Consider the following 57,671-nt stretch of genomic DNA (forward strand, 5'->3'; position numbering starts at 1 on the left):
AGAAATGTCAATTGGTCGGGGTCATATGGTTTAAAGACTACTTTCGCTCCCATGACTTTAAGTTACCAAAATCGCATTAAATAACAAAAAGGCTGCCCCACTTATGAGACGGCCTCTTTTTATACTCATCCGGTTTTGATTCCTGAATCTATCAGTCCTGAGTCTCTACCCAATAATCTTCATATTTTCAGCATCCCAGTTTATCACTTTGTTTTGAAAATAGCTGTCGTTACAGGCTAATGCAGGCGCAGCAGCGCGAAAGCCAAACACCGCATCCTCTACTACAGGTTTCCCGGTACGTATTGCATCCATAAAGTTAGCAAAGTGGTCTTTTGAGGCATTATATCCATCGGGGGCGCGATAAGTTATGGGGGCAAACTGCGGCGTTTCCTGCTGGGCTTTAGTCCAGCGTTTATTGTAATCGTCCATCAATTTTTTCTGTTCGCTTTCTGTATAAGTGAACAGCGAATCCCAGCCTCCTATTCCCGGCGCCTGGGGCATTTTATTCTGGTGAATGGTAAAAGCCTCTCCTTCTCCCCCCAAGTCTATCACCCCCTCAGATCCTACGATCCTGGTAGTGCCGTGGTCGCCCTCGCCGCTTATAAAATTTACCCGTAGGGTTACCTGAAAAGCCGGGTGCTCTTTGGTTTCGCCATAATGTATCACGGCGCTCATCACATCCGGCACATTGCGGCCATCCTTCCAATAATCCAGATCACCAATAGAATAGATGCTTTTTGGCCCCTTGGAACCGGTTATAAAATGAATGCCGCTTAACAGGTGCACAAACAGGTCGCCGGCAACCCCGGTACCATATTCGCGGTAATTTCGCCAGCGGAAAAAGCGATTGGGGTCAAAATCGTGCTTAACATCGGCATTGGCCTGGTATCGCGCCCAATCTACATTTTGTATGTCCCCATCAGTAGGTATAGTATATTGCCAGGCCCCCAAAGCGCTTTGGCGGTTAAATGATGCCTCGATAGAATTGATCTTACCGATAACACCCGACTCGTACATCTCTTTAGCCTTACGATAGGCGATACTGCTTACCCGCTGGCTCCCTACCTGGAAAACCGCCTTGGTTTCCTTTTGCACACGGATCTCTTCCAGCCCCTGGCTTATTTTGTGCACCATCGGTTTCTCGCTGTACACGGCCTTGCCTTTACGCATCGCATCGATAGAGATCTGGCTGTGCCAGTTATCGCTGGTAGCCACAATAACCGCATCAATATCCTTACGCTCCAGAATGGCCCGGTGGTCCATCGTTGTAAACAGATCTTTGCCATAAACCTCTTTGGCGCGCTCAAGCCGGCCCTTATACAGGTCGCAGGCGGCTACCATTTCTACCCCCGGTACACTCAGTGCGGCATTGGTATCATTAAAGCCCATTATACCCATGCCAATGGTTGCTATGCGGATCTTATCATTAGGCGATACGCGCTTTTGATCCCGCAATATCCTTACCTCATTTTCTTCTTTAGCTGCTAAACTGGTTAGCGATGCCGATGTAAGCAAAACGGATGTACCCAGGTGCTTTAAAAACTTTCTGCGATCGGTTGACATAATGATTTTTAATTTGCTTTAATAATAGGTTAATTATTGCAGGCGCAATATTGGTTTATGAAAGGCAATTTAATAAAAAAATTAAAACCCTAACAGCATTTGCTTATTAATATACAGCCGCTTACAAACGGCATTCATAACAAATACTTATTAATATAATTTAAAAAGTTATAAATTGCATGCTGTTACCCCAATTACAAACTCAATTACGCTATATGAAAAAAATTTATCTATTGGTATGTGCCTGCCTTTTAACCACGCTCGCCTACAGCCAGGCCGATTCAAAAATTGCCATTATTCCACAACCCGTTCAAATTACGCAGCATAGCGGCACCTATACACTGCCCAACGTATTGGTTGTGCAATCAGGCTCGCAGGATGGCATGACGCCGATACTCAACCTCATCAAAAATAAATTCAGCACCGCCACGGGTAAAATTATCCGTATAAAACCTGTTGCTGCCAATGCTGCACTAAAACTGGTGCTTACCAAAACTACGGATAACGTAATTGGTAACGAGGGGTATTACCTATCGGCCAAAGCAAACGGCGTAACCATTAGGGCCAATACCGAAGCAGGCCTGTATTATGGTGTGCAAACCCTGTTGCAGTTATTACCAAAAGAAATAGAGGGTAAGGTAATAGCCAATGTAAAATGGGCCGTACCCATTGTTGATATAACCGATTACCCGCGCTTTGGATGGAGAGGGCTGATGTTTGATGTATCGCGCCATTTTTTCACTAAAAAAGAGGTGATGAGCTATATTGATAACATGGCAAAGTATAAGCTTAACCTTTTCCATTGGCACTTAACCGATGACGAGGGCTGGAGAATAGAAATTAAAAGTTTCCCTAAGCTAACTACCGTGGGCGCTTATAATGTTAAAAAAGAAGGGACTTTTGGTGATTTCATTCCCCCAAAACCAAACGAGCCGCGTAATTATGGCGGGTTTTACACGCAGGATGATATTCGCGAAGTAGTTAAATATGCCCAAGAACGTTTTGTAAATATTTTACCAGAGGTTGATGTGCCCGGCCATAGCCTTGCAGCCGTTGCCTCCTACCCTGAACTGTCGGCTACGCCCGGTGCCGATAAATATGTAGTGCGCTCGGGCGAAAAGATCATGGACTGGTCTAAACCCGGCCACCCGGCTTTGGTAGATAATACGCTGAACCCGGCAGGCGAGTTTACCTACCAGTTTTTAGATAAGGTAGTTGGCGAAATAGCAGAGCTGTTCCCGTTTCCGTACATCCATATGGGTGGCGACGAGTGCGCCAAAAACTTTTGGGAACAAAGCGATGCGGTTAAAGCCTTAATGGCCAAAGAAAACCTGAAAACACAGGAAGAAGTACAAAGCTATTTTGAAAAACGGCTGGAAAAGATCGTAGAAGCTAAGGGCAAAAAATTTATGGGCTGGGACGAGATATTGGAAGGCGGCATTGGCCCGAATGCCGCTGTAATGAGCTGGCGGGGTGTAAAAGGGGGAATTGAGGCCGCTAAACTTGGCCACGAAGTGGTGATGAGCCCGACTACCTTTGTTTACCTGGATTATATGCAAAGCGACCGCGTAATGGAGCCGCGTGTTTACGCATCTTTGCGCTTAAATAAAACTTACGAATTTGACCCCGTGCCTGCAGGGGTTAATGCCAAACTGGTAAAAGGCGGCCAGGCTAATTTATGGACAGAACAGGTGTACAACATTCGCCAGGCAGAATATATGACCTGGCCGCGGGGTTTTGCACTGGCAGAGTGCGTATGGTCGCCTGCCGCCAAAAAGAATTTTAATGAATTTTTTACCCGGGTAGAAAAACACTTTGAACGCTTTAACGAGGCTGAAATAAAATATGCCCCAAGTGCTTACGACCCTATATTTAATGTAGGCTTAAACCCCGACAGCACATTAAAAGTTACCCTAACCAACGAGGTGCAGGGGCTTGATATTTACTACAGTTTTGACAATTCGTACCCGGATAGGTTTTATCCCAAATACACCGGCGCGCTTACCGTGCCTGTTGATGCCTCGCTGATGCGGGTTATTACCTACCGTGGTAAACAACCCATAGGCCGAATGGTAAATATGCCCATAAGCGAATTAAGAAGCCGGGTAAAATAGTTTATACAGCTTTACCTGTTTGCATAAGAAAGCCGCACCAAAAATAGTGCGGCTTTCTTTGTTATCATAGCTCGCCTTGCGTTGCCTCAATGTCATAAAAAACCTGCTCTGAAAACCACAGGGGCCTAAACTGGTTGTTACATAAAAGTAATTGCATTTAAAATAACACCGGCATTACATTTATGTTATTTGTTTACTGTTTATTTGGCTGTTAAATAATAGCTAAATAATATCTATTTATTATTTAAAATGTGATATTTACAGCGCAAACCTGAATATCCATTTAACTTATTATCACCGGTTACATGAAAACTACTCCTTCTAAGTTACAGATCCTTTCAATTGACATCGGTGGCTCCAGCATAAAAGCTACTATCCTGAACAGCAAGGGCGACCTTACTATGGACTATAAAAAAATAGCCACACCTAATCCGGCCAATCCGGATAACGTGGTAAAAGCCATTAATACGCTGGTTAAAGATTACCCGGCTTATGATAAGGTATCCGTTGGGTTCCCCGGCTATGTACGCAACGGGGTGGTTAAAACCGCACCAAACCTGGGTAACGATTACTGGAAAGATGTTAATTTTCGTAAAAAGCTGGAAGATGCTTTAGGTAAAGATGCCCAGGTAGTGAATGATGCCGATATGCAGGGGCTTGGTGTAGTAAGCGGCAAAGGGCTGGAAATGGTAATTACCCTGGGCACAGGCTTCGGCACGGCTTTATTAATGGATGGCCACCTGCTGCCACATCTGGAAGTTGCGCATCACCCGGTATCAAAAGGCCGCGATTACGACGAATACATTGGCGATAAAGCGCTTGATGAGATAGGCGAAAAAAAATGGAACCGCCGTATCCGTAAAGTTTTTAAGATTTTAAAAACAGTATTCAATTACGACTATTTATATATAGGCGGCGGCAATTCTGATCTGCTTGATTTTAAGCTGGACAAAAACATGAAAATAGTAACCAATGCCGACGGCATTAAGGGTGGGGCAAGGTTGTGGCAGGAGGATAAACACCCCGTTACACACACCGCTATGGCAACCCCAACCAAATAATAATCTTTCTTTTTTTAAATACAACAATGGAAAAACAAAACGAAGAGCTGGAACAATTAGCAATAAACACCGTAAGGATCCTTTCGGCAGATGCAGTACAAAAAGCAAACTCGGGCCACCCCGGCACGGCAATGGCTTTGGCACCAATGGGCCACGTACTTTGGACCAAGTTTTTAAACTACAACCCCAAAAACCCCGATTTTGCAAACCGCGACAGGTTTATCCTTTCTGCCGGCCACGCGTGTATCTTACAATACAGCTTTTTGTATTTAACGGGTTATGATCTTTCTTTAGATGATATCAAGGCATTTCGCCAGTTAAACAGCAAAACAGCCGGCCACCCCGAATATGGTTTGGCACCGGGTGTTGATGTAACCACCGGCCCGCTTGGCCAGGGTTTTGCAAATGGTGTTGGCTTTGCCATTGCCCAAAAACATTTAGCTGCACGTTATAACAAACCGGGTTTCGATCTTTTTAATTACAACGTTTATTCCATCGTAAGCGATGGCGATATGATGGAGGGCGTAACTTCTGAGGCGGCTTCGCTGGCCGGCCACTTACAGTTAGGTAACCTCATCTATTTATATGATGATAATCATATCTCTATCGAAGGCAGCACAGATATCGCCTTTAATGAGGATGTGAGCGCACGTTTCCGTGCCTACGGATGGCATGTGCAGGACCTGCCGGATGTGAATGATACCCATGCATTAGAGCTGGCACTGATCAACGCTAAGTCTGAAACACAGAAACCGTCATTGATCCGCGTTCGTTCCTTAATTGCTTATGGTAGCCCAAATAAATCTGGTACTGCAGGTTCACACGGTTCACCGCTTGGCCCTGATGAGATAAAACTGGTAAAGGAATTCTTTGGTTTTGATCCGGAAAAATCATTTGATGTACCTGCCGAAGTTTTAGAATATTACCACAAAAAAGGCGCACGCGGCGAAAAAACCGAAGCTAAATGGAACGAACTTTTTGCTAAGTATAAAGAGAAATTCCCTGAATTAGCTGCAGAATACGAAGCTGCATTTAAAGGTGAATTACCGCAGGGCTGGTCAGATAAATTACCGGTATTTAAAGCATCTGATCCTAAAATGGCAACCCGCCAGGCATCTGGGAAAGTGTTGAATGCCGTTGCAGCCGGCCTGCCAAACCTGCTTGGCGGCGCGGCAGATCTGGCCCCATCAACAGAAACCAACTTAAAAGATTTTGATTCATTCACGTCAGAGAACAGGGGCGGCCGCAATTTCCACTTCGGGATCCGCGAGCATGCCATGGGTTCGGCCTTAAATGGTATGGCTTTAACCAAAGGTTTGTTACCATTTGGCGCAACCTTCCTGCAATTTGCTGATTATATGCGCCCGCCGATACGTTTGGCAGCCATTATGAAGATAAATCCAATATTTGTTTACACACATGATAGTATTGGCTTAGGCGAAGATGGTACCACACACCAGCCGATAGAACATCTGGCATCACTGCGTGCAATTCCTAATGTTACCGTTATCCGCCCTGCTGATGCTAATGAAACTGCATTTGCGTGGAAAGTAGCTATCGAGAAAAAAGGCGGCCCAACTGTATTGATATTTACCCGCCAGGGCTTACCTATCCTTGATCAGGATAAATATGGTAAAGCCGCTGATCTGGAAAAAGGTGCGTACGTTCTGTCGGAAGCTAGTAAAGATGTCGACCTGATATTGATGGCAACCGGTTCTGAAGTTGCGTTGATCATGGAAGCTCAGGCTAAGTTAGAGGCTGAGGGAATCTCAACCCGTGTGGTAAGTATGCCGTCATGGGAGTTATTTGAAGCACAAAGTGCCGAGTATAAAGAAAGCGTTTTACCTAAAGCAAGCCGTAAACGTTTGGCAGTAGAAATGGCCTCACCAATGGGATGGCATAAATACACTACCGACGAAGGCGATATGTTAGGCATGACGACCTTTGGCGAATCGGCACCGGCAGATGACCTTTATAAACACTTCGGCTTTACGGTTGATAACGTAGTTAATAAAGCGAAAGCTTTATTGTAGATGTGAGACGTGAGATATGAGACGTGAGATTAGCCTGAATGCTTTTTTCCTGTCTCATATCTCATATCTCCAATCTCATATCTCAAAAAATGGATAGTTTAATCAGTACGCTGGAATGGTCATCACCGATCATCAACCCTGCCGGCAAGCAAAAAGTAGCGCAGCAAATAGCCCAAAAGGTTAAGGATGGCGATGTGCTTGGCGTTGGCTCGGGTTCTACAGTTTATATGGCGTTGCTGGCTATATCCGAAAGGATAAAAACGGAAGGTTTGAATGTACTGGCTATCCCTACGTCAATAGAAATATCTATGTTTTGCAGCAAGCTGGGCATTCCCTTAACCACACTTTTTGAACACACCCCCAACTGGCTGTTTGACGGCGCCGACGAGGTTGACCCCAACAACGGTTTAATAAAAGGCCGTGGCGGGGCTATGTTTAAAGAGAAGTTATTGATTAGCAGCAGCCCGCTGAATTATATTATTGTTGATGATAGCAAACTGGTACCAAAATTGGGGACCAACTTTCCGGTACCGATAGAAGTTTTTGCGCAGGCACTGTTACATGTAGAGGCCGAACTGAAAAAACTTGGCGCCAACAGCATTGTACTTAGGCCTGCAAAAGGCAAGGACGGGCCGGTTATAACAGAAAATGGCAACCTTATTTTAGATTGCTATTTTAAAGAGATGAATAACGGCCTCGAAAAAAATATTAAAGCCATAACCGGCGTAATAGAAAGCGGCCTTTTTATTGGTTACGATCTGCAAATAATAACAGCAGAGAATAACTAAATGAATTTGACTTAAACGTAACGTAATAAGGAGATTAAGATTACACTACAAAAAGCTATAAACGCCACATTTGTGCAGCAAAAAGTTAATAATTAATAGAATTAAAAACCACCATACATACATTTATCATGGCAAATAACGTAAAACAAATACACGATTTCGGGCAAAGCATCTGGCTTGATTTTATTGACCGTCAGATCATCAGCAGCGGTAAGCTTAAAAAATTAATTGACGAAGATGGTATCCGTGGGGTAACATCCAACCCGGCAATTTTTGAGAAAGCAATTTCAAGCAGCGCTGATTATGATGCAGATATTGCCGAATTTGGCAAAACCGCTGCTACCACCGAAGACCTGTTTTTTGAATTGGCCGTTAAGGATATCCAGGCTGCCTGCGATATTTTTGATGATTTGTATAATGAAGAAGTTGTTGGGGCAGATGGTTATGTAAGTTTAGAAGTATCTCCGTTTTTGGCTTTAGATGCCGAAGGTACTGCCAAACAAGCAGAAGAACTTTGGGAAAAAGTTGACCGCAAAAACGTCATGATCAAAATTCCGGGCACCAAACCCGGTTTAAAAGCCATCCGCGAATCTATCGCCAAGGGCATCAATATCAATGTTACTTTATTATTCGGCTTACAGCGTTACGAAGAAGTTACCGAAGCCTATATCTCCGGCCTGGAAGATCATTTAGCTGCCGGCCATAATATCGAACACATTTCATCCGTAGCCAGCTTCTTTTTAAGCCGTATAGATGTGGTAGTTGACCCGTTATTGCAAGAAAAAGGCGCTGATGACCTGGTTGGCGAAGTAGCTATCGCATCTGCTAAAAAAGCATACGAAATTTACAAACGCGTATTCAGCACCGAGCGCTGGAAGGCCTTAGAAGCAAAAGGAGCCAAACCACAGCGTTTGCTATGGGCAAGTACCGGCAGCAAAAACCCTGCTTTTAAAGATACCAAATACGTAGAGGCCCTTATCGGCCCAGATACGGTTGATACCGTTCCGTTAGAAACTATCGACGCTTTCCGCGAACACGGCATTGCTGCCGATACCTTAATGCTGGGCTTAGACCAGGCTACCGAAACTTTAGGCAGGTTAAAAGCCTTAGGCATCGATCTGGATAAGATCACTCAGGACCTGGAAGACGAAGGTATCGAGAAGTTTAACAAGCCTTTCGAAAAACTGCTGAAAGCTATCGAAGATCAAAAAGCTAAAGCATAACGTTGTGGAAGCTACATCAGTAAAGGTCTTATTTTTTGATATTGGCGGTGTATTGCTCACCAATGGCTGGGGGCATGAATCCCGGCAAGAGGCTGCCCGGCTATTTAAGCTGGATTATAAAGAATTGAGCGAACTGCACACGTTTATATTTAACGTTTACGAAGCCTCTGGTGTTGATCTTGAAGAATACCTGGACACCGTAATCTTTAACCATCCGCGCGATTTTACCCGCGAGGATTTTAAAAACTTCATGTTCAAGCAATCTAAAGAATTGCCTGATATGTTAAAGTGGTTAAAGGAATGGAAAAAGGATTGTGGTTTCCGCATTATAGCTATCAATAACGAGGGCAAGGAGCTGAATGACTATCGGGTAAAAAAGTTTAAGCTGCATGAGGTTTTTGACGCATTTGTGTCATCCTGTGAAGTGAAGATCAGGAAACCGGACCCAGCCATCTTTAAACTTGCCATGGGCATAGCCCTTGCTACCCCGCAGGAATGCGTGTACTTTGACGATCGGAAGATGTTTGCACTTGCCGCCGACAAATTGGGTATGGAGGCGCACCAGCATACCTCGTTTGAAGAAACAAAGAAAATATTAGAAAATTTAAAGAAAGAAAACCTCAAATAACATGAGCGCAACAACAGATAAATATGCTTTTGGCATGATAGGCTTAGGCGTAATGGGCCGCAGCCTGCTGCTAAATATGGCCGACCATGGTTTTGCCGTGGCCGGGCACGATAAAGATGCCGGCAAAGTAGATTCGCTGAACACAGAAGGCGGCGACTTGCAGGTAAAAGGTTTTTTAGACGTAAAAGAATTTATAAAAAGCCTTACTACGCCACGTGCTATTATGATGCTGGTACCCGCAGGCAAACCTGTAGATAGCGTGATTGCAGAGCTTTCCCCGCTTTTGGATAAAGGCGATATTCTGATAGATGGCGGTAATTCGCACTTTACAGATACCAACCGCCGTGTAGAAGAGCTGGAGGCTAAAGGCCTGCATTTCTTTGGTATGGGTGTATCTGGTGGCGAAGAAGGTGCACGCCGCGGCCCAAGTATGATGCCCGGCGGTGATAAAGATGCCTATGCCGTAATGAAGCCTATTTTTGAAGCCATTGCTGCCAAAGTTGATGGCGCACCATGTGTAACTTACATTGGCCCAGGTGCATCCGGCCACTTTGTGAAGATGGTGCATAACGGTATCGAATATGGTATTATGCAGCTACTGGCCGAAACCTACGAGGTGATGAAAAAAGGTTTGAAGATGGATGGTGCTGCCATTGGTAAGGTATTTACCGATTGGAATAACGGCCGCCTGCAATCGTTCCTTTTAGACATTACAAAGGATATTTTCGCCTTTAAAACGCCCGGAACCGACCATTTACTGTTAGATGATATCAAAGACGAGGCCCGTGCAAAAGGTACCGGTAAATGGACCTCGCAAAGCGCGATGGACCTGCAGGCCCCTATCCCAACCGTAGACACGGCGGTTGCCATGCGCGACCTATCTAAATACAAAGCCCTACGCACAAAAGCAGCCGGCATCTACAGCACCAACGACAACCCAACTATTGAAGGCAGCGTAGACGAATTACTGGCCGCTTTAGAACAGGCCTTCTACTTCACCATGATCATCAGTTACGCGCAAGGCATGCATATGCTGTCGCTGGCATCTGCGGAGTATAAGTATGACCTGAAGCTGGACGAGATAGCCAAGATCTGGAGGGGCGGTTGTATCATCCGCTCTAAATTCCTGGAGAATATTTACGGCGCTTATGGTAAGGATAAAGGCCTGGAACATTTGTTATTAGACGGTGATGTGGCCGGCTTGGTTAAAGACACACTTCCGGGGATCCGCAAAGTGGTTTCATCAGCAGTAAATGCCGGTATAGCCATCCCTGCATATGCAGCATCGTTAGAATATTTTGACAACTTCCGTAACGAACGGATGCCATCAAACCTGACACAGGCACAACGCGACTACTTTGGCGCACATACATACGAACTAATAGGCAAAGAAGGCACCTTCCACACACAGTGGGCACCGGTTAACGAAGATAAATAATAGATAAAGACAAGAAATCAAGATGCAAGAATCAAGACACAGGAAGAATAATCTTGCTTGCTGCTTCTTAAATTCTTGCATCAAAAAATATCATCATGAGTAGTAATACAAAAACAGAGCCTACCATATTTATCATATTTGGCGGTACCGGCGACTTAAACTCGCGTAAAATTGCCCCGGCATTGTACAACCTGTTTTTAGACGGGTGGATGCCTAACCAGTTTTCTATCATCGGTACCGGGCGCACCAAATTAACAGACGAGCAGTTCCGAACGAATTTACATAACGATATCAACCAGTTTTCGCGCAGCGGTAAAGCCGACGCCAAAAAATGGGCCGATTTCGAAAAAAATATTCACTACCAGGTATCTGATGCTACTGATGCTGAAACCTACAAAGAGTTTGGCAAACGCATTGACGCACATAATGCAGAATGGAAAACTACAGCCAACGTATTATTTTACCTGGCGGTAGCACCAAACTTCTTCCCTATCATCGCCTCTAATATATCAAAAGCCAAACTGGCCGAGGATAAGAACAAGGTGAGGATCATTATCGAAAAACCATTCGGCCACGATCTGGAAACCGCCAAAGAGCTTAACCAGCTGTTATCGGGTATTTTTGATGAGTGCCAGATCTACCGGATAGACCATTATCTGGGTAAAGAAACCGTACAGAATATTATGGCCTTCCGCTTTGCCAACTCCATTATGGAGCCGCTGTGGAACCGTAATTATATCGAACACGTACAGATCTCGGTTACCGAACAGCTGGGCGTTGAAGAGCGCGGCGACTATTACGACGGCTCGGGCGCTATGCGCGATATGATCCAGAACCACCTGCTGCAGCTGCTTTGCCACGTAGCGATGGAAGCCCCTGTTAGCTTTAATGCAGATGAAGTGCGCGACCGCAAGGTTGATGTATTAAAGGCCATGCGCCGGTTTACACCCGAGGATGTGCGTAACTCGGCCGTTAGGGGCCAGTATGGCAGCGGCTGGATGAAGGGACAGGAAGTTCCCGGCTACCGCGAAGAGCCCAAGGTTGACCCGCAATCAAACACCGAAACCTTTGCCGCCATTAAATTCTTTATTGATAACTGGCGCTGGCAAGGGGTACCGTTTTACCTGCGTACAGGTAAGCGCATGCACCAGTCGTCATCAGTGATTACGATTCAGTTTAAAGATGTGCCGCATCAGATCTTCCCTGCCGAGGCTACCGAAAGCTGGCAGCAAAACAGGCTGATCATCAGCATACAGCCCGAAATGAGCATCCGCTTACAGGTGCAGGCCAAACGCCCGGGTATAGATATGGTACTGAATGCCGTAGATATGGTATTTGATTACAAAGGCACCTATACCAACCAGGCGCCCGAGGCTTATGAAACCCTGATACTGGATACCATGATGGGCGACCAGACACTGTTTATGCGCGGCGACCAGGTGGAAGCAGCGTGGGACCTGGTGATGCCGATATTAAGCACCTGGCAAAACAAAAAGAGCCTGAATTTCCCTAATTATTCTGCCGACTCCTGGGGGCCCGAATCTGCCGAGGCGCTGATTGCCCGCGATGGATACAACTGGTTCACCCTGCCTGTAAACGGCAAAAAATAATAACGGATACGAAGCCTCTCCTTTAGAGAGAACAGGGTGAGGCCCAACAGGTAAAAACAATGAACATGAAACTGAACATCTATCAAACGGATACCGAAGTGCTGGCCGCATTGGCCAGGCACTTTGCCGATCTATCCAAACAGGCTATCGAGTCCAACGGCCGTTTTAGCGTTGCGCTTAGTGGTGGCAGTTCGCCAAAAAAACTGCATGAGTTATTGGCAAGCGAATACCGTGATAGTATTGAATGGGATAAAGTTTACTTCTTTTTTGGCGACGAACGCGATGTGCCCCTAACCGATGCGCAAAGTAACTACCTGATGGCCAAACAAACCCTGTTTGACCCGCTGGGTATCGATCCATCGCATATATATGCCGTGCAAACGGCATTGGGTGCCGAAGAAGCCGCCAAAGATTATACCCGCCACCTTATTGGCTTTTTCGACGGGCACAACGCCTGTTTTGATCTGGTGATATTAGGCCTGGGCGATAACTCACATACGGCTTCGCTGTTTCCGCATACATCAGTATTGACAGACGACAGCGCATCAGTACAGGCCTTATATATAGACGAGGTAAAAATGAACCGCATTACCTTTACCGCTCCCTTGATCAATAACGCGCATCACATCGCTTTTCTGGTTTACGGGGCAGGCAAGGCCGAAGCCGTAAAACATATCCTCGAAGATCCAACGGATATCCAGGAGTATCCCGCCCAACTCATCCAGGGCGCCGACCTGCAATGGTTTTTGGATGAACCCGCGGCCAGCAAGCTGGAAAATAAATAAAAGCATAAAGCCTCTGCAAATGAAATGCGGAGGCTTTCCTATTTATACCCCCTCCTCTTGAAAAAGCAAAGCATGTTAAGCAGGTGTTCACGTTCACAGCCGTGAACACTCATGAATATTTATAACTATCTAATAATCAGAAAAATCAAATCTGTGGTGACAATACATTGCCACCAGATTTTAATAATTTACCACACGTTTTTGTGAAGTACGGAGCAATCTCCGGTAAGAACAATGCTATCGCGAGCTTATAGCTCTTGATTTAGCATAAGGTCAGCTTTCAGCTGACGCAAGCTGAAAGTTTGCTCAATACCCACACACAAGTTACGCTACTCTAAACTTGCACCAGCAAAATATCATACCTAATTAATTAAGAGCGTTGACTTGCAATGGTTCCTCCAAGAACCAGCAGTAAATAAACTGGAAAATAACTAATAGCAAATCATTTTTTAACATTGATTTACTTTGTTGCATAGGCAGATTATTCATATATTGCATTTTAACCTGAACCGCAATGAAAAAAATAATATCAAAAAAAGGAATAATTCTTATTATCATTCCTGCTTTTGCAATTTTCCTACAGTTTTTTTTGAGAATTATAATGAAGAAAGACTTTAATACGATAGGGATATCATTAGGAGGATTAAGTCTGGGACAATTATTACCCTTCTTTCATTTTGATCATTTCATTTCAAGCAAAGTTTTAGGTATAAATCCACACTATAAATTTGAACATGGTAAATTTATTATATCGTATGACACTTCTGCAAACGTCAAACCAGAAGAGATTGAATCCATAAAAAACATTTTTATTATTGCAATATTTATCAATTTGGCACTTTTTTTAATAATAATATATTTAGGATTAACCAACCATATAATATTACATACTCTTTTCGGTTTAATAAGTTGCGTTGTTTCTTGGTACCTGCTTATTTATAAATAACTATGGATATTGTTGCAATAGTTATCGGAATTATTTTATGTTTTAGTTTGGTTATTTGTGCTGTAATCATTCGATTAAAATCTCATGGCTTAAGGTTAAGTATTCAAACAAGAGCATCTTCTGCAGAAGTAAATAAAATATTAGTAAATGATGTTACAAATCATTTTAAAATGATAATGCTGAAAAATGGCATTGTGATTTTAGAAAAACATTCTGACGAATATCCTTTGTTATTACATGAATTTGAAAAACAATTAGCTCGAAAATTAAGGCATAATATAAATTATGCGTATGATACAAAGGAGGTTGAACATATTAGAAAAATAATTCATAGGACAACTATTCAAAGAGCATTGTTCCATGAATTTGAAAAAGAAAGCAAAACTGATTTTTTATTAAAGGCAATCACTGTATATTTTGAAATACTTAAATTAGTACTATTTTATGTATCATCTAATAAAGACAATTATTCGAAGTTTAGAACAGCAGAACACCTTTACAAAATAGATGATTTCAAATTGAGACTTAAAGAAGGCGAAACTGGTCTTGAAACAATATCAGTTGATAAATCGCATTAATTTCCTTGCTGCTTTTACATTTTTCTCCTTAAAATGCTGTCGCGAGCTTATAGCTCGTGACTTCGCACAAGGTCAGCTTTCAGCTGACGCAAGCTGAAAGCTTGCACAATACCCACACACAAGTTACGCTATGCTAAACTTGCGCGAGCACATGGTAAAAAACCACCAATTTTACTTTTCTACTATCCCCTGTTATTTCGAACGAGATGCGAGGAGAAATCTTTTTACAAGCGATTTGGCGAACCTGCATGGCCGCCTGTATAATGTAAAAGTTTTCTCCTCGCCACTCCACACAATCCTGCCCATGTTCGTTCGAAATGACATAGGGTGTAATTATGTAGGGAGAGTAAATATTACTCTTCGCCATCCTCTCCTTCAGCGACTGCCAGCATGCCTTCGGGTTGTTTAAAATTGCTTTTGACGAAGTGGCACCAGTCGCATTCTTTTTTGCCGCAGCCGGTGTTAAAGTCGTGGGCCATTATTTTTTGGTAAACAGTGGTGATCTGGCCGGTTACTTCTTCAATATCCTGGGGTGATATCACCACTTTGGCCTTGTAGTATTCGCCCTCCTTTTCGGGCTCTACAAAATCAAAAATAGTGTTGATCACCTCCCAATCATTGGTGCGGTCGTTATCTACCAATATCTTGTAGAACACCGCCTGGCGCCAGTAGTCGCCGCCGTTTGGCTCTTCGTTGGTCGGTCTTTCCAGTTTGGGTTTGGCGTTGCGTACGCGGCCTGTTTTGTAGTCTACAACGGTTACCTGTTTGCCGTCAAACTCTATCTTATCCAGGTTACCTTTAATGGGCACACCGGCTACTTCAATATTTTTAATGCTGCGCTCGGTTTGGGCTACTTTATTCCAGGCAGGGACATTTTGCTCGTAATAAAGCGGCAAAATCTTTTCGCCGTAATCAACCCGGCGCTTAAAATCCTCCTTGGTGAACGAATCGCGGTTGCGGTACATATACCAGCGAAACTCTTTTAAAAATTCTTCGGTAGATAAAAATTCGTTGTCGTTCTCTTTAAGTCTGCGATACGTTTTATTAAGCGCCCAGTGCACGGCCTGCCCAAAGGTAGCCGAAGGACTTTTACCGGACGGCACCCTGATCAAACACTGGAAATAGAACCTCAGCGGGCAATCCAGGTAATTGCTAAGGTGCGTAACCGATAGCGTATAATTTTGCAGTAGTTGGTTAATATAATTCCTGTCCAGCAGTTCTACCACCGGCTTATCCGCCTCGCTAAACTGGGTAGCAAAAAAGGTAAGCATATCATCGCTGCTTACTTTAGGGTAGCTTACCTGCAAATGCGTATCGGCCAGTATCTCGCCGATGAATTGCGATGCTTCCTGGTCCTTGCCGTTTTTGTCTTTACCGGCGTAAGATACATTCAGGCATTGTTTGGCGCGGGTAAGCGCCACATAAAACAACCTGCGCGATTCCTCTTTTTGGGCAATATCATCCGATGCTGATTTGGTTAAGGTATCCGGGTAGCTAAAGCCGCTATTGCGGCCTTTGGCATCCCAGGTTTTTTTATCACAACCGATGAAGAACACGTGCTCAAACTCCAGCCCTTTTGAGCCGTGCGCGGTTAAAAAGTTAATGCCGTTGTCAGAAAATATTACCTTATTCAGCTCCAGCCGGATGTTGTTTTTGCGCATCAGGTCGATGATCATGATCAGTTCCGACAGCTTGATCTCGGGGTTCTTGCGGCTTTCATCTTTCAAAAAGTCGAAAAAGCTGGTCAGCATTTGCATGTGCACGCCTTTATCGGGCTGCTGCATAATGTATTTAAGGATGCCCATTTTGGCAATTACGTTCTGGAAGAACTGTTGCAGCGTAACACTTACGGCATCGGTTAACAAAGCATCAATATCATTCACCAGGAATTTCATTTCCTGCGTGGTATGCTTGCTGAACAGATCTGTTTGCGCCGCTAATTTTAACTCGCTGATGTACCGGCGTAACGAAGTTTTTGCTGTATTATTAGTTGTACTGCTAAAATTCTCTTTAGATACCGCTATGCTGGCCTTAGCAATCTCGATAGGCGGAATGGTAAAGAAATCATAATGCAGGATCTCAAACAGCAATTCATCGCCGCTATAGGGCGAATCCAGCTCCATGCTCAGGTAACGCAAAATGTTGATGATCTTCTCGCCGAAAGGGATGGTGAGTACATCAATTTTACGCTTGGTATTTACGGCGATGTTTTGCGTATCTAAAAAATGCAGCAACTCTTCTACCTGGCTGTGGTTACGGTAGATCACCGCAATTTCGCCCGGAGGGGTACCTTTATCAACCAGGCGTTTGATGTGCAGGGCAACATCTACCAGTTCCTGGCTGGGGTTTTCATATTCTTTGATGGATGGCTCGATGATCTCCTGCGTAAAGCGCGGGTGCGATGATCGCAAATTTTTATCCAGGTTTAGCTGTGCAGTTAAACGCTCGTTATTATTGTTGATGAGCGCTCTTGAAATATCCAGGATGTGCTGATTAGAGCGGTAATTATGCCTTAGCACAACGGTTTTAAGCGTATCTACGTAATCGCCGGCAAAATCCAGGATATTACGCATGTTGGCTCCCTGAAATTTGAATATCGACTGGTCGTCGTCGCCCACCACAAATACATTCGGCGTATCCCAGTAATTCAGCAAAAACCGCAGCAACTCGTTTTGCGAGCCGCTGGTATCCTGAAACTCATCTACTAAAATATACTGGTAACGCTCCTGATAGCGGCGCAAGATCTCCTCATTCTCGCGGAAGGCTTTCAACACCCAGATGATCATGTCGTCATAGTCGTACCAGTTCTTGTCGCGCATTTTGCGGGCGTAGTTTTGATATTCGGCAACGGCAGCCAGCAGTTTACTCATGGCCTCCTGCACTTTATCGATATCTTTTTGCTTGGGGTCGCCTATTTTGATCCCGGCTTTAGCGTTGGCGCGCTTGTAAATAAACTCTTCGCGGTTGGGCAGGTCGTCCAGGTATTCCTGCACGGCTTGTTTAACCAGGTCTTCCGTCCAGTTCTCGGTTTTCATGGTCGAAAAAAGCTTTTTCAGCCTCGGTGCATCATAGTAAACATCGCCCGTAAAACGTTTTAATAAATGGTCGTTCCCAAATTCATCCACCAATTCGCGGAACAGCATAGCCGAGTCCAAGTCGGATAAGGCTTCCAGGTTCAGCTTACCAAAATATTCCAGGTTCTCCTGGATGATCTCGTTACAAAACGCGTGGAAGGTATATATGTTAATGCGGTAAGCATCCGGGCCAATAAATTCAAACAGGCGCTTGCGCATCGCAACAGCGCCCGCATCGGTATAAGTAAGGCAAAGGATCTCGCTGGGCAGGGCGTCGGTATCCGTTAGTATCTTACCAATGCGTGCCGCCAGGATCTGCGTTTTACCCGTGCCCGGGCCAGCCACCACTAATACGGGGCCGTCCATTTGGTTAACGGCGGCCAGCTGCTCGGGGTTTAAGCCCGCCAGCGCTTCCTGAAACTTAACGTTGTATTTATTTAAGGGAGATTGCATGATGTAAATTTAAGAAAATAAGGGGGCATAATGGCGGTTTGCACCATCAACTTGTTAACGTGTTCGGGCCTATCCGGCAAGCAGGATAAGACGAAGAAATAAGGAAAAAATGCCCTACTTTTCCACCTTCCGGAAATCGTAGGAGCCGTACTCTACAAAATCGGCCACCTTAACACGCAAGCCGGTTACCTTGCCGTCCTTCACAAAAAACGGGAAGATGGCTTTACCCAAAACCGGGTCGGAGAAGGTTACATAAAAGCGGTTACCGCCCAGTGGCTGCAGGTTGGCAAACATTTTAGGGTGATGTTCAAAACGGATCTCCAGTTCGTTATTCTTTTCGCCCTGGGTAATTTCCAGGCTGCCGTAAAAGTCGTTCACGTATTTGCCGGTATATTTACCAGGCGATAGTTCGGGCTTCAGGTTAAGCAGGGTACTGTCGCGCATTTTTTTATCAATGGCCCTAAACTGGGTGGTGTTTGTTTGTTCGTATTTAAGGTAGGTATCATTATAATGGTAATTCTTGTTTTTAAACATGGCGTCCAATATATCCCAACGCAGGGTTTCAAAAAAGTCGTTTTTATCGGTATTGGTCAGGATCACGATACCTAACTTTTCTTCGGGTACCAACGTTACCGACGATACGTATCCGCTAACGCCACCATCGTGCATTACCAAACGGCGGCCCTTATAATTTTGCAGGAACCAGCCCAACCCATAAAGCTGAAAGCCAGTTTCGCCGCTTAGGTGTTCTACACTGCCCACATAATCCTGCGGCTGGCGGGTGGCTGCTATGGCCGCAGCAGGTATTACCTGTTTGCCGCCCACTTTACCGTTGTCCAGCAAGGCCATTACCCATTTGCTCATATCGCTTGCTGATGAGCTGATGCTCCCCGCAGGCGCCAATCCATCAATATTACAGTACGGTATGGCGGTTAAACGGCCATCAACCAGGGTATGCGGTACGCTACGGTTTAGTGCTTTGGGCATCTCTGCTGTTAGGGCCAGGGTATTGTTCATGCCCAGCGGTGCAAAAATATTTTCTTTTAAATAAGTTTCCCATTGTTTGCCGGTAACCCGTGGGATGATCTCGCCGGCGGTTAAAAACGCGGCATTAGTATATCCCCACGTAGTACGGAACGGGTAGGTGGCTTTTAACCTGCCCAATCTTTCTATCACTTCGTGGCGGCTCAGGTTGGTATTATAAAAGGTAAAATCGCCCTGAAAGGTGCGAAACCCCAGGCGGTGGCTCAACAGATCTTTTACAGTGGCCATTTCGCCGGCTGCCTTGTTTTCCAGCTTAAACTCGGGGATGTATTTGGTCACCTTTTCATCCAGCGACAACTTTTTTTCGGCCTGGAGCATGGCCAGGGCTGTTGCGGTAAATGCTTTGGTATTGCTGCCTATCATAAACAGGGTATTGGCATCTACCTTGCCGGGCAGGCCAAGTTCTTTGATACCATACCCTTTCATCAGGATGATCTTACCATCCTTTACAATAGCTACGGCAGCGCCGGGGATGCGCCAGTCGGTAAGTGCTTTGTTAATGTATATATCCAGGCTGTCCTTTATAAACTTGCTCCTGTCAACCTCCTGTGCGTTTACGGTAATACCAACAATAAGGCATAAAAACAGTATGTGTAATTTTTTCATGGCAGATAAAATATCAGAGGCTTTAAAATGCTAATTTAACGCAAAATTTACAGCAGCATTATTTATTTAAAAATTATATCCTAATCAATAGCAACAACATGAATTTAAAGATCTGCCGCACAGGCTTATTATTGCTGATGCTTGCCATGCCATTGCTTTGGCAAGGTATTGCCACCGCCCAGGGCCGCACCAACTGGACCAAAGACGGCAACCAGTACTACAAAATAAAAAGCGGAGAAATATTGTTGGTGGATGCCCGCGACGCCGGCAAACAAACCACCTGGATAACCAAACAAATGCTAACGCCGGAGGGTAAAGCGCCTATCGCTATCCGCAGGTTTACCTTATCTGATGACGGGCAAAAGGTACTGATCAACAACAACACTAAAAAGGTTTGGCGTTATGATACCCGCGGCGATTACTGGGTGTATGACCTCACCGCTAAAAAGCTGGCTAAACTGGGCGGCAACCTGCCTGCATCATCCCTTATGTTTGCCAAATTTTCGCCGGATGGCAGTAAGGTGGGCTATGTAAGCGGCCACAATATTTATGTGGAGACCCTGGCCGATGGCAGTATTAAACAACTAACTACCGATGGCACCAAAAAATTGATCAACGGCACGTTTGACTGGGCTTATGAGGAAGAGTTTGATTGCCGCGACGGGTTTCGCTGGTCGCCGGATAGCAGGAATATTGCTTATTGGCAGATAGATGCCGGCAAGATCAAAAATTACCTGATGCTGAACACTACGGATTCTACCTACTCCTTTACCGTACCTGTGGAATACCCTGTTGCAGGCGAAGACCCCAGCATGGCGCGTATAGGTGTAGTGGATGTAAATACTGCGGCCAACAAATGGATGAATATCCCCGGCGATGCCATACAGCATTATATTACCCGGATGGAGTGGACCAAAAACCCTAACGAGATCATCCTGGAGCAGCTGAACCGCGCACAAACCGAAAGTAAAATATTTATCGGTAACATTTCAAATGCAACAACCCGCATCATTCACCAGGAAAACGATAAGGCATGGATAGACGGCAAATCCCGCTGGAATAACGGCAACCCGGTTGGCTGGGAATGGCTGAACAAAGGCAAGGACTTTTTATGGGTGAGCGAAAAAGACGGATGGAGGCATATTTACAAAATTACCCGCGACGGCAAAGAAACACTGATCACCAAAGGTAATTATGATATTACCGGCATAGATCTGATAGACGAACCGGGCGGTTATATTTATTATAGCGCATCGCCTGCAAACGCTACACAAAATTACCTGTATCGTATAAAAATCAACGGCGGCAACGCCGAACGTTTAAGCCCTGCAAGCCAGGCCGGCAGCCATGATTATGATATATCCCCAAATGGCAAACTGGCCCTGCATAGCTTCTCTAATGCCTACACACTGCCGCAAAACGAACTGGTTAGCCTGCCAACCCATCAGCACCTAAGCGGCGACAGCATTAAATTGAATGCAAACGCTGTTAACAAAACCGAGTTTTTTAAGGTTAAAACAGTTGATGGCATCGAAATTGACGGCTGGATGAAAAAACCAACCAATTTTGATCCGTCAAAAAAATACCCCGTTGTATTTTATGTTTACGGCGAACCCGCTTCACAAACCGTAACAGATACTTATGGCGCAGGTATGAACTTTATGTACAACGGCAACATGGCCGATGATGGTTACATCTACATCTCGGTAGAGAACCGCGGCGCACCGGCACCTAAAGGGGCCGGATGGCGTAAATCGATCTATAAAAATATTGGCATCCTTAACATCCGCGACCAGGCAATGGCCGCAAAAGAGATTTTAAAGTGGCCTTATGTAGATTCATCCCGCGTAGCCGTATGGGGCTGGAGCGGTGGTGGTTCGTCAACGCTTAACCTGATGTTTCAGTATCCGGAGATCTATAAAACCGGCATTGCCGTAGCCGCCGTGGGCGACCAGCTGACTTATGACAATATTTACCAGGAACGTTATATGGGCGTACCCACTAATGATGAGGGCCGGGCGCCGTTCATCAAAGGCTCGCCTATAACTTATGCTAAGAATTTAAAAGGCAACCTGCTGTATATACATGGTACAGGCGATGATAACGTACACTACAAAAACGCCGAGGAACTGATCAACGAACTGGTGAAAAATAACAAGCAATTCCAGATGATGGCTTACCCCAACCGCACGCACGGCATATCTGAAGGGCCGGGCACGGTTGCGCATCTGCACACACTTTATACCAATTACCTAAAACAACATTGCCCCCCGGGCGCCAGGTAAAGGCGATTACATAGCTTATTAAATAACAAAGCCCTGCACAATATGCGGGGCTTTACATTTTAGGTTTATAATTGGTTAAAATGGAAGGTCATCTGCATCGTTGTTGCGGTAGCCATCGGTATCTGATGTTTTTAATGCCTGTTTGGGTGCATTATCATTCTCAAAATCGGTTTTGCGACCCAGCATGGTAAAATTTTCGGCAACTACCTCGGTAGTATATTTTTTGATTCCTTCCTTATCTTCAAAAGAACGGGTGCGCAGCTTGCCTTCAATATAAACCAGCTTGCCTTTTTGTAAAAATTTTGCGGCTACATCTGCCAGGCCACGCCACATAACAATATTGTGCCACTCGGTTTGCTCAACCTTGCGGCCATCCTTATTAAACGTTTCAGATGTTGCCAGAGGGAAGCTTGCCACCGCAACCCCTCCTTCTAAATGGCGTACTTCAGGGTCCTTTCCTAAATGCCCAACCAGTATTACTTTATTAATTCCAGACATGCCATAAATTAACGGAGAATTATTTAGAAATTAAAAAAATATTTTATAAATATAAAAACGCGCTGCGGCATAGCTAAGTTTTTCAGATCATCAATACCGGTAAAAAACCAGTTCTGCTGCAGCTTTTCGGGTAAATCTTTTAAAACCAAAAACCTCATAAATATATGCTGATGCGTAAGTACGTGCTTAATTACAGCGGTATTATCCTTTAAAGTAATGTTTTTGCCAAATATTTTCATCTCCGGCATCTGCAATAACTCCACAGGCTCTATCAGTTCACTTGTTTCAATTAACGGCAAATCGTACATATTGGCCCAAATATCACCATCGCCACGCTTATTCATCAATACCTTTTCTCCGTCGGATATTAACATATAGTTAAAATAGCGTTTCCGTACTTTAACCGTCTTTAATTTTACCGGTAAATGGGTTGTTGCGTTTGTTTTAAAGGCAACACAACCGGTTCTTACAGGGCATATACCGCAGGCAGGATTTTTAGGTTTGCAAAGCATTGCACCAAATTCCATCATAGCCTGGTTATGGGTTGCCGGGCGGTGGCGGTCAAGCATATCGTCGGCAATTTGCTGAAACATTTTTTTGCCCTTTGGCGAATTTATAGGTTCATCAATTCCAAAATACCTGGCCAGTACCCGGTAAACGTTTCCATCTACAACGGCACGGGCTTCGTTTGCCGAGAACGAAGAAATTGCAGCAGCCGTATATTCGCCAATACCGGTAAGCTGTATCAGATCGGTATATTTTACAGGGAATGTTCCATCATATTTTTCAACAACCAGCCTGGCCGTTTTTAACATATTGCGCCCGCGAGAGTAATAGCCCAGGCCCTGCCATAACCTTAATATTTCATCCTCGGCCGCTGCTGCAAAGGCCGTTACGGTAGGGTACTTTTCGGCAAAGCGATAAAAATAAGGCATACCCTGCTCTACCCGCGTTTGCTGCAATATAATTTCAGATAGCCATATTACATAGGCATCTGTAGTTTTTCGCCAGGGCAGGTCGCGCTTGTTATCGTTATACCAGTTAATCAGTTCTGCAGAGAAATTCATTTGATACAAAGTAACATCTTATCATCTGAGTATCATAATTAAGCGCCAAAAATGCCTGTTTGGCCCCGCCCGAAAAAAAATCTGCTATTTATTTTAATCTTTAATTTTAAAGCGATACTTTTGCAACCCCAAAACAGTTAAGTATTTATACATTTAAATAAAAGAAAACAAGATATGACCAAGGCAGAAATTATAGCTGAAATCTCATCTAAAACAGGAATAGAGAAAGTTGATGTACAGGAAACTGTTGAGGCGTTTTTTAAGGTAGTTAAAACCTCTATGGTTGGTGGCGAAAACGTTTATGTAAGAGGTTTCGGTAGCTTTGTAGTTAAAAAGAGAGCGAAAAAAACAGCGCGTAACATTTCAAAAAATACTGCCATTATTATCCCAGAGCATTTTGTACCAAGCTTTAAACCGGCTAAAACTTTTGTAGAAAAAGTACGTACAGGCAACAAAACTGCTAAAGCAGCTAAATAATAATAAGGCATGAGGAAGAAACAAATAGTTATAGGTGTAGCAGTTATTGCTGTTATGGGCTATTTGTATTCTTTACCGGTTAAGGGTTTGGTTAAACCTAAAGAAGCAACACGCGGCACAGCTGCTGCGGCAACAGCTTCGGCATTAAAACCAAACGCTAATATAAACGCAGCATCGGTATCGGCACTGGCTAAACCCAGCATCGATATGTCTATAGCTAAAGAAATAACCGGGCTTGAGGAAAAACTTAAAACCGCCGGCCAGGCAGATAAAGTTACTCTGCAAAAGCAATTAGCCAAAGCATGGGATAGCGTTACCCAGCCGGCACCTGCAGCATTTTATTACCTTGAGGTTGCCCGCAAAAGCAACAGCATGGCAGATTGGCTGGATGCAGGTAACCGTTTTAACGCGGCTTATAAAATAGCACAGGATACTGCTGCACAAGGTACATATGTTGCCAATGCCGTTGAGGCATTTAACCATGCTACCAAACTGCAGCCCGCCAACCTTGAGGCTAAAACAGGTTTAGGTGTTGCCTATGTAAACGGCGGTGCTATGCCCATGCAGGGAATAGCCCTTTTGCTTGATGTAGTAAAGCAGGACCCTAAAAACCATGATGCGCTGCTTAACCTGGGTATGTTTGCCATTAAGAGCGGCCAGTATGAAAAGGCGGTTGACAGATTTAAAACGTTACTTGCACAGAAGGAAGAGATAGAAGCTAATTTTTATTTAGCAGAAAGCTACAAACAACTGGGCAAAAAACAGGAAGCTATTGCGGCTTATGAAAAATGCAAAGAATTAATGAACGACCCGGTTGCCGGGCAGCGCATTGATGAGTATATAAAGGAATTAAAAAAATAAATTAATCACATTTAAAAATTATTACTATGCCAAGCGGTAAAAAACGTAAAAGACATAAAATGGCTACCCACAAACGTAAAAAACGTTTAAGAAAAAACAGACATAAGAAAAAATAAGCTGCTTTAAGTAGTTTATTACCCCGGTTTTTACCGGGGTTTTTATGTGAGTTTTATTACCCACCTATTAACTTGCGGTGCAATTTTGCGCCGTTTTAAGAAATGGAGTAGCAGTTGATAAAAGAATTAATTATCGATTCATCCCCCAACGGGGCTACTATTGCATTATTACAGGACAGACAGCTTGTAGAACTCCATAAAGAGCAGATCACTAACAATTATACTGTTGGCGATATTTATTTGGGCCGCATTAAAAAAATTATGCCGAGCCTGAATGCCGCTTTTGTGGACGTTGGTTATGAGAAAGATGCCTTTTTGCATTACCTTGATTTGGGGCCCCAGGTACAAAGCCTGTTAAAGCTTACCAAACAAGTACGTAGCGGTGGATATCAATCGAAGCTTTTAGATAATTTTAAGCCCGAAGCTGATATAAACAAAGGGGGCAAAATCTCTGATGTTTTATTAAAAGGCGCGCTTATACCGGTACAGATAGCCAAGGAGCCAATTTCTACAAAAGGCCCCCGCTTAAGTTCCGACCTGTCAATAGCGGGCCGGTATGTTGTACTTGTGCCTTTTTCTGAGGTGATATCCATCTCAAAAAAGATCAAGAGCAATACAGAACGTACCCGCCTGCGTAAGGTGGTTGAAAGTATTAAGCCGAAGCATTTTGGTGTGATCATCCGCACCGTATCTGAGGGTAAGGGGGTGCAGGAATTGCAGAAAGACCTGCTGGACCTGATATCCAAATGGGAAACCTTTGTGACCAAATTGCACGGTACCGAACCCTCTAAAAAGGTTTTGGGGGAGATTGGCCGTACATCAACCATTTTAAGGGATATCCTGAACCCGGATTTTCAGCATATTTATGTGAACGAACAAAGTATGTATGAAGAGGTGCGGTCTTATATCCACGAGATCTCTCCGGACCTGGAAGGTATTGTAAGGTTGCATAAGCACAAGGAGCCGCTTTTTGAGCACCACGGTGTTGATAAGCAGATAAAGTCAACCTTCGGCAAAACAGTAAACCTTGCCGGTGGCGCCTATCTGGTTATTGAGCATACCGAAGCCCTGCACGTTATTGACGTAAACAGCGGTAACCGTACTGCCAATAAAGAGAACCAGGAAGAGAACGCTTACCAGGTTAATAAAGAAGCTGCCAAAGAAATTGCCCGCCAGTTGCGCTTGCGCGATATGGGTGGTATAGTGGTGGTGGATTTTATTGACATGCACAAGCCTACCAACCGTAAAGAGCTTTTTGATTACCTTAAAGCACAAATGGCTGATGACAGGGCAAAGCATACTATTTTGCCGCCAAGCAAATTTGGCCTGATACAAATTACCCGCCAGCGGGTAAGGCCCGAAATGAATATTGTGACCAGCGAGGTTTGCCCTGCTTGTGGCGGTACCGGTAGCATCAGGCCAACCGTTTTACTGATAGATGATATTGAAAACAATTTCAATTACATACTGGAAGAGCAAAACGAGAAAAACATTACACTTTGTGTACACCCCTACATAGAGGCGTACATCAAAAAGGGATTATACACCCGCCAGATGAAATGGTACTTTAAATACAACCAGTGGATCCGGATAAAAAGCAACCCTGCTTACCAGATCACCGAGTTTAAATTCTTCTCGGCTAAAGACGAAGAAATAAAGTTGTAAATGTTTGCATTTAAAATGCAAACGTAAAAAAGAGCAGATGCATGATAAGCACCTGCTCTTTTTATTTGCTATTTACCTAAGCGCCCCGCTATTATCAACCGACCATGTTTTACCACCGCCATCTGTAATGGTAGCAATAAACTGGTTTTTTGTACCTTCAACGGTTAATGTATTCTCTTTACTGTTGATCGTATAGTTAGCGGCATCGATCCCCAAATCAGGCAGATTGTTGGCATAAGCCTGATGTGTTGCCCGGTACTCCCGCTGTTTATAGTACACCAGCCACAAGTATTGTTTTTGCAAGTCGGCATACGGCATGGTAAACGTTGCCTTATCAGCAGTAGTGCTTTTGGTAAACTGCAAATACCCCCAGCGCTCGGGCGCGTGCATATTAATAATGCCGGGGGCAGACCATACCCAGTTACGCTCGGGCAGTTTTTTGCCGGCGGCATCCTTCAGTTTAACATATTTACCGTTTTTAATTGCTGTATCCCACTCCACGCGAGAGAAGTTTACGCGCCACAGGTCGCCCTCTTTAGGCGCACCCGCAGCAAAGCCCATTTTAACAGAACTGAACGGGATCTTAAACTCCACGGTCCATCCGGTATCCTTGTCTGCAGGGTTATTTAATGTACCCTGCAGCTGCACCGCCGATTGCATGCCCGGAGTATCCCAACTGATGAGGGCATCCCCCCTGTCTCTATATGGCTTGGGCATAAACAGGTCGAAGATCTTGTTCAACTGGTTTACCTCTATCTCAAAATAATCGCGGCCGTCCCCGTCCGGGTCTATAAATATTTCAAAATCGTTGTCGTTAAAAATAACGGCGTCGTGCCTGGTCAGGTTGGCCCAAAGGTGCGGTTCTTCCATTTTAACGGCAATAAAAAGGCAGCTATCGCCCCAAAGCATTTTCATTTGCGTGTTTAAATTCGGGGCTGGCTTCAGGTCGCCTTCAATATCTATAAACTTATCCGTCCATGCGGCTTGCTGCCATACCGGGTCGTTGATGTGGCCGTTAATTTTGGGGGCCTGTTTGGTATAAGTAACCACATAGTTTTTAGGGGTGATAAATAAATGAGGCATGGCGCTAAAAGCGCTTTGGGCCTTAACCTGCCGGCCAATTAATAACAGGGTACCGAGTAGTAAAATCCTTTTAGTAAACATCTGATAAATATAATTTAATTGCTTTAAATCCCTAATAACATGTGTAAAAGCATTTTTAACCAAACAGCAATTGCTAAATAAATTAGTACATTAAATAATAATCTGCATATTTGCACATGCGCATATCTGCACATTAACAACATGGCTAAAACCAAGATCGCTTATTTCTGTCAAAGCTGTGGCTTCGAATCGGCCAAGTGGCTGGGCAAGTGCCCAAGCTGCCAGCAGTGGAACACTTTTGTAGAAGAAATTTTAGAAAAATCGAGCGCATCTGTCCCCAACTGGAAGGCCAGCCCGGCATCATCGCAACGGGCGAACAAACCGGTAGAGGTAGCCGATATCACGTTTAAAGAAGAACACCGCCTGCTTACACCCGATAAAGAGTTTAACCGCGTTTTAGGCGGCGGTATTGTTGCCGGGTCTTTAGTGCTGATAGGCGGCGAGCCGGGCATAGGCAAATCAACCCTGATGCTGCAACTGGCTTTGAACATGCCCAATGTAAAAGTGCTTTATGTATCGGGCGAGGAAAGCGATCACCAGATAAAGATGCGGGCGGAGCGGTTAGCCCCCCACCCCCCTGAAGGGGGAGCTTTTGACGCGACTGGTAGCCTTACTCCCCCTTCAGGGGGCCGGGGGGCTGGAGCTTGTTTCATCCTTACGGAAACATCCACTCAAAATATATTTAAGCAGATAGAAGAGTTACAGCCTGATGTTTTGGTGATAGATTCTATCCAGACGCTGCATTCATCGCATGTAGAATCAACACCGGGCAGCGTATCACAGGTGCGCGAATGCACGGCCGAATTGCTGCGCTTTGCCAAAGAAACCTCTACCCCGGTATTTTTAATCGGCCATATTACTAAAGATGGGATGATAGCCGGGCCGAAGATACTGGAGCACATGGTGGATACCGTTTTGCAGTTTGAGGGCGACAGGCACCATGTGTACCGCATATTACGTACTATTAAAAACCGTTTTGGTTCATCATCTGAGTTGGGGATCTATGAAATGCTGGGCGAGGGCCTGCGCGAGGTGTCTAACCCGTCAGAGATCTTGTTATCTCAGCGGGACGAACCCTTAAGCGGCATCACCATATCGGCCACTTTAGAGGGCATGAGGCCGATGCTGATAGAAACCCAGGCGCTGGTAAGCACATCAGCCTACGGCACGCCCCAGCGCACCGCTACGGGCTTTGATACCAAGCGTATGAGCATGCTGCTGGCCGTGTTAGAAAAACGCTGCGGTTTTCGCCTGGGCAACCAGGATGTTTTTTTGAATATTACGGGGGGCATCCGTGTAGAAGACCCGGCAATTGATCTGGGTTTGGCAGCGGCCATCATCTCCTCGCATCAGGATATCCCCATACCTGCCAAAACCTGCTTTGCCGGCGAGATCGGCTTATCCGGCGAGATCCGGGCCGTTAACCGGGTAGAACAGCGCATTGCCGAGGCGCAAAAGCTGGGCTTCGAGCAAATTTTTATCTCCAAATACAATATGCCCTCGGCTGCTAAGGACAAAAAACGCCTCGACCTTTCTCGTTACACGATTGATGTAAAACCTGTAGGCCGGATAGAAGAGGTTTTTGGATTATTGTTTGGGTAGAGGGTGCCGGCCTTCTTCAAATGAGAAGGAAAAGCATGTATTTAAAGCACTCTCTATAAAGGATATCAGAGAGAGGATCTAAGATATTTTTATCGTTAGCAATGTAATATCATCAATCGGCTTGCCTTTTATCACCTGGTTAATATAATTCATCAGGGTTGCATTAAATTCATCGGGGGTAAGTTCACCGTTGTTAATTACAAACTCAAGCAGCTTTTCTTCGCCCCAGCTTTTAACATTCTGCAATTCATGGTCCATCAGCCCATCCGTATAATTAAATAAAAGGCTGCCGGGCTCCAGGTCAATCTCGCCTTCGTTCAGGAAGGGTAACTCCTCAAACGCACCTATCATGGTAGTACCCAGCTTTAGCGGGATGGCTTCACCATCAGCATATAATATCGTAGGGTTATGGCCGGCGTTAATGTAGTTAAGCTTACGGGTCTTCTCGTTGTATTTAGCCAAAAACAGGGTTATAAAACGCTCGCCCTTGGTGTTCCTGATCATGATCTTATTAAGCCGTTCTACTACGCTTGTCAGTTCATCTTCAATAGCAACCAGGCCGTGCAGGCTGGCCTGAAAATTCGCCATCAGCAGCGCCGCAGAAATTCCCTTGCCGGATACATCGGCCACACACCATAAAAATTCCGTTTCGTTCAGCCGGAAGAAATCAAAATAATCGCCGCCAATATCCTGGTGCGGTAAATATTTAGCGCCTACTTCAATCCCATCCTCTTTATACTCGCGCATGGGCACCAGCATATTTTGTACCTCAACAGCCAGCTCCATTTCGCGCTGAAAACGCTCGGCCTGCAGGCGTTCGCGAAACAGCTTTTTATTCTCCAGCGCAACCACAATAACATTGATGAGCGTTTGAATAAAATTAAGGTCGTTGTTGAGCATATCGCCCGACGTGTTAAAATCGCCGATCAGTGCAAAGGCCAGTGCTTTGTTTTTATGATAAATAGGGATAAAGTAGTTGTATTTACTTAAAACAGCATTACTATGTCCTATTAAAGGGGCGGGTGCTTTTATTTTATTAAGATGTACCCAGGTTTGGTTAAGCGTTGTGGGCGATTCTATATTACCGCCATATTTAGAGATACAACTATACGCCCCGCTTTTTTCTATCAAAAAACGGAACATGCCTATCTGCAGGTAATTTTTCAGGATCACCTCCAGCATTTGTATCAGGGTTGGGGTTGGGGTATTTTTATTGATTGCCCGGGTAACTTCCAACAGCGAATTCAATTCGGACTGCCGCTTTAGCAGTAACCTGATCAATTCATCCTCGCCAGAACTATCGTTGTTGTTTTGCATTGTTGTATAGGCAGCCTAAAATAACTAAATATTCCTTTTTTTAAGGATTTAGCCATGTTTTTTTTAGCCTGACCGGAAAACCACACTTCGCTACCTAACCACCCGCCCTTTCCAGGCGTATTTACGGGTGTTGCCAATAAGCCCTACATATACAAAGTAAATAATATGTATGGGCGCCAGGATAATAAGCAACCCCACCAAACTGGTACGTTTAAAAAAGGCGGTAATAGGTAATAAAAAGGCTACCTCTATCAGATACTTTAGCAGAAACTGAACCAGGAAAAGTTTAAAATAAAAAATACTATAAAAGCCAAGCCCCGCATTAACCAATAACGACAGGTTAAACAGCCAGATGCAAACGGCCAGGGCTACCACAGTTTTGTCTTTATACCGGGTTGATTTGGATGCCCACCTGCGCCGCTGCTGCAAAAATTCCTGCAGGGTATGCTTGGCATGGGTGTACACAACGGCGTCGCGGTTTTTAAAAAAGCCTATCCGGGCGGGATAAATTTCGGCTACTTTTTGCAGCAGCAATTCGTCATCGCCCGATGCCAGGTCGTCAATCCCCTTAAAACCGCCCACTTCGTAAAATACATCTTTACGGTAAGCAAAATTTGCCCCGTTACAGGTTGATGCGCGGCCATTGCCTATAAATGCGGCGCCGATACCGATTAGGTAAGAAAACTCCAGCGTTTGCAGGCGCTCAAATAAAGTGGTTTCTTCAAAATAAGAAACCGGCGACGAGATCATTACGGGCTGGTGCGTTTCGTAGTACCCCACAATGGATGACAGCCATTCTGTGCCCATGCGGCAATCGGCATCGGTACAAACCATCAGTTCGCCGGTTGACAGGCCGATAGCCTCTGAAATAGCTTTCTTTTTATAGGAGTTTAACGGTTTATCCTCGTTAAGCTGTAACAGTTTTACGCCATGCGCAGCATAGCTGCTAATTATTTCGGCCGTGCCATCCGTAGAGTGGTCGTCCACAATAATTATTTCGGTAAGGTGGCGGGGATAGTCCTGCGCAATAATATCATTGATGGTGAGGTGGATGCGCTCGGCCTCGTCACGTGCGGCTATCAGGATGGTTACTTTAGTGGTTAAACCGGCCGCGCCGGTGTTAGGGCGCTTTAATGCCGCCCAGCCCTTTATTAGCCAGGCAACTACCAGCAGGTATAAACCTGTTAGCAGTAAAGAAATGATACTATGCAGTGCGGTCAAAGAATTTCAATTTTAAAACAAATACCGACCCTATGATGGCAGGGATAATCAGGTTGATCAGCCAGATGGATGATACCGCTGCAATAATAGCTATTTGCTGGTTGGTAATAAATAAAAATAAATGAGTTGCCGTATAACTGCGTACGCCAACATCCAGCAGATCTAACGATGGCAGGGCCGACTGGATAAAGATAAACACAAACACGGTGATGATCATACCAAAAAACGGCAGGGCGGGCAGCAGCAAATGGATTACAAGATAATACTGGAACGAAAATACAAAGAAACGGGCCAGGCTGTAACCGATCACCACCAGCAGTTCGTGGCGGTTATACCGCCCCATAATATCAAAAAAGCGATGATATTTTTTGAGGAACGATACTTTATCAAGCCAGCTTACCAGCCATTTGATATGGAAATAAAACACCAGGAACAGTGTTAAAAAAGCCAGCGATAAAACGGCGATGCCCAGGTATAACCAGATACTTAAATTTAAAAAGTAATATAAAAACCATAGCGAGGCCAGTATGCCCACCAGGTTGGTAATTACGTTTTGGGCAAACGCGCCTACGGCCATGGCAAATACACCGTGGATGCGTTTTCGCGGCGGTAAAAACATAACGCGGCCACCATACTCGCCTATCCGGTTGGGGGTAAATATGGCCCAGGTTAATCCGCAAAAAACAGCCTCAACCGCTTCCCAAACCGATACGCGGGTTAACTTTTTTGCCAGGTACTGCCATTTTAAACTTTCTAAAAACCAGTTGGCAACCATTAGCAGCACAACTGCCGACAGCGTGTAAATAACCTGCCCGCGGCTGATAACCGAGATAAGTTTTTCAAAGCGCGCCAGGTCATCATTCTTTCCTAAAAATTTATTATAAATAAACAGGAAAGCTAAAACAAGTATGGCTGCTTTTATAAGGTACGAGAAGATCTTTTTAGCGGCGGCTGTCAATTTAAAATTTTGTGCAATGTTACAAAAAGCAGGCTTGCCCCTTTACATTAATTTTACTTTAACCGCGTTTTTAAAAATGTTAACGTATAGCCGTAGGCTTCTTTACTGGCGTTGGTATCATAAACCGGGTTGCTTGGGTTTGCAAAACCATGGTCGGCATCATACTGGTGCAGGTATAACGTTTTACCGGCAGCTTTCATATCGGCAGCAAATTTAGTAACCACTTTGGTGTTTATCCATTGGTCTTTATTGGCAAAATTACCCAGTACGGCGCAATTAAGCATTTTTAGTTTAGCAACATCCTGCTCGGGCATGCCATAATACATCACACATCCAACCGCCTGTTTATTTGCCAGCAGGGTTGCCTGCAGGCTCCAGCCACCGCCAAAGCACCAGCCAATAGTAGCAACTTTTGCTTTAGAACCTGCGTAACCAATAGCCCCTTTTATAATGGCCTTTGCCCGTGCATCAGTTACGGCTTGCATATACTTGCCGGCATCCTGGCTATTGTCGGCAACTTTACCGTCGTAAAGGTCAAGGGCTATTACATTTACATTGCCTATATCATTGTACATTTTTTCGGCTTCGCGTTTTACAAAGTCATTCAGGCCATACCATTCATGTATCACCAGCAAATAATTATTAGTTGCTGTTTTTGCTTTTAGCAGGTAGGCATTAGCTGTTTTACCATCTGTTGTATGATAGGTAATGGTTTTGCCGATGGCGCTCTGGAAATGAAACTTTACCGGATCCTTATGTGAAGCACGAAATTTTTTATCAGATGCCAGCATGGCAAATTGTTGTGTAGCCGACGGTTTGCAACAGGCCATTTTTTGCGCAAAGGTGTAGCCTGCGCTGATCATCAAAAGCGTTAAAAGAAAAAGTTTTTTCATGGGATGAAAGGTTTAATTAGTTCTATACAATTTGCAGCTAAAATTGTTTTTAAGGCGGCATTGCTTATGGTATGCTGATCATCATGTTGTTAGTAATGCTTATCCTTTAAGACCCTGATACGGCATGCCGATACTGCCACATTAAACGCAATTAATGGGTGTTTTTTAACTTAACCCGCCACATAGCAAAACTAATTTATACCTTGCATTACCGCAAGCCTGCTAACAGGCGCTTGCGTAATCCTGTTAAACCAAACATCTGTTATGATAACCTATAATAAACATTTGCTGATTGCTTTAGGCCTTTTTAGCGCAATAAACGGCCATGCAAAGGCTGTTAATGCCAAACGCGATACCACCCTTGCACCTGTAGAAACACAAAGCGCCAACACTAATTATAAACCGGCCTTTCGCGGGCAAACCCGTATTGGGGGTATAAAAACAAAAACACCCTACACCGCAACCGTTATCAACAGCGAGCTTAAAAACCCTTGGGGTATCCACGTACTACCCGACGGCCGCTTTTTAATTACCGAAAAGGGCGCCACCATGCGCATCCTCAAAGCAAATGGCAGTTTTGATAAGCAAATAGCCGGGTTGCCCGCAGTGCTGGCCCGCGGGCAGGGCGGCTTGCTTGATGTAACCATCGACCCTGCCTTTGCCAAAAACCGCATGATCTATTGGGGCTATTCCGAGCCGCCTGCCGACGGTTCGTTACTGGCTATTGCCAAAGCCAGGTTATCTGCAGACGACAGCAAGTTGGAAAATGTGGAAGTGATCTATAGGGCTAACCCGCCATATAAAGGCACTTTACAATATGGCTGCCGTATTGTGTTTGATAAGCAGGGGAACCTTTTTGTAAGCACCGGCGAAAGAAGCGGCGTAGATATCCGCATGAAAGCGCAGGACCTAAGCGCCGGGATAGGCAAGATCATCCATATCACCAAAGCAGGTAAAGCTGTTGCAGGCGGCCCTTTTGCCGGCAAACCCAACGCCCTGCCAGAGATTTACGCCTATGGCCTACGCAACCCCGACGGCCTGGCCTGGAACCCCGTAACCGGCGAATTATGGGAAGCTGAATTTGGCCCGCGCGGCGGCGATGAGATCAACATTATCCGGCAGGGTAAAAATTACGGCTGGCCGGTAGTTACCTACGGCATTGAATACAGCGGCGAGAAAGTTGGCGAAGGCATTCAGCAAAAAGAAGGCGTAACACAACCGGTTTATTACTGGGACCCTACCATATCGCCCGGAAACATCACTTTTTATACAGGCAATATAACCGAATGGAAAAACAACCTGTTTGTTGCCGGCCTAAGCGGCCAGCACATAGCCCGCTTAGTGATCAAAGCCAATAAGGTTACAGGCGAAGAGCGCTTGTTAAAAGATAAAAACGAACGCTGGCGGGCAGTTGTAACAGGTAAAGACGGCGCCCTTTACGGCATGACCGATAGCGGAAAACTATACAGGATAGCGAAGAAATAATTTAAATATGATGAAGGCTGATGTAAAAATCAGCCTTTTTTATGGCTCGTATAATTTCGGCGTGGACACCGAAACCGGAAATTTAATTTTATACCCCTCCCTCGGAGGGATGCGCAGGGATGTGAACTGGCAGGTACGGGTTGGCCTCGCGTATAAACCCCTCCCTAACCCTCCCAAGCGAGAGCATTTATATCATTTACCCCAATATCTCCTTAATATCATCTGCCGAAAGCGATTTGATAAAGCTTTCTTCGGTGGTGATAAGGGCGCGGGCAACGCTTAGTTTACGCTGCTGCAGGGCTAATATCTTTTCTTCTACGGTATCTTTAGTGATGAACTTGTAGATAAATACATTTTTGGTTTGGCCGATGCGGTGCGTGCGATCGATCGCCTGCTGCTCAACCGCCGGGTTCCACCAGGGGTCGAGGATGAAAACGTAATCGGCCTGGGTAAGGTTAAGGCCTACCCCACCAGCCTTTATCGAGATCAAAAACACCCGTGTTTTGGCATCTTCCTGGAATTTTTTAACCACATCGCCCCGGTTTTGGGTACTGCCATCCAGGTAAACATAAGGGATACCTTCTTTATCAAAATGCTCGCGGTAAATGGTAAGCTGTTTTACAAACTGCGAAAAAATAAGCACCTTGTGGCCACCATCCAGCACGCTGGCCAGGGTGTGTACCACATTTTCGAACTTGCCGCTGTCGCCTTCATACTCGGCATCAATCATGGCGGGGTGGTTGGCTATCTGGCGCAATTTTATCAGCCCCTGCAGTACCTGGATCTGGGTTTTAGCATAGGTGCCATCTTCAATACTGCGCAGCAATTCATTCCGGTATTCTGATTTCACCTTGTCATACACTTCTGCCTGTTCTTCGCTCATCTGGCAATAGAACAGGTTTTCAGTTTTTGGCGGCAGCTCGGTTGCTACCTGCTCTTTGGTGCGGCGCAGCACAAAGGGCTTTATAATGGCTTGCAGCTTGCGGGCCTTATCCTCATCCTTCTTCTTCTCGATAGGGGTCACAAATTCATTCTGAAAGAATTGCTGCGCGCCTAATAAACCGGGGTTGATGAATGACATCTGCGTCCACAAATCATTTACCGAATTTTCTACCGGCGTACCGCTCAATATCAATTTAAACTTTGATTTTAACTGCCGTACCGACTGGAATGATTTTGACGAAGGGTTTTTGATGTTCTGGCTTTCATCCAATATCACATAATCAAAATAATAAGCCTTAAACATTTCAATATCTATCCGGCTGATACCGTAGGTAGTGATTACCACATCATAATTGGCAAACACCTCTGCTGATTTATAGCGGAACGCCCCGGTATGTACCATCAGCCGCAATTGCGGTGCAAACTTTTTAGCCTCGTTAAGCCAGTTATAAATGAGCGAGGTGGGCATTATTACCAGCGAAGTGGCTTTGCTGCCGGCACCCTCGGTATCTTCTTTATGTTTTTGCAGCAGGGCAAGGGTTTGGATGGTTTTACCCAGGCCCATATCATCGGCCAGGCAACCCCCAAAGTGGTATTCCTTTAAAAAATGGAACCAGTTGTAACCGGCCTTTTGATAGGGGCGCAGGCTGCCTTCAAAATTTACCGGCATGGGCACATCTTCGGTCTCTTCAAAATCGGTCAGCTTTTGCAACTTACGGTTCATGGCAACCTCGGCCATCTCGCCGCCATGCAAATCGCTTACCAACCCCAAATGATGTTTGCGCAGCTTTAGCTGGTCGCCGCCCTCGCTAAAATGCAGCAAATTACCGTATTGCGAAAACCAGCTTTGCGGTATAACGGCTATCTCGCCCGATGGCAGTACAAACTCTTTTTTATGATTAAGAATATGGTTTTTAAGCTGAATGAACGGAATGCGGTAGGGGCCAAAGTAAACAACGGCGTTAATATCAAACCAGTCGTTATTTTCGCTTATCTCCAGGTCTATCTTAGTGTTGCCAAAAACATAACGTTTTTGCCCGTCGGGCTGATCGATCTCAAAGCCCTTTTCTATCAGTTCGTCATGATGCTGGTTTAGCCATTCAAAAACCGGGAAAGACCGGTCGCCTTCTTCCTCTTGCGATGCAACCTCCAGGTTCTGAAACAGCGAGGAAGCTGTTTTTAACCCCATCGCTTCCAATACAGCAAGTTTCCCTTTTTCCCAGGCTACCGAGCGTTTGATCCGGTGAAAAAGGTAATCGTTACCGGTTTTCTCCATCCGTACAGAAATTGTACGGCCATCCCCGTAAGGGAAAACATAGCCTGCATACTTAAAATATAGCTGCAGCTGCGAGGTGCCGCCTTCTACATAAATAGGTTTAATAAATGCCGTGGCATCATATTTTTCGGTATTGATGGTAAAGCCTTCGGCGTAAACGTTATGTTTTTCTATGAGTGGGGCAACAAACTTTTCGAAGTAAGACTGCTCTGATGATTTGGGAATAGAAATAAATCGCTTGTTAAGGAATGGCTGCAGTTTTTTCCCCTCTATCTCTTTATCAAAATAATACAGCGTATCGCCCAGCAGCATCCAGGCAGGGTGGTTACAGATCACCTCGGCATCCTTAAACATAAACTCGATGCGCATGCCCTGGTATTTAATGGTAGGGAAATAACGGATCTCCTCTTCATTACGCCTGAAATGGAATAGCACCGTCGCGGCTTCGTCTGCTATGTGTACCTTTCGCCCGGCGGGGTAACCCTCCTTGCTCATCTGGTACATTTGCTTGTTATTGCTGCCCAAAAGGGCCAGCGCCTCCACCAGTTTCTTCTCTATTTTGGGGCGGATCGTATCAAAAAGCTGGTCGTTAAAAATCTTGGCAAAAAATTCAAACGGGCGGATGGGCTTCTTATAAAACTTTTTAATAATGTTACCCTGCTCAATATCCTCTAAAATTTTAATGAGTTTACGGTCGATATCATCAATACAATCGGTAAATTCTTCGGCTGTGTTCGAAAACAAGCGCTGGTGGGTAAAAGAAAACTCGCCGTTGGGGTTTAACTGAACAACATGCGGTTCGATAACGTACGACAGGAAATCGTGCCGTGCAATGGCATAAATGATCTGGCAGGGCTTGGTACTGTCTACGCGTAGCATTAATTCTTCAAAGAGGTAAAAAATTAATAAAAGCTACGATCAGAAAAAATTCAAACGTAAACAGAATTTACAGCAACTAAAAATTTTTAGCTGTAAATATTTGTTAACAGCTATGTAAGCGGCTAATTATTCGACAAGCTACCATAACAGACTAAAACAAATCTGCCCTGGCAATAGCTCAATCGTAACCTCTACTCCTTTCGCTTCATCCGCGAAAAAGGGAAGCCGTTGCATCCTTTCCGGGGATTCTGCCGGTCGGCTTTGGCGGTGGCTTCGGCAATCTGGTCGGTTTTAGCATCGTAAACGCTAAGGCAAAAGCCCCATTTCCAGGGGTCCATGTTGCTAAACTGCATGTAGTCTATCCGGGTGTACAGGCCGCCCTCTCCGGGGTTTTGGGCATCATTGCGGGCAACAATGTACTGGTCTTTAACATTCCATTTAATGATGTGGTACCTGGTGCGGGGCAGCTGCATAAACAGCGTATCGTTAACCGTGTACCGAATGCCGTAATCGTCTACAAAGTTCCCTTTAAACAGGGCGGGTATTTCCTCGTGATGATGGTAAGCAGGCTTTTTATCAGCAAGGCTGATCATCGACAGGAACACAATAAAAAATGCCAGTTTTTGCATGTGCTAATTTAACAAAAGCCCCGCTAAATTAAATTAGCAGGGCTTGCTTATGCTGTTATTTTACTTAGCCAAAAACAGGGGCGCGTATCTTGCGCGGTAATAATACGCCAGGAACAGATCGCCAGCTAAAAGAAATGCACCCGCGCCAAGCTGTGCCGGGCTGGTTATGGCATGAAACAAAACGATGTTGATAAGAATTGGGAATATCACCACTACAGCCAGCGTTACAAACCTGCCTGTAACCAATGCCAGCCCGCAAATCAATTCAATAATTTTTACATAAAACATTAAGTTAACAATGGCAAGCCCTTCATTATAGGTTTTAGTGGCTTCACTCATTTCGGGCATTTTACCCATCTGAATTTTAAAAAGAAACACAACCGACGCAAACAGCAGCAACAGCCCCATCAGCGTACGTACAACGATCATTGCAATTTTCATATTATTTAGAGTTTAAGGTTTATTATTGCTTTTCTAATACCTGTTTCAGGTTGTTCATACTTTCTTCCAGATCCCTGCCCAGCATTTTTTCCATATTTACAAAAAGCAGCATGGCATTCATCGGGAAGGGCATTTTACTGGCAAAGGCCCATTTTACGCTTGTTGTATTTTCTGTAACCGATTGCGTAGCAATGTAGGTATCGGCTACGCCTGCAAACGGTTTTATAAATACCACCCTTATATCTACCCTTTCGCCATCTACAATTTTTTCGATAGTTTGGTTGCCTTTGCCCGCCTGTTTCATATCACTATCCCAGGCGGCGTTATAGCCTTCGGTACCATCTGTACCGGTGTAGGCCATCCGTTTATTGGGGTCCATCATTACCCACTTGCTGTAATGATCCTGATTGCGCAGGTATTTTACATAATCAAACACCTGCCGTCGGGGCTTATTAATAATGATGCTGCGCTGTATGGCGTAAGCTTTGGGCGCTATGGCAGCCAATAATAACACAATTACAATAATACCGGCAAAAATGCCTGCTATGGTTGTTAATGTATCCATGGGTTACAGGTTTTTAATAGCTTCGTAACGTTTCCAGAAGTAGTACAATATAAACATTATTGCAAGTACTATCAGCGGGATCATTAAAAGGCCAACACCATCCCCAACAAAAGCCCTGGATGCAAATGCCCCCACAAAGTTAATGAAGAAGCCCGCGAAGGCCCATTCTTTAACGGTTTTAAATTTGTTTTGGGCAATAGCAATAGCGCCTAAAACTTTAAAGCATCCCGTTATTACCATAATATAAATAGGGTAGCCCAAATGGTGCATCACTTCCTGCCCGGTGTTTTCGCGCATTATACCGGCTACCCCATCCGGCAGCATCGCTAAAACAAATAATGCGGTAAGGATCCAATAAATGATTTTAATCGTTTTTGATGACATGATAAATAAGGTGTATTATTTCTCGTCGGTAAATATGCCCCAGCCTATACCGTATTGATCGATTACATTGCCCATGGTTCCGGCAAAAAAGGTCATCACCTCATGCACTACCCTGCCGCCTTCGGCCAGTTTGGTAAATTTATCCTGCACCTCCGATTTATCAGCGCAGGTTAAGGTTAACGATACGATACCTGCAACCGCCTCTATATTTGGGTTGGGCATATCGGTACCCAATATGCTAAAATCGCTCCCGGTAAGGTCGGCATGCAGCATACCCTGCTGTGCCTCTTCCGGAAAGTTAGCCTTCATCGGTGAATCTTTTACCGGCATCAGGTTTAGCCGGCCGCCAAGTATGCTTTGGTAAAAGGCCATCGCCTCGCTGCATTTGTTGTTTTTAAAGTTGATGTATGCACAAATTTTCGACATCGCGTTTCATTTTTAAGGTTTATAATTGGTCAGGTTAATATCTCGCAGTAATGCCCGTTTAATTTAAGCAATTCTACAATACAGTGCGGGCAAAAATCATGGCCTTCTACCCGCAGTATCTTGTCGCAATCTTCCAGGTCGAAGTTTATTTTGCTGGCCGGGAAGTGATTTAAAAGCTTTTTGATCAGCATACGGCCTTTCCCCTTTGTAGCCACATTAGTTTTAAAAACTTCTATCATTATAAATAGGCTAATTTGATACATACAAATTTGCATCGCTTTTATCAATTTAAAAGGGTGTGATCACGACAATCTACAGGGTTAATTGCGACGGTATTAGCAGCTGATTTGATAAGATTAAAGAAGGTTTGTTGGGGGGGTAGTAAAGGATGAATATTATGCCAGAGGCTTACATCGTGGCAGATATACTTTATCATTTTACTAATATTAGGCAATTACAAGATTGGCGGTATCGGGTGCAATACTAATGGTGGCAATAGCACCGCTGTTAAAATTTAAAAAATCGGATTGTACACCGTCACTAAAAATTACGCCGCCACCTGGCATAAGTGATTCAATCGTTAAAATATGCCTGTTTTTTATTATGCCTGCTGTGATTCCAATTTGTGTTTTAATACTTTGGAATGGTTCTCTTACGGCAAATAGCAGCTCACCATTTTTTACTTTAGGCCGCTTAGGCTTTAAATTTTTTTCGAATATACCTGCTACGCCATACGCCATGTTAAAAATAGAACTCAACCAGCCTGTAGACCCTTCTGGGGTAGAAACTATTAGTCCGCTGGAAGATTGCTCTTCCGTTTTGTCATCAAACGATATTTTGTACCGCGCCGATACATGGCTGGATGCACCTATAAACAGATCGTTAAACGCAAGTAACCGCTGCCCGTCGTTCAATTTAGCTTCAGCAAAATTTACTGTTTTTGATTGATATTGGTTTAAAATAACTTTTTCTACCCCGGTAATAAAGTTGCTTATATCAAATGGCAATAAAACGCCATCGTAACGCGCCCTATCGGGATTTACTGCTACAATAGGGACATTTTTAGCATACTTTGCCGTATTTGCCACAAGGCCATCCTGCCCAATAACTATCACAACATTCTTTTCGGAAAAGATAAACGACGGGATAAAGCCCCGTTCAATGATCTTATACTTTATAACCTTAGATAATTGTGTTTGCAACGAATTTAACGCTGTATGAAATGTTTCATGCTCGGCAACATAATCTTCAAAATCACCGCCAAGCCTTTCTATATAAAATTTGGCCTGGGCTTTTGTATTAAAACGTTCGATCAATACTTCCAGCCTGGTTTTATTTTTTACAACGATGGCATACTCTACACTCATTTACGTTAGTCCTGCCTTTCGCTTTCTTTGCTATTTAACAATGAGTCTAACAGATCCGGGCTGATGTTGAGGTTGCCTATCTTATCGGCGTTCTCTGCCAATTGCCTGAATGCAAGCGAGATATTAAATTTAGGATCAGGATTATTATTTAATGCGGTTAACGTTTTCCAGTCAATATCCTTGTATGGCTTTAAGGTGGTTTCTATAACAAATCCTTGCGTTTCGGCTTCTTTTCTTTCATTAGCTGTTTTTTGTAATATCAACTCTTTACGCTGGTTCTCAACGGCTATGTCTGCGGTCAATTGCATTTCCCGTAGTTTGCGCTCGTTATCCGCCCTTTGCACCTCTGATTCCATCCTTTTTTCAGCTATCTGCTTTTGCTTTTCTTCAACAGCAATCTCCGTATTCAGCTCTGTTTCCTTGATCCTTCGTTCCTGTTCAACCGCAAAGTTACGGCGTTCGTAAATTGCCTGGTCTGCCTCTTGCTGCAGTTTTTCACGGGTGTCTGTTTCCAGGGCTCTTGCCATCTCAGGCGTGGCAGAGATCCCTAAGATATTTGCGCCTAAAATCTCTATACCCATCATACCAATAGCGGGCGAAGATTTTAGCCCTTCCATAATACGCTCTTCAATTGCTTTGGCCGACCGTATCGCGTCTTTTAGCTTAATACTATGGATATAGGACGATGTGGCTGTTTGCGCCTCATTTATAATGCGCTGGTTTAATTTTTCGATGTCATTTTTTTTGTATTGCCCATAGTCGTTTACCGTAAAATCAAGCACATCTGCCAAAACTTTTGGCTTGCTGATTTTATAACTTATTTGCCCCTGTATATTAACCGACTGATAATCATTGGTGGTTTCGCTAAATATAAAGGGCAGATCATTACTGCCCATTGGAATGGCAACAATTGAACTATTTGGTGCAAAGTAGAAAAACGAAAGTCCGCGGCCTTCTTTTTTTATGTCACCATTTTTAAAATGAATAACATAGGTCATCGAGTCGAATTTTATGTGCTGGATTCCAAACATGTTTAGGTAATTTAGTTACTGCTTAACTCCTATAAATCTGCTATTATTTTTTTACTAATTATAATTAATCCTGTCAATTTTTCTTTCCCCCTGCTGACACACTGTTGTCATTCGCCTATGGTTTCTTTGTATCATAAACTTAAAACAATAAAACGCCATGACAACTACAGCAGCAACCGACACTACAGTATTAACAGCCGATGAGCTTTTAAAAAACTGGCAAAGCCACCGCGGCTTAAGCCGCAGGGTTTTAGCCGCCTTCCCCGAAAAAGATTTATTTGAGTTCTCGATAGGCGGCATGCGCCCCTACAGTGAACTTGCCGGCGAAATGATAGGGCTTGCCAGCGCCGGTATGAACGGTTTTGTAACCGGCAAATGGGAAACATCGCCCGAGCTTGACCATTTTAACCACGATGCCAAACTCACTACCAAAAGCCAGTTCTTAGAAGCCTGGGACGAAGTGACCGACCAGATAGACGCCCTGTGGCCGCAGATACCGGCCGAACACTTCCATGAAAAGGTAGCCGCTTTCGGGCAGTATGAAAATAGCGTAACCAACACCATTCTTTACTTTTTAGATAACGAGATCCATCATCGCGGCCAGGGCTACGTTTACCTGCGCGCCCTGGGTATCGAGCCGCCTGCATTCTGGGACAGATAGCATTTTGCCTTAGCCTGCCCGCCGTAAAAACAATATTGCGCCTCCCCTTCTCTGTTAGAGAAGGGGCTGAAAGCCGGATAAGGCTAAGAGGAAAGGGCGATGCTGTTAAACTAAAACCGCCAAACCAATATCCTGCTGGTTTTTTGGCCCTGCGACATAGTAATGGTTTTTATATCTGCCGCCTTATGGTAATCTAACGATTTGTAGCAGCCATCCAGCGTGGTCTTTTTAGAGATAAGTGAGGAGAACCATTTGCACGAACGCGCAAATTGCTTGCTTTCGGTGATCATGGTGTTCAGGAAACGCGGTTCGCCGCCATCATACCAAAGCTCGTTGTTACGGCCGCCAAAGTTCAGGTCGGCGCCTTTATCCTCCTGCCCCAGGTTTTTCCATTTGCGGGTAGATTTTTCTTTTACCTCTTTTGAGGACGAGTGGAACGGCGGGTTGCACATGGTGATATCAAATACCTCGCCCGATTTGATAACACCCTTAAATATACCCGAATAGAATGATTGCGCACGGATCTCGATATTGCCCGACAGGCCGTTTGCATCAACAATTTTTTGTGCCGAAGCTGCTGCTATATAATCCGCTTCGCTGCCAACAAAGTTCCATCCGTAAACCTTGTGCCCTATCAGCGGGTAAATGCAATTAGCGCCCACGCCCACATCAAGTACCTTTATCGTTTTACCGGTTGGTACCTTACCGTTGTTGCCTTCGGCCAAAACATCGGCCAGATAGTGGATGTAATCTGCACGGCCGGGTATGGGCGGGCAAAGAAACCCTTCGGGAATATCCCACTCGTTTACCCCGTAATGATGTTTCAGCAAAGCTTTATTAAGCATTTTAACCGCCTCGGGGTCGGTAAAATCTATAGATAATTCCTCAAAATCATTTGCTGCAACAAAATCCCTCAGCCTGGGCAAAGCTTTAATTAACCCGGGCAGGTCATACCGGCTGCGGTGCAGGTTACGCGGGTGTAAGTTCAGTTTTTCTTCGGGAAGTGCTTTAGATTTATCTGCCATCATATTTCACAAAGTTAGCAAGTATATTTGTGATTAAACATTATACCAATAATGGAGCCCCGCATTGCATCCCTTCCGCATAAAAAATTAATTGGCCAGCAGGTAAGCATGAGCCTTACGGCTAATAAAACCCACAGCCTGTTTAGCGGTTTTATGCCGCGCAGGCACGAGGTTGGCCATAAGTTAAATACCACTGTTATTTGTATGCAGGTTTTTGAGCCCGGCTTCGATTTCCGGAACTTTACACCGGCTACGGTTCATCAAAAGTGGGCCGCTGTTGAAGTTGCTGAATTTGATGACGTGCCGGCCGGAATGGAAACATTTGAGCTTGCGGCAGGCTTATATGCCGTATTTGCCTATAAAGGCACAGCAGCAACATTTGGCCCAACCTATAACTATATTTTTAATACCTGGCTGCCCTCCTCGGTATATGAATTAGATAACCGACCGCATTTTGAAGTACTGGGCGACAAATACAAGAATAACGACCCCGAATCTGAGGAAGATATTTATGTACCGGTAAGGCTTAAAAGCATTTAGTTTTTTATCCGTTTGCTTTTAAAGCCCAGGCGCTTTAACCCTTTTTGGATATCGGGGTTTTTCATAAACAGGTTCCAGATCAGCCCGCTGCGGTAATTCTCTATCATTACTACAATTGGCCCCTGGTCTATTGCCAGGTGTGTTTTAGCGTACCAGTTATGCGATTCGCTAAAGCCGTCGGCAAAACCATACGGTCCCCAGATCTTGTCGCCCAGGTCATAATAAAAATGCTTCAGCGCCTGCATAGCATATGCCGGCGCATACGGGAATGATGACAGTGCAGCCGTTGGCTGTATCACGCCATAGTCCACCTCGGGGCAATGGGCAACGTAGCCTTTATAACTATCGCCTGCAGTAAGGCCCCAGCAATTTGCGCCATAGCCTTTATAATGCTTTGGGTTCTCTATACAATAGGCGCGGTTTATCAGCGTATGGTTTTTGGTTTGCAGGGCGTAATCTACATCGTGGTCGTCTGTAAGGCCGTTGGGGTCTATCCCCATGTAAGTGTATTGCTCAAAAAACAGCGGGCCGCCTTTATCAAAATTGCCTAAGGGCAGCTCAAAGCCATAATAGGTTTTGCCATTCTTCCAGCTATCCCTTTTCACCCAGCTGTTTTCATATAATTCTTTTGGGATAGGGTGTGTAGGCGATGCTGCCGATATAATGTAGGTAATCAAAGCCTCGTTATATCCAACCACCGGGAAATTCATCTGGAAATCATTATTAGGGCTCCAATGCCAGTACAGGTTTTTATTGCCGCTGTTGCTGTGCCAGTTCCAGTTGGCGGCATCCCACATCTGCTGCACCCGTTTCTGAAAATATCTTTCTTTGATGGTGCTGCCGTTAAAATATTCTTTAGCGCCCAACAGGCCCATCAGCAGGTAAGATGTCTCTACAATATCGGCCGCATCGTCAACCCTGTCAAACGCTATGGTTTTGCCGGTGGCCCCGTTCATAAAATGCGGATAAATGCCGTGGTAGCAATCGGCCTTAATTAAAAAATCTACAATTTTTATGAGGCGGTTTAATGCCGTGTCGCGGCCTATCCAGCCGCGGTTGGTAGCCACCACAGTTGCCAGGATCCCCATACCGGTGCCGCCAATGGCGCAAGCCTCGGGGCCAAAGGTGCCCTTGCTCAGGTTGGGCTCGTCATACGCTTCATTTATATAATCCCAGTAATACTGGGCCTTAACCGTATTGTCGCGTTCGCGGGCAAGCCCGCTTACCGGGTGGGCATAATGCCAGAAATAGCGAAACGTTTGCCGCTGCACAATATCAAGCAAAGCCGAGTCGCTGATGTTTTTGATAATGCCTACCGGGGCAATGGCATTGGGGCCTGCAGGCCTGGGTTGCGCGGCTTTTTTTACCTGCCCAAATGCACTTGCGGCAAATAAAAGCACGGCAAGCATAAAAATAGATTTATTATTCATGTGTTTAAAGGCAAATTTGTATAATTGATTAAACTAATGTAGGGTTTTGCAGGTACAATTAAAACCTGCCTGGCTGCCAAAACTAAACTGCAAATATTACCGTTTTAAAATATGCTTTTATTTAAATACCTTAAACGCCAGCTAAAAAGATTAAAAATAGACCTGCTAACCCAACGCACTTTTTTAGCCGGCGGTGTGCCCAGTATCGATAATAATAACATCATTAAAACGGTAAGCACCAATTACGAGGAGCTGGAAATTATTTTTTTTGAGCATAGCCCGTTACGCCCCGGTGATGTGCTGATAGATGTTGGCTGCGGTAAAGGGCGGGTATTTAGCTATTTACTTTACAAAGGATTAAAAAATAAAATGATAGGGTACGAGATAAATGAATCTGTTGGCCTTAACACCGCCAGGCGCTTAAAACAACATAAAAATATCGAGATAAGGGTTGATAATATTTTTGACGATTTCCCGCCGGATGGCAATGTATTTTATCTTTATAATCCTTTTAAAGATAAAATGATGGAGAGCTTTAGAGCCGAGATCTTAAACATATCGCACCGCAACCCGGTAATTATTTATAACAACCCGGTACATTTATCCCTGTTTGATACCGCCGACTTTACTTATCAATATTATGATTTGCCTGTGCCAGAGTATAACTACAAGTTTCAGTTTGCGGTGATAAAAACAAAACAAGGATAAAACCACCCTTGGTAATTTAGCTGTACCAAACTGGCTCTTTTGTTACGGCTTCTTAACATCAGGGGCCTGCTGCTTTAACCGCGACCGCACCTTTTTCACTTCCTCTGCTGTTACCAGGCTGCTATTATTGCCAAAGTTATTGCGGATGTAGGTAAGCACCTGCGCAATTTGCTCGTCCTTCAAAAAATCATGCTTAGGCATTACGCTGTTGTAGGGCTTATTTGCTACTTTAATAGGGCCCTCTAAACCCTTAAGCATTACCTGTATAGCACGGTATTTATCCATATACGGGCCACCGGTAACCCACTCCGAACCACTCAGCGGCGGGAACAGGTTGCCATCGCCTTTGCCATTGGGCTGGTGGCAGCCGGCACAATAATTTCTGTACAGTTTTGCCCCGTTGCCCAGCATCCCGCTCATCAGGTTATTGCGCAGTGGGTCTGGCCGTTTAAAATTCGAAGTGCTTTTTCTTGCTTCCATTTGCTGCAATTGCAACCTGGTAAACTTGTTTTTATCGCCTGTATAGCTGATGCGCCAAATTTTGCCTTTTTCGGTTTCTGATACGTAGAGGCTCCCATCCGGCCCCATAGCTAAACCCATTGGGCGGTAGCGGGCTTCGCTGGCGCTTATAACCGTTTTACGGCCCGTAAACCCATCGGCAAATACCTCCCAGTTGCCGGCCGGCTTACCATTTTTAAACGGAACAAAACATACAAAGTAGCCGCCCTGCGGGTAAGGCGACCGGTTAGTTGAACCATGGAAAGCAATAAACGCACCATTCCGGTACCGCTGCGGAAACTGGTCGCCGGTATAAAATAGCAGATCGTTGGGGGCCCAATGCGCCTGGAAAGCCATAATAGGCTGATTATATTTTTTGCCCTCGCCTGCTTTTTTTCCGTCACCTCCATACTCGGGGTTTAGCAGCTTCAGGTGTTTTATGGGGTCGTAAAAATAGTATGGCCAGCCGGCGTCGCTGCCCTCGGTTACCTTTAAAAATTCTTCGGCAGGCATTACTGCACTTTGCCAGGCATTAAACTGTTTGGGGAATAACATGTGCAGATCATCCCGCCCGTGGGCTACTACATACAGGCAGTTTTCGCGGGTGTTCCAATCCATGGCCACAACGCTGCGCAGCCCGGTTGCATAACGTTTGCCGTCCTTTTGTTGCTGCCCCTGCTTTGCCTCATCAAACTGCCAGATGCCGCCATATTCGGCCAGCAGCGGGCAGCCCTCTATCCCCGGCGAGCCGGGTACCCTGTTCTGTTCCTGGCACGCATTGCTGGGGGCGCCAAAGGCAACATACATATGGCCCTTGCCATCAAATGCCAGCGGCTTGGCATCATGCTCGTGCCGGCCGTTAGCGTCATGCAGCAGCAATTCGAGCGGGCCGTCCGGCACAAGTGTTTGCGGGTTTAACCTGGTGCGGTACACATTAGTTTCCGAGCTGAAATACAGATAGCCATTATGCACCCGCATGCTGGTGCCATACGTTCCTTTATCTTCATAATCGGCAAATTTGATGATCGTATCTGCCCTGCCATCGCCATTGGTATCGCGCAGGGCAGCATTACCGCCTGCAAAATCCGGAAAACGCAACTTTACATAGATATCGCCATTGGTGTTTACAGCCAGGTGGCGCGCGCTGCCTTTAAGGCTATCTACTACCACGGTTGCCTTAAAATGCCCGGGCAATATCAGCCCGCCATTTTTTTCATCATTGTTTTTTTTGCCTTTATCTAAAATAAACGCCAGGTTTAAAAACAGGAAAGCTGCAACAGGCAGCAGTATCATTTGCTTTTTAAAAGATCTCATTTCGGGCAGCTATTTTGCAATATGGCTAAAATTCATTTAAACCCCAATTAATCACCGGTTGTTGTTTTTGTTGCTGCGCTTACTGCAATGTTGCGCGGCGGGCCGTATCAGTTATATTCTTTAACGCTAAAACCCCATGCTGTCTAAAAAAAATCAGAGCAGTTCTTTAACTTTTTTAAGCCATTCCCTTGCCATCAGTTCGTGCCCGGCGGGCATGGGGTGCACCCCATCCCAGATCCAGTGCCCGGCAGGCGCCTTTTGTAAGGCTTTATTAAATGCATCCTGAAAAGGCACATAAACGGCATTGTATTTTTGAGCTAATTGCTTTACAATACGCTGCCTTTTTTGCACTTCGCGGGCCCAGGTATCGGGGGCTTTGCTTACCATGCCTATGTTCAGTATAAACGGTTCGCAAAGTACCAGCTGCGTATCCGGCAAGGTTTGTTTAGTTTGATCAAGCAGATTGCTGTAGCTGTTTGCAAAATCATCTGCGGTAGCCTTACTGCCCTTTACAATCACAGCAAATACATCGTTTACGCCTATCAATATACTCAGCACATCGGGCTTAAGATCCAGCGTGTCCTTTTGCCAGCGGGCGGCCAGGTCGGCTACGGTATTCCCGCTGATGCCCCGGTTAAAAAACCTGAAATCCCTTTCGGGATGCTCGTAATTCATCCTTGCGGTTATCAGATAGTTATAATCCTGCCCGTAAACATGGTTCCAGTCGGCATCATAACTCCTGCCCCCGTCGGTTATAGAATCGCCCTGAAACAGAATGATCTTTGCATTTTTATGATCAACGGGACTGCCTTCTTCTAAACCCGAAGCCATTATTATACCGGGTGCCGTTATTGCCGCGGTGCCGGCAAGCGCCAGCTTCCTGATAAAGCCCCTTCTGCTATCTTTCATGAAAAATTATAAAGCGTTTAGCACGTAGGTATTGCCCTTTTTGGCCGTGAATGAACTTACATAACCCTTGCTGGTTTGCTGTACCTTCAGTTTCACTCCTTTTATTTCTATCTTTTCTGCAGTGCGTATTTTGCAAAGGCCTGCATTTTGTGCGGATATTTTTGCACTTACCAGCTTTTTGTTAGCCCATTTAATATCAACGCTAAAATTGCCGCGTGCCTTAAGGCCTTTTACGTCGCCGGCGCCCCAGGCGTCGGGCAGTGCGGGCAGCAGGTGTATTTCTTTCAGCTGGCTTTGCAGCAGCATTTCGGCCATGCCTGCGGTACCGCCAAAGTTACCATCTATCTGGAAAGGTGGATGCGAATCAAACATATTAGGGTAAACGCCGCCGCCATGGTGGATATCTTCCTGCGCCCCCAGGCTTGATTTTAGCAACTCCCTGATAATGGTGTGCGCGTGGTTGCCATCCAGCAGCCTTGCCCAAAAATTCACTTTCCAGGCCAGGCTCCAGCCGGTACCGTCGTCTCCGCGGATTTCCAGCGTTTTACGCGCCGCATCGGCAAATGCCGGTGTGTTTAAAGCCGAGATTTGGCTGCCGGGATACAGCCCGTATAAATGCGATACATGCCTGTGGTGCGGGTCTACATCCTTAAAGTCTTTATACCACTCCTGCAGGTTACCAAGCTTACCTATGTGCAGCGGATAGAGCTTGCTCCTTTTGGCCACAAGCATCGCCCTGAATTCCGGGTCGATGCCGAGGGCTTTAGAGGCATCTATCAGGTTGGTGAACAGATCATAAATGATAGACATATCCATTGTTGTAGCTACTGATACCTCGCCCTTTTTGCCGTTCTCATCTATAAAATCATTCTCGGGCGATAGGGAAGGCACAGATACCAGGTACCCGTTCTGATCTTCTACCAGCCAGTTGAGGCAAAACTCTGCCGCACCTTTCATTAACGGATAAGCGTCCTGCTTTAAAAACTTTTTATCGTTGGTGTATAAATAATGCTCCCACAGGTGGCGGCACAGCCAGTTACCGCCCATATTCCAGTTGGCCCATTTAGGGTCGCCCTGGCCTTTATCGCCCACCGGGTTTGATATGGCCCAGATATCGGTATTATGGTGTGCTACCCAGCCCTTCATGTTATAAAACTGCCTGGCCGTGGTTTTACCCGTTACCGAAAGATCTTTAATGAAGCCAAACAAAGGCTTGTGCATTTCAGACAGATTGGTAACCTCGGCAGGCCAGTAATTCATCTGGGTGTTGATATTGATGGTATAGTTCGAGCTCCATGGCGGGCGCATCTCGTTATTCCAGATGCCCTGCAGGTTAGCGGGTACACCGCCCGGCCGCGAGCTGGAGATGAGCAGGTATCTGCCGTACTGAAAATACAGACTTTCGTACCCGGGGTCTGCCGCGCCGGCAGTATAGCCGTTAATACGTTCGTTGGTTGGCAAGCCGGCATTGGTGTTTTTTGCAGGCGGCTGCAGGTTTAAAGTAACCCGGTTAAAATATTTTTGATAATCGGCAATATGGGCGGCCAGCAGCGTAGCATATGGTTTTGCTGCTGCCTTAGCCAGGTAGCTATCCGCAATTAGCTGCTCATCCTTATCCGGGCATTTATCAAACCCGTTAAAACTGGTAGCTGCAGAAACCAGCAGCATTAAACTGCTGGCACCGTTTACACTAATGCCGGATGAATCTGCCAAAACCCGGCCATCTTCGTTAATAACCTTATATTTAAGCACAAAGCGCATCCCGGTACATTTATCGGCATCGTTGTATTCTATGGGATGGTTATTGGGATTATAATAAACAGGGTCGACATGCGAGGGGGCTTTGCCGCTTAATGCCATTACGGTGCGGCTGTTTTGCTTTATCTGGTGATGTAACAGGCTGTTGGCGGCAATTTTTAAATTAAGCTGCCCCGGTTTATCGGCAGTGAACCGCAGCACGATAACCTGATCTGGCGCGGAAGAGAACATGGTGCGCGTATAGGTAACACCGTTTGATGTAAACCGTGTTGTAGCAACGGCCCGGCCAATATCCAGATCGCGGTAATAGTTGAGTTGAGCGGTATCCTTAAGCTGCTGCTTAATGTACAGATCGCCAAGCGGCAGGTACGATTCTGTGTACAGGCCCTGCATTTTTTTAGCAAGCTTTATGGCTTCGGCATAGTCCTGCTTTTTTAGCAGGGCATCCCTTACTGCAGCCAGATACTTTGGCGCATCGGGGTTAATGTTGGCTTTTACCGGCCCGCCCGACCATAATGTTCCCTCGTTTAGCTGAAGGTGCTCTTCGCCTACGCCGCCATATACCATGGCGCCTAACCGGCCGTTACCTAAGGGCAGGGCCTCTGTCCACTCTTTTGCGGGTTGTTTATACCATAGTTTAAGCTGATGCTGCTGCGCAAACATAACAGCGGGAACAATCACAAAAGTGAAGCAAAACAAGATCCGTTTCATTTATTAAAAATTAGGCGTGTAATTAACTGCCGGTTTATCAGGCAATAAAACTATTTCGCCGCAATATAAATCAATACGGGTAGTGTTTATACAATTAATTTAAAATCATTCTTTTGAGATAACCCTGCCGCTATGATGATGAGCCGGGTTAAACATTGGGGCTACCGGTATGCAGCCCATCGTTATAATCCCAAACTACGATATTCCATAATCCGGTACCATCCTGATAGCTCCCTGCAACTTTAAACCCCATTTTTTGATGCGCCTTTAATGAAACATTATTCCTTGCAGAGATCTCGGTAACGCATAACTCAAAACGGGCATCTGCCGCTTTCCTTGTTTCGTGATAAAGGCTTTGTAATAAGCCCAGCCCCCGGAAACTTTCATCCACGCACACCTGGCCGCCAACCATAAATTGGTATCGGGCTAAAGCCTGCCCGCGGTAAAAACAATTTTCAAACTCTTTAAACATCGGTGTAAGTTCCGGCAGATCGTTTTGCATGGATTGATCCATTGATAAGTTATAACCTACAACCCGCCCCCCGCACAACGCAACCACCTGGGGCATTTTAGCTGCCATTCTTTTCAGTAATTCTACCGTATGCGCTGCAAATACAAACCCGCTCTGCGCCTGCTCCTCGATACTTAAAGCCTGGTGGTGGTTGCTTTTTTACAGTTGAATAATTTGCTCAAAATGCTCCGTTGTTGATGCTGTTGTAAAAGTGATATGCCCGGGTGCTTGCATGATGCGATACTGGATGCTTTAACTTTATTTAATGATGATGGCTAATAGTATAACATTAAAGTACGGAATATATTGGTATTAAAGCCGCATTTTTTAATAAAGCAACCCGAATTACGGGGGTCAAAGAATGCACATGAGAGGTGCTTGAAAATATCATTTATACAGGTATTTTATGCTACAGCATCGCACCGATACTATGATGGCCAAGCTTATTCCAAATATCCAATAAAAAATAGCGCCGTTCCCGCTCCCGGGAAGCGGCGCTTCACTACAATTGCTATTAACTAATCTTAAAAGAACGGAGTATTATTTTTATGGTTTGTTACTTAGGTAACAGAGGCTAAATGACGGGGGGCTTTTACTTTGAGTAACCCGCTTCTATTGCAACCCGGTACTTTTCTCGGGTAGTAATATTATTTTTATTAAATTATTGCCACTTAAATATTTATTTGCCTTGCTTTTTATGCTTTCGGGCGTGATCTTTTCCATCGTTGCACTAAAATCATTGATCGCGTAAACGTCCCCTTCATTTAAAGCATTATCGTTTAGATATTCCGACCAAAAATCATTAGCCCGTAATTGTGTTTCATGCGTCCTCGATCGCTCGGCCTTAAATTTTTCGATATTGATTGCGGTTGGGCCTACGGTTTTGATCTTGCCTACCTCATCTAACGCCGAGGCAATTAGCTTTTCGACATTGGCAGGTGCGCAGCCAAATGAAATGCTGAAAACATACCTTGCCGAGGGAATTTTATTGTACCGTACATTTACACCCGGCGAATACACGCCGCTCTCTTGTTCCCGCAAACGTTCAATCAGCCTTATTTGCAGTACTTCTGCCATGGCATCCATTTCTAAATTATTGGCATAACTGTAATCATAATCGCCGGTAAATTTTAATGATACGGTAGCCTTAGGTTCCCGGCCTGCCTCTATAATTTTAGTGATATTACCTGCCGGGGGGTGTATGCCCAGGTCTTTCGCCCTTTCGTGCGTGTAGGTTGCCGGTAACGAGCCCAGGTATTTTTCGATCAAAGGCTTCACTTTATCGATCTCGAAATCACCCACAAAAGTAAAGGTGAAATTAGCGGCATCAGCAAACTGCTTCCTGAAAATGTTATAACTTTTATCAAGATCCAGCTGGTTTAATTTTTCCGGGCTTGGCGGTGTGCGCCGGCTGCTGTAATTGCCTAACACCGTGCTAATAGTATCATAAAAGCGGTTTTCGGGGCTGTTTTTCCTGTCGGCTAAACTGGCCTTTGATTCAGAGATATATTTTTCAAAAGCAATTGAATCTTTGCGCGGTGCTGTAAAGTATAAATAAAACATCTGCAGCAATGTTTCCAGTTCGGCAGGTGAAGCCGCCGCCTGGATACCCTGGCTGTAATCGGCCAGGAACGGGCCGGTGGCAATACTTGTACCGGCAAGGAATTTATTAAGGTTGTTAAAATCATAACTCCCTAAACCCGAACTTGTTACCAGATAAGCAGCTATATTTGCCGATTCGTAATCGGCATCGCTGTAAAGCGAGGAACCGCCAGGGGCCACTGCCTTTACCAAAATATCGTTATCGCTAAATTTGGTAGGCTTTAATATTGCTTTAACCCCGTTACTTAATGTTAGTTCGGTGGCTTTAATGCCGCCCAGCTCGGTTTGCTTAACAATTTTGCCGGGTACCGGCTGGCTGGTTAAAAGCGCTTTTTCGGTAAAGCTGTTTTTGTAGGGCAGGATATTTTCCTGGCGGATAGACCGGATCCACTCGTTAACAATCTGCTCATCCGGCAGGTTAGCGCTATCCCTATCCGGGCCGGTAATAATAATATCCCTGTTACTATCGCTGTTAAACCGGCCAACTACGGCATTTACATCTTTTAACAAAAGCTGCGGCATTATGGTATTGGTCAGTTTATATTCTTTCTCAATCCCCGGGGCGGCGGTGCCTGTTAAAAAATAAGCTAAATACTCACCCATATACTGTTCTGAGTAGGTTGTATGTTTTTGCTTGTAGGTATTTTCGCTGTTTTTTAAATAATCGCGTTTAGCTTTTTCAAATTCGGTTGCTGTAAAACCATATTGCTTTAATCTTTCAGTTTCGCGCCAAACTGCTTTAAAACCATTCTCTAAAGCGCCGGGATTGGCCACCACACGCATGGTAAACGCATCAATATTCCCTAAAAACGCCCCTACATTAGCGCCCCCGTAAATAAAGGGCGGTTGCTTTTGCTGCGCCAGTTCGAGGTAACGATTACCCAACATATGATTAAATAATTTCCTGATGATCATTTCACGGTAATCATCGGCAGTTTTAACAGGGCGGGCCTGGCGCTTTATTAATACTTGTACTTGTGTTGATGTTTCCTCCGGGTCTGTTGCCTTAACAAAATGATTGCTGCCGGTAAGTGTAAAAACATATTTAGTTCTCGGCTTTTCTTTTACCGGGTTTTTAAGGTCTGCAAACTTTTGTTTGATCGCTTTTTCTATTTCGTTAACATCTATATCGCCCACAACAATTAAAGCCTGCAGATCCGGCCGGTACCAATCATGGTAAAAGCGGGTAAGGGTATTGGGTTTAAAATTGTTCAATACCGTATCCATACCTATTGGCAAACGCTGGCCGTAACGCGAGTTACCAAACAGCACCGGGAAATACTTTTGCTGCATGCGTTGAGCGGCCCCCTTTCCTAATCGCTTTTCTTCTAAAACCACACCGCGTTCTTTTTCAATCTCTGCCGGGTCCAGCGTAGCGCCTTGTGCCCAGTCGCGCATGATCTGGATGCCGCCGCGCAGTATATCGGGCTTGTCGCTTGGTAAAGGCAACTGGTACACGGTTTCATCAAAACTGGTGTAGGCGTTAATATCCGCTCCAAATCTTACCCCGGCTTTTTGTAAATAGTTAACTAACTCGTTTTTGGGAAAATGGGTGGTGCCATTAAAGTTCATGTGCTCCATAAAATGGGCTAACCCCTGCTGGTCGGTTGTTTCCATTAACGAGCCGATCTTATTGGCCAGGTAAAAGATCACCCTGTTTTTTGGATTGGTATTACGCCTGATGAAATACGTGAAACCATTAGCCAGCTTACCCGTGCGCACAGCAGCATCAAGCGGAAGCTGATTTGATTGACCGCGCTCAATTTTGCGGGCAACTTTTGTTAACGATGGATTGGCTTTATTTTGTGCCGTGCAGCATAATGCGCTAATAGCGAAAATAGCTGCCATATAACACCCTTTAACGGATATTTTAATTTGCATAATGATGATAATTAATTGTTGAGCAGCGTTAGGCCTGCTGTAGTTGCGTTTAAATACTGATGGTGGCTAAATTTACTTCCCTAAAACTTCCATAAGTTTTTTGTTCAGATCTTCCCCGCGCAGGCTTTTGCCAATGATCTCCCCTTCCGGGCTGATCAAAAAGTTGTCGGGAATGGATTGAACCCCATACTTTACGCGCGCCTGGTTGTTCTTCTTAAGGTCGGATACCTGTTTCCAGGGAAGTTTGTCTTCTTTAATTGCTTTTAACCAGGCGGTTTTGCTTTCATCCAGGGAAATGCTGAGGATGGTAAAGTTTTTATCCTTATAAAGCTGATACTGCTTAACCAGGTTGGGGTTCTCATCACGGCAGGGATGGCACCAGGATGCCCAAAAATCTACCAGTACATATTTGCCTTTATAATCAGCCAGGTTAATAAGTTTTCCCTGCTGATCGGGCTGTGTAAAATTGGGGGCAATAGCGCCGACATCAACGGTTCGCCATCTGATCAGCTTTTTTTGATATTCTACACCCAAAGGGGAGTTTTTTAAACCGGCCGACAAGCCGCTAAAAAGCGGTTCAACAATTGCCAGATCAGGGATACCGCGGGATAAGGTAATATTCAGCTCTGT

47 protein-coding genes (1 of these 47 running past the window's edge) are annotated in these 57,671 nt (G+C 44.9%); 20 read left to right on the forward strand and 27 right to left on the reverse strand.

Annotated elements, in window-relative coordinates; translation table 11 throughout:
* Window positions 1-165: 165 nt before the first annotated feature.
* Window positions 166-1,563: a Gfo/Idh/MocA family protein gene (locus tag E2R65_RS08205; RefSeq protein ID WP_134336015.1), complete on the reverse strand. Its 1,398-nt coding sequence runs from the start codon at window positions 1,561-1,563 to the stop codon at window positions 166-168.
* A 215-nt stretch (window positions 1,564-1,778) separates the two neighbouring features.
* On the opposite strand from E2R65_RS08205, the gene E2R65_RS08210 reads away from it, so the two are divergent.
* The 11 genes from E2R65_RS08210 to E2R65_RS08260 all read left to right on the forward strand — a co-directional run bounded on the left by E2R65_RS08210 (window position 1,779) and on the right by E2R65_RS08260 (window position 14,767).
* Window positions 1,779-3,677 carry a beta-N-acetylhexosaminidase gene (locus tag E2R65_RS08210; RefSeq protein WP_134336016.1) on the forward strand — a complete coding sequence of 633 codons (1,899 nt, stop codon included), beginning with the start codon at window positions 1,779-1,781 and terminating at the stop codon, window positions 3,675-3,677.
* A gap of 305 nt (window positions 3,678-3,982) precedes the next feature.
* Window positions 3,983-4,738, forward strand: coding sequence for an ROK family protein (locus E2R65_RS08215; protein ID WP_134336017.1), 756 nt, complete (start codon window positions 3,983-3,985; stop codon window positions 4,736-4,738).
* 26 nt (window positions 4,739-4,764) lie between these two features.
* Window positions 4,765-6,771 (forward strand): transketolase, encoded by a 2,007-nt coding sequence (gene tkt, locus E2R65_RS08220; RefSeq protein ID WP_134336018.1) that lies wholly within the window; start codon window positions 4,765-4,767, stop codon window positions 6,769-6,771.
* An 89-nt stretch (window positions 6,772-6,860) separates the two neighbouring features.
* A complete protein-coding gene (gene rpiA / locus E2R65_RS08225; protein ID WP_134336019.1) occupies window positions 6,861-7,559 on the forward strand; it encodes a ribose 5-phosphate isomerase A in 699 nt (232 codons plus the stop codon).
* A 128-nt stretch (window positions 7,560-7,687) separates the two neighbouring features.
* Window positions 7,688-8,782, forward strand: a complete 1,095-nt coding sequence (tal, locus tag E2R65_RS08230) for a transaldolase (RefSeq protein WP_134336020.1) — start codon at window positions 7,688-7,690, stop codon at window positions 8,780-8,782.
* A gap of 4 nt (window positions 8,783-8,786) precedes the next feature.
* A complete protein-coding gene (locus E2R65_RS08235) occupies window positions 8,787-9,410 on the forward strand; it encodes an HAD family hydrolase (RefSeq protein ID WP_134336021.1) in 624 nt (207 codons plus the stop codon).
* Between the two features lies 1 nt (window position 9,411).
* Window positions 9,412-10,848 carry an NADP-dependent phosphogluconate dehydrogenase gene (gndA, locus tag E2R65_RS08240; protein ID WP_134336022.1) on the forward strand — a complete coding sequence of 479 codons (1,437 nt, stop codon included), beginning with the start codon at window positions 9,412-9,414 and terminating at the stop codon, window positions 10,846-10,848.
* Between the two features lie 95 nt (window positions 10,849-10,943).
* On the forward strand, window positions 10,944-12,458 hold the full coding sequence (gene zwf, locus E2R65_RS08245; RefSeq protein WP_134336023.1) for a glucose-6-phosphate dehydrogenase: 1,515 nt from the start codon (window positions 10,944-10,946) through the stop codon (window positions 12,456-12,458).
* A gap of 59 nt (window positions 12,459-12,517) precedes the next feature.
* Window positions 12,518-13,243: a 6-phosphogluconolactonase gene (gene pgl / locus E2R65_RS08250; RefSeq protein ID WP_240043115.1), complete on the forward strand. Its 726-nt coding sequence runs from the start codon at window positions 12,518-12,520 to the stop codon at window positions 13,241-13,243.
* 514 nt (window positions 13,244-13,757) lie between these two features.
* A complete protein-coding gene (locus E2R65_RS08255) occupies window positions 13,758-14,189 on the forward strand; it encodes a hypothetical protein (RefSeq protein WP_134336025.1) in 432 nt (143 codons plus the stop codon).
* A gap of 2 nt (window positions 14,190-14,191) precedes the next feature.
* Entirely contained in the window at window positions 14,192-14,767 is a 576-nt protein-coding gene (locus E2R65_RS08260; RefSeq protein WP_134336026.1) for a hypothetical protein, read from the forward strand.
* Between the two features lie 353 nt (window positions 14,768-15,120).
* Here the strand turns inward: E2R65_RS08260 and E2R65_RS08265 are convergent, their stop codons facing one another.
* Window positions 15,121-18,294: an ATP-dependent DNA helicase gene (locus tag E2R65_RS08265; RefSeq protein ID WP_134336027.1), complete on the reverse strand. Its 3,174-nt coding sequence runs from the start codon at window positions 18,292-18,294 to the stop codon at window positions 15,121-15,123.
* A 114-nt stretch (window positions 18,295-18,408) separates the two neighbouring features.
* Window positions 18,409-19,944, reverse strand: coding sequence for a serine hydrolase (locus E2R65_RS08270; protein WP_134336028.1), 1,536 nt, complete (start codon window positions 19,942-19,944; stop codon window positions 18,409-18,411).
* A 98-nt stretch (window positions 19,945-20,042) separates the two neighbouring features.
* Between E2R65_RS08270 and E2R65_RS08275 the strand changes: the two genes are divergently transcribed.
* On the forward strand, window positions 20,043-22,229 hold the full coding sequence (locus tag E2R65_RS08275; protein WP_373867790.1) for a S9 family peptidase: 2,187 nt from the start codon (window positions 20,043-20,045) through the stop codon (window positions 22,227-22,229).
* A gap of 75 nt (window positions 22,230-22,304) precedes the next feature.
* Here E2R65_RS08275 and E2R65_RS08280 read toward each other — a convergent pair whose 3' ends face one another.
* Both E2R65_RS08280 and mutY read right to left on the reverse strand, forming a co-directional pair.
* Window positions 22,305-22,727: a single-stranded DNA-binding protein gene (locus E2R65_RS08280; protein WP_134336029.1), complete on the reverse strand. Its 423-nt coding sequence runs from the start codon at window positions 22,725-22,727 to the stop codon at window positions 22,305-22,307.
* A 23-nt stretch (window positions 22,728-22,750) separates the two neighbouring features.
* Window positions 22,751-23,794, reverse strand: a complete 1,044-nt coding sequence (mutY, locus tag E2R65_RS08285; RefSeq protein WP_134336030.1) for an A/G-specific adenine glycosylase — start codon at window positions 23,792-23,794, stop codon at window positions 22,751-22,753.
* Between the two features lie 174 nt (window positions 23,795-23,968).
* On the opposite strand from mutY, the gene E2R65_RS08290 reads away from it, so the two are divergent.
* From E2R65_RS08290 to E2R65_RS08300, 3 genes are all read left to right on the forward strand, one after another.
* Window positions 23,969-24,271, forward strand: coding sequence for an HU family DNA-binding protein (locus tag E2R65_RS08290; protein ID WP_134336031.1), 303 nt, complete (start codon window positions 23,969-23,971; stop codon window positions 24,269-24,271).
* A gap of 9 nt (window positions 24,272-24,280) precedes the next feature.
* On the forward strand, window positions 24,281-25,132 hold the full coding sequence (locus tag E2R65_RS08295; RefSeq protein ID WP_134336032.1) for a tetratricopeptide repeat protein: 852 nt from the start codon (window positions 24,281-24,283) through the stop codon (window positions 25,130-25,132).
* A gap of 230 nt (window positions 25,133-25,362) precedes the next feature.
* Window positions 25,363-26,913 carry an Rne/Rng family ribonuclease gene (locus E2R65_RS08300; protein WP_134336033.1) on the forward strand — a complete coding sequence of 517 codons (1,551 nt, stop codon included), beginning with the start codon at window positions 25,363-25,365 and terminating at the stop codon, window positions 26,911-26,913.
* 72 nt (window positions 26,914-26,985) lie between these two features.
* Here E2R65_RS08300 and E2R65_RS08305 read toward each other — a convergent pair whose 3' ends face one another.
* Window positions 26,986-28,077 carry a carbohydrate-binding family 9-like protein gene (locus E2R65_RS08305; RefSeq protein WP_134336034.1) on the reverse strand — a complete coding sequence of 364 codons (1,092 nt, stop codon included), beginning with the start codon at window positions 28,075-28,077 and terminating at the stop codon, window positions 26,986-26,988.
* A gap of 141 nt (window positions 28,078-28,218) precedes the next feature.
* Between E2R65_RS08305 and radA the strand changes: the two genes are divergently transcribed.
* Window positions 28,219-29,679: a DNA repair protein RadA gene (radA, locus tag E2R65_RS08310; protein WP_134336035.1), complete on the forward strand. Its 1,461-nt coding sequence runs from the start codon at window positions 28,219-28,221 to the stop codon at window positions 29,677-29,679.
* Window positions 29,680-29,757: 78 nt separating this feature from the next.
* On the opposite strand, the gene E2R65_RS08315 is transcribed toward radA, so the two are convergent.
* The 4 genes from E2R65_RS08315 to E2R65_RS08330 all read right to left on the reverse strand — a co-directional run bounded on the left by E2R65_RS08315 (window position 29,758) and on the right by E2R65_RS08330 (window position 34,068).
* Window positions 29,758-30,996 carry a PP2C family protein-serine/threonine phosphatase gene (locus E2R65_RS08315; protein WP_134336036.1) on the reverse strand — a complete coding sequence of 413 codons (1,239 nt, stop codon included), beginning with the start codon at window positions 30,994-30,996 and terminating at the stop codon, window positions 29,758-29,760.
* Window positions 30,997-31,086: 90 nt separating this feature from the next.
* Entirely contained in the window at window positions 31,087-32,217 is a 1,131-nt protein-coding gene (locus tag E2R65_RS08320; RefSeq protein ID WP_134336037.1) for a glycosyltransferase family 2 protein, read from the reverse strand.
* A complete protein-coding gene (locus tag E2R65_RS08325) occupies window positions 32,201-33,175 on the reverse strand; it encodes a lysylphosphatidylglycerol synthase domain-containing protein (RefSeq protein WP_134336038.1) in 975 nt (324 codons plus the stop codon). Before E2R65_RS08325 ends, E2R65_RS08320 begins: the two co-directional genes overlap by 17 nt.
* Window positions 33,176-33,228: 53 nt before the next feature.
* The gene (locus E2R65_RS08330; protein ID WP_134336039.1) at window positions 33,229-34,068 is read right to left on the reverse strand and encodes a dienelactone hydrolase family protein; all 840 of its coding nucleotides are present in this window, start codon (window positions 34,066-34,068) and stop codon (window positions 33,229-33,231) included.
* A 264-nt stretch (window positions 34,069-34,332) separates the two neighbouring features.
* On the opposite strand from E2R65_RS08330, the gene E2R65_RS08335 reads away from it, so the two are divergent.
* Window positions 34,333-35,553, forward strand: a complete 1,221-nt coding sequence (locus E2R65_RS08335; protein WP_134336040.1) for a PQQ-dependent sugar dehydrogenase — start codon at window positions 34,333-34,335, stop codon at window positions 35,551-35,553.
* Window positions 35,554-35,749: 196 nt separating this feature from the next.
* On the opposite strand, the gene E2R65_RS08340 is transcribed toward E2R65_RS08335, so the two are convergent.
* From E2R65_RS08340 to E2R65_RS08380, 9 genes are all read right to left on the reverse strand, one after another.
* Window positions 35,750-38,650 (reverse strand): DEAD/DEAH box helicase, encoded by a 2,901-nt coding sequence (locus E2R65_RS08340; protein ID WP_134336041.1) that lies wholly within the window; start codon window positions 38,648-38,650, stop codon window positions 35,750-35,752.
* Between the two features lie 191 nt (window positions 38,651-38,841).
* Window positions 38,842-39,279: a hypothetical protein gene (locus E2R65_RS08345; protein WP_134336042.1), complete on the reverse strand. Its 438-nt coding sequence runs from the start codon at window positions 39,277-39,279 to the stop codon at window positions 38,842-38,844.
* Window positions 39,280-39,339: 60 nt separating this feature from the next.
* A complete protein-coding gene (locus E2R65_RS08350; protein WP_134336043.1) occupies window positions 39,340-39,720 on the reverse strand; it encodes a DoxX family protein in 381 nt (126 codons plus the stop codon).
* Window positions 39,721-39,742: 22 nt separating this feature from the next.
* Complete coding sequence (locus E2R65_RS08355) at window positions 39,743-40,285, reverse strand: SRPBCC family protein (RefSeq protein WP_134336044.1); 543 nt, start codon at window positions 40,283-40,285, stop codon at window positions 39,743-39,745.
* Window positions 40,286-40,288: 3 nt separating this feature from the next.
* On the reverse strand, window positions 40,289-40,669 hold the full coding sequence (locus E2R65_RS08360; protein ID WP_134336045.1) for a DoxX family protein: 381 nt from the start codon (window positions 40,667-40,669) through the stop codon (window positions 40,289-40,291).
* Window positions 40,670-40,684: 15 nt separating this feature from the next.
* The gene (locus E2R65_RS08365) at window positions 40,685-41,095 is read right to left on the reverse strand and encodes a VOC family protein (RefSeq protein ID WP_134336046.1); all 411 of its coding nucleotides are present in this window, start codon (window positions 41,093-41,095) and stop codon (window positions 40,685-40,687) included.
* 29 nt (window positions 41,096-41,124) lie between these two features.
* Entirely contained in the window at window positions 41,125-41,334 is a 210-nt protein-coding gene (locus E2R65_RS08370) for a hypothetical protein (RefSeq protein WP_134336047.1), read from the reverse strand.
* Window positions 41,335-41,541: 207 nt separating this feature from the next.
* On the reverse strand, window positions 41,542-42,462 hold the full coding sequence (locus E2R65_RS08375) for an NAD(+)/NADH kinase (protein WP_134336048.1): 921 nt from the start codon (window positions 42,460-42,462) through the stop codon (window positions 41,542-41,544).
* Between the two features lie 5 nt (window positions 42,463-42,467).
* Window positions 42,468-43,493: an SPFH domain-containing protein gene (locus E2R65_RS08380; protein WP_134336049.1), complete on the reverse strand. Its 1,026-nt coding sequence runs from the start codon at window positions 43,491-43,493 to the stop codon at window positions 42,468-42,470.
* A 157-nt stretch (window positions 43,494-43,650) separates the two neighbouring features.
* Here E2R65_RS08380 and E2R65_RS08385 point away from each other — a divergent pair, with 157 nt between their 5' ends.
* Window positions 43,651-44,154 carry a DinB family protein gene (locus E2R65_RS08385; RefSeq protein WP_134336050.1) on the forward strand — a complete coding sequence of 168 codons (504 nt, stop codon included), beginning with the start codon at window positions 43,651-43,653 and terminating at the stop codon, window positions 44,152-44,154.
* A gap of 110 nt (window positions 44,155-44,264) precedes the next feature.
* On the opposite strand, the gene rlmF is transcribed toward E2R65_RS08385, so the two are convergent.
* Complete coding sequence (gene rlmF, locus E2R65_RS08390) at window positions 44,265-45,182, reverse strand: 23S rRNA (adenine(1618)-N(6))-methyltransferase RlmF (RefSeq protein ID WP_229704624.1); 918 nt, start codon at window positions 45,180-45,182, stop codon at window positions 44,265-44,267.
* Window positions 45,183-45,230: 48 nt separating this feature from the next.
* Here rlmF and E2R65_RS08395 point away from each other — a divergent pair, with 48 nt between their 5' ends.
* Entirely contained in the window at window positions 45,231-45,719 is a 489-nt protein-coding gene (locus tag E2R65_RS08395; RefSeq protein WP_134336051.1) for a GyrI-like domain-containing protein, read from the forward strand.
* Here E2R65_RS08395 and E2R65_RS08400 read toward each other — a convergent pair.
* Entirely contained in the window at window positions 45,716-47,149 is a 1,434-nt protein-coding gene (locus E2R65_RS08400) for a glucoamylase family protein (protein ID WP_134336052.1), read from the reverse strand. The genes E2R65_RS08395 and E2R65_RS08400 overlap by 4 nt on opposite strands.
* Window positions 47,150-47,260: 111 nt before the next feature.
* Between E2R65_RS08400 and E2R65_RS08405 the strand changes: the two genes are divergently transcribed.
* On the forward strand, window positions 47,261-47,857 hold the full coding sequence (locus tag E2R65_RS08405) for a methyltransferase domain-containing protein (RefSeq protein ID WP_134336053.1): 597 nt from the start codon (window positions 47,261-47,263) through the stop codon (window positions 47,855-47,857).
* A gap of 42 nt (window positions 47,858-47,899) precedes the next feature.
* Here E2R65_RS08405 and E2R65_RS08410 read toward each other — a convergent pair whose 3' ends face one another.
* From E2R65_RS08410 to E2R65_RS08435, 6 genes are all read right to left on the reverse strand, one after another.
* Window positions 47,900-49,669: a c-type cytochrome gene (locus tag E2R65_RS08410; protein WP_204986295.1), complete on the reverse strand. Its 1,770-nt coding sequence runs from the start codon at window positions 49,667-49,669 to the stop codon at window positions 47,900-47,902.
* A gap of 153 nt (window positions 49,670-49,822) precedes the next feature.
* Entirely contained in the window at window positions 49,823-50,578 is a 756-nt protein-coding gene (locus E2R65_RS08415; protein ID WP_134336054.1) for an SGNH/GDSL hydrolase family protein, read from the reverse strand.
* A 6-nt stretch (window positions 50,579-50,584) separates the two neighbouring features.
* The gene (locus E2R65_RS08420; protein WP_134336055.1) at window positions 50,585-53,047 is read right to left on the reverse strand and encodes a glycoside hydrolase family 95 protein; all 2,463 of its coding nucleotides are present in this window, start codon (window positions 53,045-53,047) and stop codon (window positions 50,585-50,587) included.
* 148 nt (window positions 53,048-53,195) lie between these two features.
* Window positions 53,196-53,627 (reverse strand): GNAT family N-acetyltransferase, encoded by a 432-nt coding sequence (locus E2R65_RS08425; protein WP_134336056.1) that lies wholly within the window; start codon window positions 53,625-53,627, stop codon window positions 53,196-53,198.
* A gap of 543 nt (window positions 53,628-54,170) precedes the next feature.
* Window positions 54,171-57,008, reverse strand: a complete 2,838-nt coding sequence (locus tag E2R65_RS08430; RefSeq protein WP_134336057.1) for a M16 family metallopeptidase — start codon at window positions 57,006-57,008, stop codon at window positions 54,171-54,173.
* 105 nt (window positions 57,009-57,113) lie between these two features.
* Window positions 57,114-57,671: the 3' portion of a TlpA disulfide reductase family protein gene (locus tag E2R65_RS08435; protein WP_134336058.1), read on the reverse strand. It continues 486 nt past the right edge of the window; only the last 558 of its 1,044 coding nucleotides appear in the window; the start codon falls outside the window, past its right edge; its stop codon occupies window positions 57,114-57,116.

It is taken from the genome of Mucilaginibacter phyllosphaerae (genome assembly GCF_004378255.1).
GTDB lineage: Bacteria > Bacteroidota > Bacteroidia > Sphingobacteriales > Sphingobacteriaceae > Mucilaginibacter > Mucilaginibacter phyllosphaerae.

What these genes read in the sequence shown, in the direction of transcription:
- E2R65_RS08370 (WP_134336047.1), bottom strand. Translation starts at nt 41,334, where the DNA reads ATGATAGAAGTTTTTAAAACTAATGTGGCTACAAAGGGGAAAGGCCGT.
- E2R65_RS08375 (WP_134336048.1), bottom strand. Translation starts at nt 42,462, where the DNA reads ATGAGTGTAGAGTATGCCATCGTTGTAAAAAATAAAACCAGGCTGGAA.
- E2R65_RS08395 (WP_134336051.1), top strand. Translation starts at nt 45,231, where the DNA reads ATGGAGCCCCGCATTGCATCCCTTCCGCATAAAAAATTAATTGGCCAG.
- E2R65_RS08315 (WP_134336036.1), bottom strand. Translation starts at nt 30,996, where the DNA reads ATGCAAAACAACAACGATAGTTCTGGCGAGGATGAATTGATCAGGTTA.
- E2R65_RS08295 (WP_134336032.1), top strand. Translation starts at nt 24,281, where the DNA reads ATGAGGAAGAAACAAATAGTTATAGGTGTAGCAGTTATTGCTGTTATG.
- E2R65_RS08280 (WP_134336029.1), bottom strand. Translation starts at nt 22,727, where the DNA reads ATGTCTGGAATTAATAAAGTAATACTGGTTGGGCATTTAGGAAAGGAC.
- E2R65_RS08430 (WP_134336057.1), bottom strand. Translation starts at nt 57,008, where the DNA reads ATGGCAGCTATTTTCGCTATTAGCGCATTATGCTGCACGGCACAAAAT.
- E2R65_RS08415 (WP_134336054.1), bottom strand. Translation starts at nt 50,578, where the DNA reads ATGAAAGATAGCAGAAGGGGCTTTATCAGGAAGCTGGCGCTTGCCGGC.
- E2R65_RS08380 (WP_134336049.1), bottom strand. Translation starts at nt 43,493, where the DNA reads ATGTTTGGAATCCAGCACATAAAATTCGACTCGATGACCTATGTTATT.
- E2R65_RS08205 (WP_134336015.1), bottom strand. Translation starts at nt 1,563, where the DNA reads ATGTCAACCGATCGCAGAAAGTTTTTAAAGCACCTGGGTACATCCGTT.
- E2R65_RS08345 (WP_134336042.1), bottom strand. Translation starts at nt 39,279, where the DNA reads ATGCAAAAACTGGCATTTTTTATTGTGTTCCTGTCGATGATCAGCCTT.
- mutY (WP_134336030.1), bottom strand. Translation starts at nt 23,794, where the DNA reads ATGAATTTCTCTGCAGAACTGATTAACTGGTATAACGATAACAAGCGC.
- rlmF (WP_229704624.1), bottom strand. Translation starts at nt 45,182, where the DNA reads ATGATGGCAGATAAATCTAAAGCACTTCCCGAAGAAAAACTGAACTTA.
- E2R65_RS08270 (WP_134336028.1), bottom strand. Translation starts at nt 19,944, where the DNA reads ATGAAAAAATTACACATACTGTTTTTATGCCTTATTGTTGGTATTACC.
- zwf (WP_134336023.1), top strand. Translation starts at nt 10,944, where the DNA reads ATGAGTAGTAATACAAAAACAGAGCCTACCATATTTATCATATTTGGC.
- E2R65_RS08350 (WP_134336043.1), bottom strand. Translation starts at nt 39,720, where the DNA reads ATGAAAATTGCAATGATCGTTGTACGTACGCTGATGGGGCTGTTGCTG.
- gndA (WP_134336022.1), top strand. Translation starts at nt 9,412, where the DNA reads ATGAGCGCAACAACAGATAAATATGCTTTTGGCATGATAGGCTTAGGC.
- E2R65_RS08335 (WP_134336040.1), top strand. Translation starts at nt 34,333, where the DNA reads ATGATAACCTATAATAAACATTTGCTGATTGCTTTAGGCCTTTTTAGC.
- E2R65_RS08275 (WP_373867790.1), top strand. Translation starts at nt 20,043, where the DNA reads ATGAATTTAAAGATCTGCCGCACAGGCTTATTATTGCTGATGCTTGCC.
- rpiA (WP_134336019.1), top strand. Translation starts at nt 6,861, where the DNA reads ATGGATAGTTTAATCAGTACGCTGGAATGGTCATCACCGATCATCAAC.
- E2R65_RS08425 (WP_134336056.1), bottom strand. Translation starts at nt 53,627, where the DNA reads ATGGCAGCTAAAATGCCCCAGGTGGTTGCGTTGTGCGGGGGGCGGGTT.
- E2R65_RS08290 (WP_134336031.1), top strand. Translation starts at nt 23,969, where the DNA reads ATGACCAAGGCAGAAATTATAGCTGAAATCTCATCTAAAACAGGAATA.
- E2R65_RS08265 (WP_134336027.1), bottom strand. Translation starts at nt 18,294, where the DNA reads ATGCAATCTCCCTTAAATAAATACAACGTTAAGTTTCAGGAAGCGCTG.
- E2R65_RS08385 (WP_134336050.1), top strand. Translation starts at nt 43,651, where the DNA reads ATGACAACTACAGCAGCAACCGACACTACAGTATTAACAGCCGATGAG.
- E2R65_RS08355 (WP_134336044.1), bottom strand. Translation starts at nt 40,285, where the DNA reads ATGGATACATTAACAACCATAGCAGGCATTTTTGCCGGTATTATTGTA.
- pgl (WP_240043115.1), top strand. Translation starts at nt 12,518, where the DNA reads ATGAACATGAAACTGAACATCTATCAAACGGATACCGAAGTGCTGGCC.
- tkt (WP_134336018.1), top strand. Translation starts at nt 4,765, where the DNA reads ATGGAAAAACAAAACGAAGAGCTGGAACAATTAGCAATAAACACCGTA.
- radA (WP_134336035.1), top strand. Translation starts at nt 28,219, where the DNA reads ATGGCTAAAACCAAGATCGCTTATTTCTGTCAAAGCTGTGGCTTCGAA.
- tal (WP_134336020.1), top strand. Translation starts at nt 7,688, where the DNA reads ATGGCAAATAACGTAAAACAAATACACGATTTCGGGCAAAGCATCTGG.
- E2R65_RS08255 (WP_134336025.1), top strand. Translation starts at nt 13,758, where the DNA reads ATGAAAAAAATAATATCAAAAAAAGGAATAATTCTTATTATCATTCCT.
- E2R65_RS08215 (WP_134336017.1), top strand. Translation starts at nt 3,983, where the DNA reads ATGAAAACTACTCCTTCTAAGTTACAGATCCTTTCAATTGACATCGGT.
- E2R65_RS08360 (WP_134336045.1), bottom strand. Translation starts at nt 40,669, where the DNA reads ATGTCATCAAAAACGATTAAAATCATTTATTGGATCCTTACCGCATTA.
- E2R65_RS08305 (WP_134336034.1), bottom strand. Translation starts at nt 28,077, where the DNA reads ATGTTTACTAAAAGGATTTTACTACTCGGTACCCTGTTATTAATTGGC.
- E2R65_RS08365 (WP_134336046.1), bottom strand. Translation starts at nt 41,095, where the DNA reads ATGTCGAAAATTTGTGCATACATCAACTTTAAAAACAACAAATGCAGC.
- E2R65_RS08410 (WP_204986295.1), bottom strand. Translation starts at nt 49,669, where the DNA reads ATGAGATCTTTTAAAAAGCAAATGATACTGCTGCCTGTTGCAGCTTTC.
- E2R65_RS08210 (WP_134336016.1), top strand. Translation starts at nt 1,779, where the DNA reads ATGAAAAAAATTTATCTATTGGTATGTGCCTGCCTTTTAACCACGCTC.
- E2R65_RS08330 (WP_134336039.1), bottom strand. Translation starts at nt 34,068, where the DNA reads ATGAAAAAACTTTTTCTTTTAACGCTTTTGATGATCAGCGCAGGCTAC.
- E2R65_RS08420 (WP_134336055.1), bottom strand. Translation starts at nt 53,047, where the DNA reads ATGAAACGGATCTTGTTTTGCTTCACTTTTGTGATTGTTCCCGCTGTT.
- E2R65_RS08405 (WP_134336053.1), top strand. Translation starts at nt 47,261, where the DNA reads ATGCTTTTATTTAAATACCTTAAACGCCAGCTAAAAAGATTAAAAATA.
- E2R65_RS08260 (WP_134336026.1), top strand. Translation starts at nt 14,192, where the DNA reads ATGGATATTGTTGCAATAGTTATCGGAATTATTTTATGTTTTAGTTTG.
- E2R65_RS08340 (WP_134336041.1), bottom strand. Translation starts at nt 38,650, where the DNA reads ATGCTACGCGTAGACAGTACCAAGCCCTGCCAGATCATTTATGCCATT.
- E2R65_RS08400 (WP_134336052.1), bottom strand. Translation starts at nt 47,149, where the DNA reads ATGAATAATAAATCTATTTTTATGCTTGCCGTGCTTTTATTTGCCGCA.